Below are 57671 nucleotides of genomic sequence, written 5' to 3' on the forward strand. Positions count from 1 at the left end.
GTGGCGCCATATAGACCCCATCATTCCAAACTGTCAACGCAGTTTCGAAAAAATTCAGGAATTTTCTTTCCACAGACCAACAAACAAAAAGAGCCGCTCTAAAACAGCCCCTTGGAAAACACGTTTAGTTTAATCGGGTTCGTATTCGCGTATGCCGTCGTCCTTGGCAAACAATACGCATGGTCCGTGAGAACCTCGCGGATCATATGCATATCCTTTGGATGCGAGCGCGTGTGTCATGTCGCGAATTCCAGCCAAGCCATAAAGATGATCGTGCAGTTCAAGGAAGATGCGTTCCACACCTGGCAAATCGGCACTCTGGAGCAGATCGCGCTCAGCGCCTTCAATATCCATGACGAGGACATTGATACCGTGGCGAACAATAAATTCGTCAATATTGATCGAGGATAACTCGATAGCGTGCTCATACGGCCCCTGCTTCTCATCCATGGATGACATCCAGAGGTCACGCCGCACATAGAAGCGGAAGGAGCTAGGCTCCCCCGCCGTTAAGATACCTTGCGAAAGCACAACATTATTGAGGCCGTTAGCGTCGATGACGCGTCGAGCGAGTGTCGCCGTAGTTGGATTCGCCTCAAAGGCCCAAACCGACACGTCGGAAATCTTTGCGATAATGGATGTGATGATCCCGATACCCGAACCCAGTTCCAGCACGCGGTCGCCCGGCTTCACCGCCTTGAAAATGGACCTCGCTTCCTTGGCCTCGTAGCTCCCGCTCGTCAAAGCCTGCCATATAACAGGTGACACTTCGTCGGATGCGATCGGTACGTTAATCCCATGTACTTTCAGCAATTCCTGCGCCCCAATTCCCCAGCATTAAAGTATTATATTCAAACGTCGGAACAGAGGATGTTCCGACTTATTCAACACATCGAAACGTAACTTTGCGATGCGACCAGTATGTGAACATAAACTGATTTGTGCAGCTTATGCCAGTTATCACGGCATGACACCGTCAGCGATCTGAACCCTGGCCAACTGCCTTCACCGCCTGTCCACTGCGATCATGTAGATGTTTGAGTTTTGAAGCAGGCATCGGCTTACCTATAAGATAGCCCTGCACCTGGTCGCATCCCAATCGTTTAAGACATTCGAACTGCTCCTCGGTCTCAATGCCTTCTGCGATTGTTACCATTCTGAGGCTGCGCCCCACCCCCGTTACGAGTTCGACAATCGCAAGAGCATCCGGCCGCGTTGTCACATCGCGCACGAAGGACCGATCAATCTTGATCTTATCGAATGGAAATCCGCTAAGGCTGCCGAGCGACGAATAGCCCGTTCCGAAATCGTCCATCGCAATCTGGATACCCAATGCCTTCAATTGGCGTAGTGTGCTCAAGGTCTGTTCGTTTTTGTCCAGCAAAACCGATTCTGTAATCTCGAGTTCCAACCGCTCCGCATGAAGTCCGCTTTGCTCAAGCGCATCAACTACGCTCTGAATAAGGTTCAGGCTGCGAAACTGGACAGGAGAGAGATTGACCGCAATCTTGAGCGGCCTGTTCCAATGGGCGGCTTCCTGGCAAGCCGTCGCGAGCACCCAGTCTCCAAGAGCATGAATGAAGCCGATCTTTTCGGCAACCGGAATAAATTCAACAGGTGAAACAGAACCGCGGACAGGATGAGTCCAACGGAGCAGCGCCTCATAACCACATATTTCACGTGTTATGGTGCAAGCCTGCGGCTGGTAATAGACCTCCATTTCGCCATTCTCCAATGCTTTCTGAAGATCAGCTTCGAATGACTTCTTTTCCCGCAAGCGCGTCTGCATCTGCGATTTGAACACACTTGCATGACCGGGCCCGAGTGCCTTTGCTTCATAGAGCGCGAGATCAGCATGTTTGAAAAGCTCTTCTGTGTCCGGTTCACCCTGGGAAATTGCAACGCCGACACAGGTTCCGATTTTTATTTCCAGTTCGCCAACATGATAAGGCTGGCTGATCGCGTCCATTAGACGATCCGACAGCTCCAGAGCTTCTTCTTCCCGCAGCCCTGTTGAAAGCAGGGCAAACTCGTCTCCGCCCAGCCGGCATACCATGTCACCACGTTCGCCGAGCTTGGTGAGACGCCGCGCAACTGCCTGCAATAGCGCATCACCGACATCATGCCCAAGTGTATCATTGACGTCCTTGAAGCCGTCGAGATCTAGAAGAAGAATAATAGCTGACTGGCTTCCGGCCTGCGCGGCCTGTAGCCTTTTCTCCAAATCCTGCCGGAACAGAACGCGATTTGGTAATCCTGTCAGAGCGTCGTGATGCGCATCGTGCTCAAGCCGAAAATTCTGCGACTGCAGTTCACCTGTCGCCTGCCGGAGATCGCTCGTCAGGCGCTGCATGCTACCGTGGGCCCGATCAAGAAGCTTATTGTGACGAAGTAGGAGAATAACCAGCACGACGCCGCAAAGAATAAGGCCCGCCGCCAATCCGGTGTAGATGAGATGTAGTTGGCGAACTTCAGCCTGCGCGACATCGATAAGCCCAACGTCATATTCAACTGCGGATGATGCGAGCGCTGTCATTGGCCCGTCAAGTGTGCTCATCAATTGCAGAAGGGTTTTGATTCCCTCCGCGTCGAGCTTATCCAGTTGGACATCAAGTGTCTGCAGAACGTCGCTCAGCTTCAAAAACAGATTGCGCCGCTGTGGATCATCTTGAATGAAGGAACGCAGATTACCCTGCTGTAGCAACTCCAGCCGACCGAGCATAATGTCCAGACGAAGGCGTACTTCGTCATGTGTGTCCTCGTTCAAATTCAGGGCATAGCCAGCCAGAACATGCTCAAGCCGCATATATTCCGACACCGTCTGCCCAACAGCCCAGGAGTCATTGTAACGGGAGAATTTCTGAAGCGCTGTCTGTCGTTCGGCAATGACATAGGCGATGTAGGCCGTTGCCACCACGAAACAACAGATAATAACGCCTAGAATTCGTCTCACACTTTGCCTCTATTCAACTATCAGCTTGGCAACCTGCCACGCGGAACGTGTGTAATAGGTCTGGCTTTGGAGCTGTGGGTCGCTGTCATATGGGTAGATTATAAACAATGGTCCTTTATCGCGAACCGCCATGTAATTGCCATCCCGCTTCATAGCAAGAATAACATTGAACTTCTTGAAGTCCTCCATCGGTAGCGAGCTGACATAGTCATTCAACGCTACCGCTGTCACTTTCGTTCCCCTGGCGCCGACGAGCGTCATAAGCTTGTCCATCGATACGCCCTCGAAACGCACGCGGCCATCGTACCATGGATTAGCCGTTTCTACGGTCACCAAACCGATAGCCTCCAGCATGTCCCGGTCGAATTGCGCCGTATCACCAACATTGGTATTGGCGATATTGCCGGATATGACCAGGATCGGCTTACCCATCGGCTTGGCCAACGGCTCCGCAGCCGCCCCGGATAGCCAGACGAAAGGCAAGAGCAGACAGAAAAAGAGTCGGATGAGTTTCATTGCATTTCTCCATGATAAATTAGACCAATAAAGAGAATTGCCTAAATCAACGTGAAGATCGCATGAGTTTTGTATTTTTTCATGTTCATATGCAATAAAATGAAATATCAGCAGCAAGTGTGACGCAACGTAACTTCAAATGATCGCGGCCCGCGAGTTACCCTGCTGTTTGATCGCGTTATACGATAGTAACGCTTTTACTATGCCATCGCAGATGGGTCCACCGTGAATCCAGCACAGCAGATTTCCAGCATAAGCGCAGAACGGATTTGCGTGAAATAATATATGAAAACAATTGGATAGATCGGTTTCAACACTTCCACATCAACTGAAAGCATTTCAGTGCATCCGACAAAAAGAAAAAGGGCAACGTGAGTAACATTGCCCTTTGAAGAAATTCGACGATTATCGTCTGTTCAACCGGCCAGTTGCCCTCCGGTCATTGGCTCTGGAGCTCCGGTGGTGCTCGGAAAGCTGATCGGTAAGCCGCGCAAGACCCGCACTGCAAGGAAAGCAAAGCATTCAGCCTCTACAGCATCGCCGCGCCAGCCAAGTGTTTCGGCAGGGACGAGTTCCACCTTCGCACGCTCAACCAACATGCGCATCATGGTCGGATTGCGACGCCCGCCACCACTGACTGCAAGTCGTTTCGGTCGACGCGGCAGAATATCCAGGGCCTTGCCCACTGCAGAGGTCGTGAACGCAGTCAATGTCGCCGCGCCATCTTCCTCACCAAGTCCATCGGCCATCGCCTCGGTAAAATCGAATCGATCCAGCGACTTGGGGTACGGAGCAGATAGATAGGGGTGCTTGAGCAGTTCAGCTAGCCGCATCTCGTCTACCTTGCCCTTTGCAGCCAGCGCCCCGTCGCGGTCCATTTCGCCCAATCCATGCTTCTTCATGAAGTCATTGATCGGCGCATTGGCGGGGCCAGTGTCGAATGCCACAAGCACATCACCGCCATCCCACCACGTAATGTTACCGACACCGCCAAGATTGAGTATAGCTGTACTGCCGCTCGCATCGGCACTGCGCAACAAGGCCGCATGATACACAGCCGCGAGCGGAGCACCCTGCCCGCCTGCGCGTATGTCTGCTGTCCGGAAGTCATAGGCTACTCGGGTTCCGAGCAGCTCGCTCATCAAGCCACCATCACCAAGTTGCCGGGTGTCGCCTAGCTTGCCTGCTTGCGGCGCGCGATGCAGCACCGTTTGTCCATGGAAACCGACGACGCCGATGTCCGCCATCGACAATCCATTTTCCTCGACCAATTCCCGCACAGCCGCGGACTGCGCGCGTGTCAGCGCTTCCTCGGCCTCGGCAAATACAGCAGGCTCTGGCCCCTCAAAATTCCAGATGCGGGCCTCGGCTTGCGCCTGTTCCAGAAGATCACGAATCCAGCGCGGATAGGGTTTCAACGCATAAGCGCCGAATTCTGCAATAGTTTCACCATCAGTTTTCAAAAGAGCAACGTCGATGTTTCCATCAAGCACGGTGCCCGTCATCAGGCCGACGGCCCATATTGGCTGCATAACGTCTCCTATCCCAATGAAATTGCGTCGCCGACGCCCTGCCGCAGTGCAAGAATACCGCTGTCGGAATGGCGCGTCGGATGGATGCGGTTGGTGAGCAAGGTCCATGCCCTACCCGCTTCAAAATCGATCCACAAGCCGGTTCCCGTGAAACCAGTGTGGCCGATCGTGTCCGTCGAATTGAAGTTGCCGCCTGACCAGCCTTCATAAGGCCTTTCCCAGCCATGCGTACGGGTCGCGGACAATGGCTGGCGCATCAGGCTGATGGCATTTTGCGATGCGCTACTACCATCAAGCAAGCCAATTGCGAAATCGAGTATGGAAGCAGCCGTACCGAACAGACCCGCATGGCCAGCACCCTGCAATGCCGAACAATTGTCGTCGTGCACTTCTCCGCAGAGTACGCGACTGCGCCAGGTGCAATCTTCGGTGGCCGCGCTCATTTCGGCCTCCGCTGAGAAAGCAAACCCATTGCCGGGATCCATCTCGCGAATGGTCTTGCCATAAAGTCTTTCCATCGCAAAGCCGAGCAGGATGAAATTAATATCCGAATAAACCGGCGTGGATTTTCGCCATTCGCGCTGCAGAATAAAAGCGCGCAACAATACCGGATCCCGCCCATAGGTGTAGGTGGGTTCGACCGATGGAAATGGTGTCTGATGACCAAGACATTCGCGAAAGGTGACTTTGCGCTCCCAGGCGTCGTTATCATACTGCCTGAGATCTGGAAGCAAGGTGATCAATGGTGCATCGAGATCAATGTTTCCTTCCTCAGCAAGCGCCAGAATGCGGGGAGTCGTAAACATCACCTTTGTCAGCGATGCGAGGTCGAACCATGTATCCGTTGTCATCGCACGTCGGGTCGGGATGACCTGCGCATAACCGGTCGCCCGGACAGCCCGGTTCCCAGAGAGATCGACCATTCCAAACACCCCTCCCGGAATACGCCCTGAATCACACGCTTCCGTCAGCAGACTGAACGCTTTTTCAAAGCGAGCCGTAAAGGCGGTATCGACAGTGTGGCGGACATTCAGTTCTGCCATGATGACTAAGCCTCGGTCCGGGCCATGTGATCATGACCATATATCTGCCAATGAGCCGGCATCGGTTCATAACCGAGTGGGCGAACGAGCGACGGCACTTGCCGTGTGTCGAGGGTAAAATGTTCATTGCGCCGATCAATGCTTGGAACAGCAGAGATCAGTCGCTTCGTATAGGAATGTTTCGGCGCAGAAAGAACCGATGCAGCATCGCCGATTTCCACGATCTGCCCGGCATAGACAACTGCGATGCGGTGCGCGATGCGCTCTACCACCGCCATGTCGTGCGATACGAACAGATAGGCGAGGCCGCGCTCCTTCTGGAGATCGATCAGCAGTTCCAAAACTTTGGCCTGTACTGAAACGTCGAGCGCGGAGACAGCTTCGTCCAGCACCACCGCCGAAGGACTAAGCATCAGCGCGCGGGCGATGCAAAGCCGCTGGCGTTGCCCACCCGAGAATTCATGCGGATATCGTTCCAGACTGTTTGTGGGTAATCCCACACGGTCGAGTAGTTGCAGCATCTTCTGCCGCGTTTCCGGCCCATCGCGCCCGCCAGCAGCGACAACCGGCTCAGCAAGGATGCTGTCGATACGAAGGCGCGGGTTGAGCGATGCATAAGGATTCTGGAAAACCATCTGTACTGAAGTGAAGCTTCGGGAATCGATGGTGCCTGCTATACCGACGTCAAGCTTGCCACGTGAGGCTTTGACAAGTCCGAGGATCGCCCGCGCAGTCGTTGACTTGCCTGAACCACTTTCTCCCACAACAGCGAGTGTTTCGCCGGGAAGAAGATCGAAATCAACGCTCTCCACTGCATGAACTGCACCAAGTTTGCGGCCGAGAAAGCCACCCCTTACGGGGAAACGAACCGTGAGCCCTTCCACAGCCAGAATTGGCTTTGCGCTGCGCTCTGCTGTGCGTGCATTATCGGTTCGCACCGCATTACCACTTTCAAAATGCGGCACGGCCTTCAGGAGATGTTGCGTGTAAGGATGCTGCGGGCGATCGAGAACGGCACTCAACTCACCTTGTTCGACTGCTTCGCCATGCTGCATCACCATGATTTTGTCGGCCATGCCTGCGACCAGCCCTATGTCATGGGTGATGAAAATCATCGCCATGCCGGTTTCGCGTTTCAGCTCTGCGAGCAGTGCCATAATCTGCGCCTGTACCGTAACATCAAGCGCAGTGGTCGGTTCGTCGGCAATCATGAGACGTGGATTACAAGCAAGCGCCGTTGCAATCATCACCCGTTGCAGCATACCGCCGGAAAGCTGGTTCGGGCAGTATTTAAGACGCCGTGCAGCATCTGGAATGCGCACGCGATCAAGTGCGTCCTTGGCAGCGGAAGCCGCCTGCCTTCCGGTAAGCCCGCGGTGGAGACGGAACGATTCCTCAATCTGTGTGCCGATCGTGAGCACAGGATTGAGTGACGTCATCGGCTCTTGAAAGATCATGCCGATTTCTGCACCACGGATTTTCGTCAACTCACCTTCGTTCGCAACAGCCAGATCAATCATGGTACCATCGGCGCGGTTCAGCTTGATCGTTCCGTCGATAATGCGACCTCCACCGAAATCCACAAGACGGTTGATCGACAAAGCGGTGACCGATTTGCCCGAACCGCTTTCACCGACAATCGCCAGCGTTTCTCCAGCGTCGAGATCGAAACTCACACCACGCACAATCTCATTCGCTTCCGGATTTCGGCCGAACCCGACACGGAGATTCGAGACGGATAGAAGTTTGTTCATGCCGCGCCCCTCCGCATTCTAGGATCGAGAATGTCGCGCAGGGCGTCACCCAGAAGATTGAAGCCAAGAATACCGATCATGATCGCCAGTCCCGGAAATGCCAGCAGCCATGGCGCGGTTTCCATGAGATTGCGCGCATCTGCCAGCATGAGACCAAGCGACGAAGCGGGTGGCTGGGTGCCAAGACCGAGGAAGCTCAAACCTGCCTCTGTCAGCAGCGACCAGGCGAGCGCCAAGGTGATCTGCACGGTCAAAGGCGCAACCAGATTAAGCAGCAGGTGGCGCGAAAGGATATAACGGTTGCTGCTGTGAAACGTACGTGCCGCATCTACGAATTCGCGCGTTTTGATCGACAATGCCGGACCGCGCACAACCCGCGTGAATATCGGCGTGTAGACAATGGCAATGGCAGCAATGCTCGTCCCGGTTCCCGGTCCGACCACGGCAATGATGAGAAGCGCAAGCAAAATTGCCGGGAATGCCAGCAGCACGTCCATCACACGCATGACGGTGCCGTCCCACCAACGCCCGAACCAGGCTGCAGTCAATCCAAGAACAGTACCAGCAAAAGCGGCCATTCCGACTGCTGAAAAACCGACGACGAAAGATTGTGCAATACCAGCCATCAGGCGGCTCATCACGTCACGCCCAAAGAGGTCCGTTCCCATCCAGTGGGCAGCACTTGGAGGGCGCAGCCTGTCTATACGGTGCTGCAACAACGGGTCATGCGGCGTGAAACCAAAATAACCGAGGCAAGCTACAATCAGATAGACCAGCACAATGAGGCCGCCAATGCGGCCACTCGGATGAGCAAGAACGGACCGCACTATCTGCATCAGTTCTCTCCCAGACGAATGCGCGGATCGAGCGTAACATAAAGGAGGTCAACCAGCAGATTAACGATCATGAAGTTGAAGGCGATGAAGAGAATACTACCCTGCACCAGCGCATAATCGCGCTGCAAAATGGCATCAAGCACCATACGCCCCAGCCCTGGTAAAGCATAAATCTGCTCAACCAGCACAGCCCCACCCAGAAGATAACCGAATTCCACGCCGCTCAACGTCACGACCGGGATAAGTGCATTGGGCAATGCATGCCGCCAGATGACAGCGCGAGCCGAAGCGCCTTTGCTGCGGGCTGTGCGAACATAATCATCGCTGAGAACATCCAGCATTGCCGAACGTGATATGCGTGTAACCGATGCCGCAAATGCGAAGCCGAGCGTTACGGCGGGCAAGATCATCTGCAAAAAATTCTGCCACGGATTTACCCATAGCGGCGTGAATTCGCCCATGGTGGGCAATACACCGAAGCCTGCAGAAAGAATATAAATGAAGAGGAGACCGAGAACGAAGCTTGGCGTCGACTGGCCAATCATCGCAAAAATACGAACCGCAAGATCGGACATTTTCTCGTTGCGCGTAGCCGCATAAACCCCAGCCGGGAGACCGACAATCAACGCGATAATCATCGACATCAATGCCAGTTGCAGCGTCAGCGGAAAGCGCTCCAGAATAACTGTCAGAACCGGCTTTCCGAATGTGACAGACACTCCCAGATTACCCTGCAACACGTCACCGAGCCAGCGCCAGTACTGTGTAGTCCAGCTTTGATCGATGCCGAAATATTGCGCCAGTGACTGCCGTTGTTCCGGCGTCAGCAATCCAGCCTCCGTTCCGAGCATAGCCGTGATGGAATCGCCCGGAACCATACGGATCGAAACGAAGACAAGGATCGACACCCCCAGCATGACCAGGGGAAATGTCAGCAGCCGACGTGTCAGACAATTCATGTCAGATTACTCATGGCCTGCCGTCAAGGAAGGCAACTAAAAGCCACGCCTTCCTGATGAAGGCGTGGCGGATTTCATGACATCACTGCCCAATCTGCAGCTTGGTTACGCCGAATAGCGAACCGGTGGCGCGAGGCTCAAAACCTGTAACGTTCTTCTGGTGGGCAACATAGTTGTTGGCCGTATAGAGCCAAACCCATGGAGAAACTTCCGTTATGTGCTTTTCGAAATCGGCGAAGATCACCTTGCGTTTTTCAGGATCGGTCTCAACTCTTCCCCTTTGCATCAGATCATCGAGCGTATCGTCGATATACTGCGCGACCTTTTGAAGATTCCCCGCCTTGGTCCAGTACCGACCATACATCGTATAGGGATCAGCCGAACCGCCGTTCAAAGCCACGGCCATGTCGAAATCACCCTTCAGCCATGTATCGACATAGACGTTGAGTTCCATCATCCGGATATCGAGCTTGATGCCGATTTCGGCAAGTTGCGACTGGAGGACCTGAGCTTCAGCCGCAGCGGTTGCTGGCTCTCCATTCGCAGCTATGATGGTTGCCGAAAAGCCATCCGCATAACCGGCATCCGCCATCAGCTTCTTTGCTTTTTCGACATCGCGTTTATAGCAGAAAAGCGTGTTCGGATCGCTTGCATAGGCGGGCATGGTCAAGGGACCTGTCACCTTGCCTTCACCAAGCAATGCGGTATCGAGCACATCCTGGCGATCAACAGCGCAGGAAATGGCCTGACGCACGGCCAGCTCTGTCATTGGTTTGCGCGAGGGATTTAGCTGCAATACGTGATAGGCTAGTGCCGGTGTGCGTACCAGTTCCAGCGCGCTCTCACGTGGCACCATCGTTGCGACCAGCGGGTCGTTGAGGAGAGCGAAATCGATCTGCTTGGCGCGAAGTGCCGCAAGAATTGCTGTTTCATCCGGCAGAACACTGATGTCTATACCATCAACTGCTACTTTACCGCCCGCCCAGTCGGGATTGGCTTTCAGCACTTCCTTGGAATTTGGCTCCCAGCGCTCAAGGATGAATGGCCCTGACCCAACGGCCTTCGTGCCGATGCTGCCAGCCTTGATCTCGCTTTCGGGAACTACCGCCGCATTGATGCTGGCAATAGCTGCCAACAACGGAACATCTGACTGAGAAAGCTTGAAGATAACCGTTTCGGCGTCCGGCGTTTCAATAGCAGCAATGGAACCGAAATTGGCACGCGCTACAGCGCCTGTCTTTTCATCCAGAATGCGCTCGAATGATGCTTTCACATCGGCAGGCGTTACCGGCTGCCCGTTCTGAAATTTTGCATTCTTGTCGAGTTTGAATGTGAGAATCTTGCCGCCATCGGAAAACTGCCAACTCTGTGCAATGGCAGGTGCGATTTGAAGGTCCGAACCAAGACGGACAAGCGGCTCATAGATAAGTTCCAACAGGCGAATCGATGAAAATGCTGGTTGTTTATGTGGATCGAGGCCGGTGGCATCCTGTGACCAAGCCATCCGGAGGGTCGCGGCAAATGCCGCCGAAACACCCAATCCACCAAAACTCCCAATGCTCATCGCTATTGCGGCGGCACCCGCAACAAGGCTCTTTTTGAAACTCGCTCCCATTTTCTTCCCTCGCAAATTACTGCAATGCTAATGTCCGACTGCTTCCCCGCTTCGGCTTACACTTTATTGGCATTTATTGCCTGTCTAAGAAATCCCCCAGCATTCTTTAATGCCGTTCTTGCTTCATCCACTGGCATTCCCGTGATGACCACGAGAATTGCGAGCTTAACGTCATTGTCCGTCACGGCGAGAACGCGTTTCGCCTCTCTCGCCCCGCAACCAGTTGCCTGCATAACAATTCGTGACGCGCGCGCGACAAGCTTCTTATTGGTGGCGCTGAGGTCCACCATGAGATTCTCGTATGTCTTGCCGATTCGGATCATGCTCGCCGTCGTCAGCATATTGAGAACCAGTTTCTGCGCCGTACCGGATTTAAGACGCGTAGAACCTGTCAATATTTCAGGCCCGACAACGGGCGATATGGCAATTTCGGCCATAGTCGCAATGGTCGAATTGGGATTGCAGGACAAAGCCACCGTTGTGACACCGATTGATGCTGCGTAGGCCAAGCCGCCGATCACATAGGGCGTGCGTCCGCTGACTGCGATTCCTACAACGACATCGTGCGGAGCCAAACCGATATCGCGCAGATCAGATTCGCCTAACGACGGGTCGTCTTCTGCCCCTTCGATTGCATGTTGTAGCGCATCCACACCGCCAGCGATCAACCCGATCACCATACCTTCCGGTACGCTGAAAGTTGGCGGGCATTCCGATGCATCGAGGACACCAAGGCGTCCGCTTGTTCCAGCACCCATATAGATCAGCCGACCGCCCGACCGAAATGCTTCGACAATCTTATCGACCGCCTGTGCGACATGAGGCAACACATTCTCAACGGCAGCCGGAACTCGATGGTCCTCATTGTTGATACGACGTACAATAGCGAGGCTCGACAAAAGATCGATATCCATCGTGGACGGATTTCGCTCTTCTGAAACCAGCCCTTCCAGCTCAGATAACAACGCCTGTTCAGTCATGCCTCTGCCTGCTTATAGAACAGCGTTCAGGATCCGCTGCCATATGGTTAATGAATGGTAAGATTATAAATTCCCTTAGTCAATCACATTACGGAATAAATTATTCCTATTCGATGAGTACCATACGTTTGCGCTCAACTGGAGAGCACCATATTTCGAGCAAGAATGATCGCACCTGAAACAGCATCGCCATCGGCAGGTTTGAGTCGCCGGCGGACATCCGGCGCCAGCCACGGTTCGAGTGGAGTAGCAAGCCCGCCGATCAGCGTAACGCGAGGTGCCCCTTTTTCGAAAAGTACACGCACGATAGTATCTATATGGCCCGCAGCAGTTTGAACGATCTGGCGCGCGGCTGCATCGCCCTGATCCGCATGGCGCATGACCATAGGTGCCAGAGATGCATATTCCGTGGCAGTGGCCCGGTCCATCCAAGCGACCGCCTCCATCGGGCTTTGATTAAAACGCACCATGACTTCGTTGAGAAGTGGCGTGCGTTCAATACGTCCGTCATAGGCCTGAAGCGCCCGCTGAATCGCTGACAACCCCAGAAAAGCACCACTGCCTTCGTCTGAGATGGGAAAGCCGTAGCCTCCAACGCGGATATCGACGCCATTCACGAAGCCCAGGCCGATCGAACCGGTTCCCGCAATAACGATAGCCCCGTCATTACCCGAATGTGCACCGAGACAAGCGCCTTTGCCGTCACTCATGAAATGAATACTCGAAAATGGGTGCGATATGGCCTGAAGCGCTTCGAGCGCACCCTGTCTGCCTATGCCTGCAAGTCCCACACCTACATGCGTTCTTGACAGCTCCTCCACCTCCAGACCCGCCTCGCTAATCGCTGCATCGAATGCTCGCGCGATAGATTCCCAGGCTTTCTCTATTCCAAGGCGTGTTGTCGCCGGGCCGGATAACCCCTGCCCCAGAACATTGCCAGCTTCATCTTCCAGCCGGGCCCTGCAACCCGTACCGCCGCCATCCACACCAAGATAGAACCGATTTTTTCCTATCCCGTCCGACATCATTCTGACAGCCGTTCTATATCTGCGCCGCAAAGCTTCAGTTTGCGATCAAGCTGCTCATATCCGCGATCCAGATGATAGATGCGATTAACGACAGTTTCTCCCTCGGCAACGAGTGCCGCCAGGACGAGCGAAACCGATGCCCGCAAGTCCGTCGCCATGACCTGTGCGCCATGTAGCGGGCGCCCGCCGCGCACCAACGCGGTCGTTCCCTGCAGTTTGATGTCAGCGCCAAGCCGCATCAATTCCGGCACATGCATGAACCGGCTTTCGAACACCGTTTCGCGGATGAGTGACGCTCCTTCCGAACAAGCTGCCAGTGCCATAAATTGGGCCTGCAGATCGGTGGGAAAACCGGGATAGGGTTCGGTCGTCAAATCAGCACCACGCAAGGAGCCGTTGCGCGAAATAACCAGCCCGCGATCGCTTGGCCATACACTGACGCCCATGGTTTCAAGCACTTGCACAACAGAAGCGAGATGTTCAAGACGGGCGTGAGTCAGTTCGAGGGTGCCGCCGGTAATAGCCGCTGCAACAGCGTAAGTGCCTGCCTCGATGCGATCCGGTATGCCGTGGTGACATGCAGGCCGCCACGATGTATCGCCTTGAACTAAAATGCGATGTGTACCCGCTCCTTCAATCTGGGCTCCCATGGCGCTCAGACATGCAGCAAGATCAGCAATTTCAGGCTCACGAGCCGCATTCAGTATTTCGGTTTCGCCACGAGCGGACGTTGCCGCCATCATCGCCGTTGCCGTCGCACCGACGGAAGGCGCAGGCAAAACAATGCGGCCTCCGATAAGGCCATTATCGGTCGAGGCGACAATCCAGCCGCGATCAATGGAAACATTTGCGCCAAGCGTGGCGAGCGCTTTCAGATGCATATCGACAGGACGCGCACCGATGGCACACCCGCCCGGCAAGGAAACACGAACCTTGCCAAGTCTCGCCAACAAAGGTGCCAGCACCAGAACCGTCGCCCGCATCCGCCTTACTGTGTCATAAGGCGTTTCTTCCACAACAAGATCAGTCGCAGTTATTGTCGTTGAATGCGGCGCGCGGGAAATCTGCGCCCCATGCGATTGCACGACATTAAGCATGTTTTCGACATCACTGACCGCAGGAAGATTTGTGAGTTCAACAGAATATGGGCTTAGCAGGGAAGCCGCGATTTGAGGCAGTGCAGCATTCTTCGCACCGGAGATATTGACCGCACCCTGCAAGGGTTTTCCGCCGACAATTCGCAATCGTTCCATGTCTTGCCACCATATCCTCACTTACAGAGAGTTAGCTCATTCCACACTTTTTAAAAGGTAGGAATTTTATATTCCAAATCAATTTGGGTTGTCTTATGGACTAAGGCAACCGAATATCGAACCCTCCGACGCCGGAATGGGGAATAATCGCACATGTCGATCCTGCAAAAAATCAACGCCAAACTAAATGAACTGACTGTTGCAGACCGAAAGATCGGCCAGTTCATCATCGACCATCCGGAACAGGTGTTGCGGCTTTCCTCTTCTGCATTGGCGGAAGCGACGGGGCGCAGCCAGTCGAGCGTCGTCAAATTTAGTCAGAAATTCGGTTTTGACGGCTATCAGGAACTTAAGCTTGCCGTCAGCGAGGCCCGGGCCAAAGAGTGGCAGGTTCCGGCCGGGATGGTCCACGGTACGATCGAGACCGGCGACAGCTATATTACGGTGCTGCAGAAGCTGATCGGCAGCAAGCTCCAATCCATGCAGAAAACGATTTCCGCCAATGATGAACAAGGCATCGACGGTGCGTTGCAAGCCCTCATCAGCGCCCGGCGTATCCACCTGGCCGGTGTCGGTGCATCGTCACTCGTCGCACGCGATTTTTCCTACAAGCTGATGAAACTAGGCCGCAACGTGATGCACGATAGTGATAGTCATATCCAGATGGCCAATGTCTCGACCTTGCATGAGGGCGATGTTCTGTTTGCCCTTTCCTACTCTGGAACGAGCATCGAAACATTGCGCATCGCCGAACAGGCGAAGAAGTGGGGAGCGACCGTAATCGCTGTTACGGGCCTCAACGAGAACCCGCTCAATAAAATCGCCGATATTCGCCTGTACACGGTCGCCGACGAAGAGCGTGTTCGCTCATCATCAATAACGGCGCGCGACGCGCAACTGGTTCTGACGGATTTACTTTTTATTCTGCTGTTCCAACGCCAACAGGATGCCAATGATTATGTACATAAAAGCGAAGCTGCGGTGTCTTCGCTGAAAATATGAGCCGCGAGTTCAATCAATAATAGCGGCAGCGGCAAGGCTTGCAAAAGCGGCAACGAATGCCACTGCGACCGCACCGACCTTCGTGAACAGATTAAACGCATCGCCCGGCGTTTCGCGGTTTGACATGTTGAGATAAACGAGCGTCGCCGCTACGATGATACCAATCGAAAAAGCGAAAGCGGAAACCCACTGCCATAACTCAGGCATGAAACCTCACAAACGATAAACCAACTTTTGAGACTGCGGACCTTTATCGAAACTTTATTACCGCAGTGTGATCTCACTTAATGTTTCCTGTTCAGGTACGCAATGTAACATGGAGCTTTCAAGCCACACAATCATCAATTTGTGATTGCTACACCCCCTCGAATTCGCCTAATAGTTACTTTTCACAATCGGAGGTTGCAGACCGCTTCGATTATTCTGAGGCTGCTGTCGACGCCGACGACTGCACAAGCTTTTGAATATAGGCCGGAAAGTTGACTTTCCGACGGCGAAAGTCGTGATATATCTGCAGAGAAACGAACCGTGTTCAAGCACAGGCTTTGCACTGAAACAAGATCACAAAGGTATGCATAATGACTTCACCGTCATCTTCTCCGCGAATCGAACAAGAAGAACGCCTCGAGCGATCGGCACTGTTGCAAAGCAAGCTGAGCGAGCGCGGAATTGGCGGCCTTCTGCTCGGACCGACCGCGAGCTTGCGTTATTACACCGGGCTTGTCTGGCATATCAGTGAACGTTTTCTGGGTGCCCTCGTCACACCGTCGGAAGTTATTTATATCGTACCCGGCTTTGAACAGAGCCGCGTCGAAAGCCTACCGCACCTGCCGGGAGAAATCCGCGTATGGCAGGAGGAAGAAAGCAGCGCTGCGCTGATAGCGTCACTCATTCCGGAAGGTACCACACTTGCCGTAGATGATGCCGTCCCGCTGTTCGTCTACAACGCTCTCAAGCATGAAATCTCTCCTGAGCGTCTGCTCGACGGCGGAGAATTGATCCGAGAACAGCGCCTCCGCAAATCAACCAATGAAATCGCAATCATTCAGTACGCGATGGATCTGACGCTTGAAGTTCATCGCCGGGCGCATGCGTTGATCAAGCCTGGCATCACGGCAAGCGAAGTGGTGCGCTTCATTGATGAGCAGCACCGCGCACTTGGCGCTACCGGCGGGTCGACATTCTGCATCGTCTCTTTCGGTGCGGCGACCTCACTGCCGCATGGCGCAGATGGAGAGCAATTCTATCAGCCGGGCGACGCTATCCTTGTGGATACCGGGTGCCGCATCGATGGCTATCATTCGGATCTCACACGCACCTACATGCTGGACGAGCCTGGTGCAGAGTTTTCGCGCATATGGACAATCGAACGCGAAGCGCAACAAGCAGTTTTCGACACTGCGAAACTCGGCGCGGCTTGCTCAACACTCGATGAGGCCGCTCGCATTACACTTGTGAAACATGGATTGGGACCAGATTACGCGTTACCGGGCCTTCCGCATCGCGCCGGTCACGGCCTGGGTCTGGAGATTCACGAGGCCCCTTACATCGTCCGCGGTAATTCGCTCCCGCTCGCTGAAGGCATGTGCTTTTCCAACGAGCCTATGATTGTGGTTCCTGACAAGTTTGGCATTCGTCTGGAAGATCATATCCATATGACGGCAACCGGACCGAAATGGTTCACCCAACCGGCAAAGGGTCCAACCGAACCTTTCGCGTAAAGCCGCATTATTGCTATCGATTGCTGGATATTCCTGCCCAGCTTTCCGATTGCTTTTCGCCAACACCAATCAGATCAATGGCTCGGGCCGCGATCTGATTGGCCACTTCGTCGACCGACTGCGGTTTGAAATAGAAGGCCGGGACAGGTGGCATTACAATTGCACCCATTTCCGTCACCGTGCACATATTGCGCAAATGAACCAGATGCAGTGGTGTTTCCCTTGCGATCAGGATCAGCCTGCGCCGTTCCTTCAAATGAACATCGGCAGCACGGGTCAGGAGACTGTCGCTATGGCCTGTTGCGATCGCCGCGAGCGTGCGCATGGAGCATGGCGCAACGATCATACCCGCAGTTGCGACTGATCCGCTCGCGATCAGAGCACCTATATCGCTGACGGAATAACTTCTGTGCGCCAGCCGATGCAGAAGCGCATAACCGTCAGGACCCAACTCATGCCGCAACGTCTGTTGCGCGGCATCCGATACGACAATATGGGTTTCGACGTCGTTCAAAGAGGAAAGCTGCTCCAGCAGTTTGAGCGGAATAAGGGCGCCTGACGCGCCGGAAATACCGACAACGACCCGTTTCATTGCATTTTTCCCTTGTCTAATCCAAGCTCGTGCCACATCGCATCCACCCGTGCGATAACATCGTCACTCATACCCAACACCGTGCCCCATTCCCGTTCGGTTTCAGCACCAATCTTGTTGGTCGCATCAAGGCCCAGCTTTCCGCCCAAGCCCGAACGCGGCGATGCAAAATCGAGATAATCCACCGGCGTATCAGCAAGCGTAACGACGTCGCGACTCGCATCGAAACGGGTGGAAAGTGCCCACATCACATCATCCCAGTTGCGGACATTTATGTCCGGATCGACTGCGATTATAAGCTTCGTATAACTGAACTGCGGTAACATCGACCAAAGCCCCATCATGACCCGCCGCGCCTGACCGGGATAGCGCTTGTCGATCGAAACCACCATTGCACGATAAGAACATGCCGCCGGAGGGAGCCACAAATCTGCAATTTCCGGAAACTGTTTTCGCACTATCGGCACGAACAGCTCATTCATCACTTTGCCAAGTCTGGCTGGCTCGTCCGGTGGACGGCCGGTATAGGTGGAGAGATAAACCGGATTCTTCCGCATGGTCATCGCGGTCACTTGAATGACCGGGAAATCCTCGACGCTGTTATAGTAACCGGTGTGATCGCCATACGGGCCCTCTGGCGCGGTGACTGATGCGGAAACTCGCCCTTCAAGAATAATTTCAGCATTAGCCGGTACGGCTAATGGCACAGTACGCGCATCGACCACGGATAGTCTGCGCCCGGCAAGCAGTCCAGAGAAAGCAAGCTCGCTCATTCCTTCAGGCAAGGGCATGACGGCGGAAAGAATCGTCGCCGGATCGGCTCCGATAGCCACTGCAACGGGCATATCCTCGCCTCGCCTTTGCCACATACGGTGATGGCGTGCACCGCCACGATGAGCGAGCCAACGCATGATCAACTTGTCCGGACCAAGCTTCTGCATCCGATAAATGCCAACATTTATGTCCGGTGGATCATCCGGTGCCCGCGTTATGATCAGCGGCCATGTAACAAGCGGTGCGGGCTCTCCCGGCCAGCACCACTGGATCGGCAGTAAATCGAGATTGACATCTTCGCCTTCCAGTATCGTGGCCTGTACAGATGCGCGTCGCACGTGACGAAGACGCATATTCAACGTAGCTTTTGCCAGAGGCAGCTTGCTCCATACTTCGCCTGCCGAACGCGGCGGCGTTGGTGCCCGCAATTCCGCCAGCATATTGGCCAGGTCGGAAATTCCATCGACAGAAGAACATCCAAAGCCCAACGCAATCCGCCGTTCGGACCCAAAAAGATTGGCCACCAGAGGCATCGAATGATGACGACCATCGGCATCGACCGGTTGCTCAAAGAGCAACGCCGGACCATCCATCTCGAGGACACGTTTGTGGATCTCCGTTATCTCCTGAACAAGCGACACCGGACGCTTGATCCTGACAAGATCGTTACGGCGTTCAAGTTCCGACAAAAAGCTTTGCAGGCAGTCGTAGTGCAGCGGAGAAGAAGGAGGCGTTTTCATCCCCGACTTTTGAATATCGAATTCTTTCGCCGTCTTTGATCTGAATCAAACTGTCCGCTTATTGAATCGCATAATTCTAAAATCATCTTGTAAAGCTCATCGGAGCGGAGTGATGATGAAAATACCTCCGGCTGTGGCTGTCCCAGCCCGGCTTGTTCCGCCGTTTCTGATCGCCCCTTTTGTCTCGCGCATTTTCCTTCAGGTGATGCGCGCACATCCAGGTCTGTTCGAACGTCTCGGAGATTATGCGACGAAACGTTTCCGTTTTCACCCCTCCGATATACCATTCGCCTTCGTGATCGAGCCGGATAAACCGCGCATCACAATCTTGCGCGACGATGAAGTCACGGAAGTCGACGCAGGTATCGAAGGCCCGCTGGTTATGTTGCTCGCGCTTCTCGAAGGTAAGCTTGACGGGGATGCACTGTTCTTCTCCCGGGATATTACCGTGACGGGTGACATGGAGGCCATGCTGGCGCTTCGCAACGCACTGGATGACTGTAACATTGACCTTCCATCCGACCTCGGCACAAGTGTCGGACCGTTTGGCCCGGTGGTGCGTGGCATCGCAAATTACGTACGCAGCAAAGCCTTGGGCAAGGAATCTACCGGATGGAACTGATTTGTCCTGCAGGCACGCCGTCGGCCTTGCGCGAAGCGGTAGGCGCGGGAGCGGATGCTGTCTATTGTGGATTTCGCGACGAAACGAATGCGCGCAACTTTCCCGGCCTTAACTTCAATCGTGACGAACTGCGCGATGCGATCCAGTTCGCCCATGCTCGCAAAACACAGGTTTTTGTGGCCATCAACACGTTCATGCGCGCGGGCGACGAACAGATTTGGTATCAGGCTGTGGACGATGCCTCTGCCCTCGGCGCAGACGCGGTTATCCTCGCCGATTTCGGTTTAATGGCCTATACGGCCGAGAAACATCCCGCGCAGCGGCTTCATGTATCCGTACAAGCTTCCGCTTCCAATTCCGATGCAATTCAGTTTCTGGTCGATGCATTCAAGGCAAAGCGTGTCGTGTTGCCACGCGTTCTGACCATTGCAGATATCGCAAAACTTGGCCGCAAGATCGATTGCGAAATGGAAGTTTTCGTGTTCGGTGGCTTGTGCGTAATGGCAGAAGGACGATGTTCCCTCTCTTCTTATGCCACAGGCAGATCACCTAACATGAACGGCGTTTGTTCGCCGGCAAGCCATGTCCGCTACCGCCAGGACGGACAGGAACTCGTTTCCGAGCTCGGTGACTATACGATCAATCGTTTTCCAGTGGGCGAGCCCACCGGCTATCCGACACTCTGTAAAGGTCGCTTCAATATTGCAGATGAGCAAGGTTATGCATTCGAAGACCCGGTTTCGCTGGACGTCATGAACCATATAGATGAGTTACGGGCAGCGGGGGTCTCGGCACTCAAGATTGAAGGCCGCCAGCGTGGCAAGGCTTATGTTGGCGAGGTCGTCTCCACACTTCGCCAGACACTTGCGGCAAGCCCCGAAAGCCGCGCTGCCTTGCTGTCCCGCCTCCGTCTGCTGAGTGAAGGCCAGCAGACGACTTCAGGCGCATACGATAAACGCTGGAGATAGATATGTCAGCAGCTAGCCTCAGCCTCGGTCCCGTACTCTTTCTGTGGGATGGTCCAAAATGGCGGGATTTTTATTTCCGCATCGCCGATGAAGCTCCGGTCGACAATGTTACCGTAGGTGAAATCGTATGCTCCAAACGGTTCCACTTCCTGACACCTTATATGGACACTGTAATTGAGCGACTGCAGCGCGCAGGAAAAACAGTAAGCCTTGGCTCACTGGCACTTGTCATGCTTGAAAGGGAAGCCAAGCAGGTCCGTCAAACGATCAAGGAAGCTACGCTGCCGGTGGAAGCAAACGATCTATCGGCACTGGGGCTTTTGTCCGGCACGCCGCACACAATCGGTCCGCTGGTCAACGTTTACAACGCCGCAACCGCGAAAGTCCTTGCAGCACGCGGCGCGCAATCGATCTGCCTCCCGCCAGAACTACCGCTTAGCTCGATATGCGAGATCGTCAAAGCCGCACCTGATATTGCCTTTGAAATATTCACGTTCGGACGAGTGCCGCTAGCCATTTCAGCCCGTTGCGCGCATGCACGGTCCAAAGGACATATAAAGGACAATTGCCAGTTCGTCTGCGGCGAAGAACCGGACGGATTGCCGGTCAAAACACTGGACAGCCAACCTTTCCTGGCACTGAACGGCGTACAGACGCTCTCACATACCTGTCAGTCCCTACTGGAGGATTTGCCTGATCTGCAGGAAGCGGGAATCAGACGTTTCAGACTATCGCCGCAGGATTGCGATATGGTGGAAGTAGCCCATATCCATACCGAGGTGCTGAGCCGGCTTATTAGTCCCGACGAGGGGATAGCGCGCTTGCGCTCGGTCTATCCAGGCGTGCCGCTCTCGAATGGATTCCTGCACGGGAGTATCGGGGCGTCCTGGATTAGCCGTCAGCGTTCAATTGCTGCAAACTAGATACAGGCAGTTTCCACTGTCAGAAGACATAATCTAGAGCGCGTTCCGATCTGACTGAATCAGCTCGGCGCTCATAATATTGTTTTAACGCGTATCTTATCCGAAGACAGTTTCACACTTTTCGGGATGCGCTCGAGCTTTCGCCTTCGGCTATCGATCTCAGATGTCGGAGTTCGCGAACAAGCAATGATTGCCTGCCGCCTTCAACCCAGCCTTTGGCCTGCCACTGGCTGATGATACGCGATACCGTATGCAAGGTCGTCCCGGTCAATTCAGCAATATCCTGTCGCGAAACAGGAAAATCGATACGCACGCCGCCGCTTTCTTTTACCCCTGCTTCACCGACCAGCCTCAACACTGCATGAGCAACACGTGGTTCGACTTCCTGCGTCGAGATTTCCCTGATGCGGTTATGTGCTGCGTCCAGTCTACGCCCGATTATCTGCATCGTATTGACAGCAAGTGCTGGATTGCGCGCCATGAAATCAGTCATCATTTCCATCGGCCAGGCTAGCACCAAACTATCGACAGCGGCCAAAGGTGTACCCGGATAATCCTCGCGTCCCAGCGCCACCGCGAAGCCGAAAAGTTCTCCAGGATTGACAACCCGCACGATAATCTGTTGGCCATCCACTGTAACTTGCATGACTTTCAGCCGTCCGCGTAGCAATACATAGAAATGGCTTGCATCGTCACCTTGATTGAAGACGGCAGCTCCCTTGGACACCACACGCTGTGTAGACTGGCTAAGAAACTGGTCAAAACTCGCATCATCCATACCGGCAAAGACCGACAGGGAGCGGATATGTGTTTTATCAAGGGGGGTAGCCATCACATCCTCATTGCCACGCCGCCGACCGGCGGAAAAACTTGGCGTCAATATCAGCGGCGTCGCTGGCATCGCTACCAGACCAGACCCGGAATGAAAACACTAATCGCGCTTCCTGAAAGTGGATGCATCAATAACGAGCTTTTGCAAACGGGCGTAAAGGCTTCGGCGCGGTAACTGCAATAGAACGGCAGCAGCCCCCACGTCACCGTTGCACCGATCCAATGTCGCGCGAATAACGCTATCTTCAAAATGGTCAAGTTGCTCCGACAGTGAAAGCGGGCTGGGCTCGCTGATGGGCTCTTGCCCTAGTCCCAACACCATCTGCTTGGCATAATTGCGCAATTCCCGGACATTTCCTGACCATTCGTCTGAATTCAGCCGCGCTTCCATCGCGGCGTCGATAGCAGGCCGGGGCTGCCCGAACTGGGCTGCTGCTTCATCAAGAAAATAGGAAAAAAGCAAACCGATATCCTTGCGCCGCTCACGCAGCGGAGGAACCCGCAATCTAACTGTTTCAAGGCGATAAAGCAGATCGGAACGAAAACGACCGGCAGCCACGGCTTCTTCCAGATTACCTTTCGCAGCAGCGACGATTCTCAGATTAACTGCGCGCGGTTCTCCTGAAAGCGATGGCAGCTCACGCTCTTCGACAACCCGGAGAAGCTTGCCCTGAACGGATGGCGACATACTGTCTATCTCATCAAGAAACAGTGTGCCCCGATCGGCATCGACTATTCGCCCACGCTGGATACGGCTGCCGAACAGAACTTCGTCCGCGACGGCGTCGGGCAAAGCCGCACAATCGATGGCGACAAAACCGCGAGCGTGACGCGCACTCCAGCGATGCAGGAGACGGGCCACCAACTCCTTGCCTGTCCCGGTTTCACCTTCGATGAGCACATCGACATCGACGCTGGCAAGCTGGCGGATCGTGTCGCGTAACCGCATCATCACCGGGGTTTCACCAAGCAAGGGATAATCCTGCTCGGCCTCAGCCGCAGCCCGGCGAAGACGGCGGTTTTCCAGTACCAATCGGCGCATTTCCAGCGCACGACGCACACTTGATATCAGATGATCGGCGGCAAATGGTTTGGCGATGAAATCGAACGCTCCTTTTTTGAGCGATGCCACAGCCATTCCGATGTCACCATGCCCCGTCATCAAGATAACCGGCAGTTCCGGGTCACGCGCCAGCAATACTTCCATCATCGCATGTCCATCGACGCGCGGCATGCGGATATCAGTCACAACGATGCCCGGATAATCAGGCGTCAAACTGGTCAAAGCAGACTGACCGTCGCCATGCGTTTCGATATCGAGACCAGCGATCTCAAATGAATCGGCCAAAGCCGTTCGAAACGCAACATCGTCATCGACCAGCATAACCCGTAAAGGTTCACTCTCCGTCATGGCCGTTTCCTTTGTTTACCCGCTTCAAAGTGGCAGCAAAAGCTGCGCCGCCGAGCTGCGATGGAACGACACACAACGTTCCTTCCAGTTCGGCCATGAGGTCTCTTGCGATGCCGAGACCCAGACCGAGACCGTCCGCCTTTCCTGTTACAAAAGGGCTGAATATCTCATCGCCCAGTTGGGGATCAATGCCTGGCCCGTTGTCGTCGACGATAAGGGAAACCTGATCGCCTTCCTCGCGGACGGTAAATGAAACGCACGGATTGTTGCTGTTTGTCACCGCATCCAGAGCATTCTGCAGCAAATTCACCAGGACCTGCTCCGATCGAACACGGCATGCGAATATCACCACGTCGGACCGCCCCGGTATATCCAGTCGAACATTGGCATTACGAAACCGATCTCCCATAAGCAGCATCGTGCCATCCACCAACTCATTCAGTGGGAGCGGTCGGACAATACTACCGCGACGACGTGCAAATCGACGCATTTCCTGTGTGATCGAACCGATCCGTGCCGTCAGTTCCACAGATGTATTGAGATTATCGGCAACCCTGTCGAGCTTGCCATTCGCGAGATGATGTCGTGCGTTTTCGGCGAGTGTCCGAATGGTCGCGACCGGCTGGTTGATCTCGTGCACCAGCCCCGCAGTGATCGATCCAAGAGATGCGAGCCTGTTTGCCTGTGCCAGTTCCTCCCGCGCATCGCGGAATCGTTTGTCGGCCAGCTCGCGTTCCGTCATTTCTGCGCTCAACGCAGCCGTTCGTTCGTCAACTGCAGCCTCAAGTTCGGTGCGATAGGCCGCAGCACGCGCCGCACGACCCACTCGCCAATAAACTGAGCCGGCAATTACGACAAAAACGAGTATTGCCACCACCGCGATCAGGCGCGCGAGATCGTTTGCGGCACGTAGCGCTGGTGCAGTTGGTACCGTATGGACCAGTTTCAATGCTGTTTCAGCAATTGGTTCATCGACAGCGACTGAATATTGGCCGGAGGGCCCAATCATCATCCCATCTGTTACAAAGCGATAATTGCTCGGTTTCATATCCGCAGCATTGAACTGCCCGCTCTCTACGATCTTTGCACGTTCTGATGTTGAGATCGGCTGAAAGGAACGAAGGTCTTCAATCTTGTCTGTGGAGGCAAGTATGATCCCGCGAGGGTCGACGACGAAGGTTTGACCGGGATCGTTCGACCATGTCTGCACCAGCCTGTGGAACTCGAATTTGATGACGACCACACCAACCGGATAGGCCTGATCGCCAATGCGGCGTGCCAGGAAGAGGCCAAAGCGACCGCTCAAATCGCCCATGGCATAATATTCTGCCGAACCTGCCGCCATTGCGCCCTTGAAATAAGGACGGAAAGCGTAATTGCGGCCGACAAAGCTTTCCGGTGTATTGGCGTTCGATGACGCAATAACAGTACCGTCGCGAGCTATCACATAGATGATTGGCGACCCGACCTGACGCGCGAGAAGCTCCAGCTTCTGATTGAGACGTGCTGTCGCCTCTAGCGAACCGCCCGCGAGCACGTCACGCAGATCGCTATACTCCTTTAAAACGACAGGCAATAACCGGAACTTCGCCAATTCACTGTCGATGAGACGGGTCTGCTGGCGCGCTATAAGCGTCGCGTCCTGTCGGAGACCATCAAGCGCTCCGCTTTCAGCCCACAGCCGGGCGGAAAACCACACACCGATTGCCAGCAAGAAAACGAGGGCAACCAAAAAGAGTTTTGCAATTTTCGAGGGCATCATCATTTGTGCTGATTTATGCAAAGTCAATTGAAGAGTCACGCAGAATCTTGCACAAAATATACAAGAGAATGTGACGAAATTTGCCAAAATGACTTTTATTTCAACGGCTTGATATTTTTGCCCCGTCTCTCTGGCGATCAATGCTTCGCTACAGCATCTTAGCACCACTTCGAAAAGGGAGTTTCGAAGGGAGGAGCTTAGCCATGCAACATCGATATAGCCCCAGCATTGCAACCAACTCTGGGCCACACACAGAGATCGGCTCATTGCGTGCTCGAAGCTAAGCCGAAGTACGGCTGACATTATTCACCAGCGCCAACACAAGACTTTATCGCACAGGCCCAAGAGGGTGCGGAGAGCCGAGTTGATGGCAACGGAAAACACCCCGAAACCGTTTCCGCGATCCGGTTCCACACAAGGGGTGAAATTCAAAAAAATCGAGAGTTTGAAGGAGTAACCCATGGTCTCAATTGCAAGCGAACGGAGTGACGTGCGAGGCACCAACAGCCGCCTGAAGTCCATTATTGGCGGCTCGACCGGCAATCTGGTCGAATGGTTCGATTGGTATGTCTATGCAGCATTTGCGCTCTATTTTGCCCCGCACTTCTTCCCGTCGGAAAGCCAGACCGCGCAGCTCATGAGTGCCGCCGCAGTCTTTGCCGTTGGCTTCGTCATGCGCCCCATCGGCGCCTGGATCATGGGTGTTTATGCTGATCGCAAGGGTCGCAAGGCGGGTCTCGCTCTATCGGTAACACTGATGTGCGCGGGTTCGTTGATTATCGCGCTTACGCCGGATTACCAGACCATCGGGCTTGCAGCACCCGCTCTTCTCGTCCTTGCACGTTTGATGCAGGGCCTGTCCGTCGGCGGTGAATACGGTGCCAGTGCCACCTATCTATCCGAAATGGCAGGCAAAGACCGCCGCGGATTCTTCTCCTCCTTTCAGTATGTCACGCTGATTTCAGGGCAGCTTCTCGCAATCCTGCTTTTGATTGTACTCCAGTCGACCATGGAAACCCCGGCGTTGGAATCCTGGGGCTGGCGTATCCCGTTCTTCGTGGGCGCATTGCTTGCTGTTGTCGTGTTCTGGCTGCGTCGCGGTCTTGCGGAAACCGAAAGCTTCAAGAATGCAAAGGCCAATGATGCTCCGAAATCGGGCTTCTGGACGCTTATAAAGCATCATCCGAAGGAAACGGCTCTGGTCATGCTGTTGACCGCTGGCGGTACGCTCGCATTCTACGCCTATTCGATCTACATGCAGAAATTTCTGGTGAATACTTCCGGCTTCAGCCGCGAAGTGGCAAGCCAGATCAATGCCGTGACATTGTTCGTCTTCATGTGTCTGCAGCCAATTGCGGGCGCTTTGTCGGACAAGATCGGCCGTAAGCCATTGATGATTGCTTTTGGCGCGGCAGGTGTTCTTTTCACCTATCCGATCTTCACAACGCTGGAACAGACCCGCGACCCGATAACAGCCGGACTGCTGGTCATGGGTGCACTCATCATCGTCACCGGCTACACCTCAATCAACGCTGTGGTGAAGGCGGAGCTTTTCCCCGCTCATATTCGTGCACTCGGCGTGGCCCTGCCCTACGCGCTGGCCAACACTCTCTTCGGTGGTACTGCCGAATATGTGGCGCTGAGCTTCAAGAACGGCGGCTGGGAACGTGGCTTTTATTGGTACGTCACCGTCATGATCGGCGTTTCCCTGATCGTTTATCTGCGTATGCGGGATACCAGCAAGGACAGCATGATCAAGGAAGACTGACAAACTGCCTCCCAAGCAATGAAATGCCGGGTCCAAAGCCCGGCATTTTTTATTCCTCTCCCTGCATGGCCCGAAATCGCCCCGGGCTTTGGCCCATCCATTTATGAAATGCACGATAAAAGGCACTCGGTTCGCTGTAACCAAGTTCAGCAGCCACTTCCGCCACACTCAGCCTGTTTTCCTGCAAAAGCCTTTCGGCAATCACGAAACGTAGCTCGTCCTTGATCGTGCCAAAACTCTGCCCCTCCCCGCGCAGCCTGCGCCGCAAGGTTGGTGCGGACATGCCCAGTCCGCCTGCAATTTCTTCAAATGACGGCCAGTCCGTGATTGGCAAGGCATTCAATTGCGCACGTACCCTTGCGGAAAGATCATTATCGTGACGATAGCGGATCAGAATATTGGCGGGAGCTTCGCGCAGAAAACTTTCGAGCGCCACATCACTGCGAATGATCGGCAGCGATAAATAAGACGAGGAGAAAACCAGCTTGGTCACCGGTTGGTCAAATAGCACCGGCGCGCCGAAGAACTTATGATAATCCTGACGGTGAACCGGAGCGGGGCAAGCAAAGTCGAGTGTGCGCAACGGAATACGCCGCCCGATCAGCCAGCAGGCAACACCCATCAGGATCAGCCAGTAAGCACGATAGGCAAAGGCAGGTCGCGGAGCCCCGGCATCGGTCAGAACGACATGGGCCATGCCATCGCGGATCCGCAATTCACCGTGCGGATCGTCCAACACCACATTGAGAAACTGCAAGGCACGCCGCAAAGCGCGTTCCAGCGTACCCGCATGCAGCACTGCATGACAAAGCAGATTGAAGCTGCCCGGGCGCATCGGCCTTGCTGCAAGTCCGAAGAATTCGTCGTCAATCGTTTCGGCGATCAGCCACCATAAACGACCATATTCAATATTCGTGACGGGCTCCGTCACTGCTCCCGGCAGGCCAATCTTCGCCATCAGAGGAGCCGTATCTATCCCCCGGATACGAACGCTTTCGAGCGCATCCTCGACAAAGCCCGGCGCTATGTTATGGCGTTCCATGATTTCTCTATATTGCAAAATCGATCACGCATTAATGCATCTAATGTCATTGTTTGCAATGCATGACAGGTTAACCTTTAAGCATGGTTGGCCACGAGGAGGTGGCGGTCTGGGAGGTTATACTGGATGACTGGAACGTCCGTTTCAGCGCAACTGGCACGTTATGGTGATGCCGTTGCGCAATTTCGCATCGAAGATGCCATTGCAAAGCTTCACGGCAATCCTGAAACCGGCATCAATGCGTGTGTTGAATGCTGCGACCGGCATATGGGCGACAATCGCATTGCCCTGCGCGCCATTGCAGCCAATGGCGCACTTTCCGAATTCACCTTCGAGAACCTGCGCGATATGGCCGCTCGCGTCGGCAATGTACTGAAAGATGCAGGTGTCGGCGCTGGCGACGTAGTCGCAGGCCTTTTGCCGCGCACGCCGGAACTCATTGCAACCATTCTCGGCGCATGGCGTATCGGCGCTATTTATCAGCCGCTTTTCACCGCCTTTGGCCCGAAAGCAATCGAACATCGCCTGAAGACAAGCGGCGCCAAACTGGTCGTCACCAACACGGCCAATCGCGCCAAGCTGGCTGAGGTTGAAGACTGTCCCAAAGTCGCAATCGTGCTGGCGTCCGATGAAAGCCTGCCTGCCGGTGACGTCGATTTTCGCGCGACGACCGCTTCCGCTTCGGTCGATTGTACGCCAGTGCTTGGCAAGGGTAGCGATCTGTTCATGATGATGTCGACTTCCGGCACCGCTGGCCTGCCCAAAGGCGTGCCGGTTCCACTTTATGCGCTGATGGCATTCGGCGCCTATATGCGTGAAGCCATCGGTCTGCGTTCTGACGATATTTTCTGGAACATCGCCGATCCGGGCTGGGCCTATGGCCTTTATTATGCCGTGACGGGTCCGTTGCAGCTTGGCATGGCAACCACGCTTTACGAAGGTGGTTTCACAGCGGAAAGCACCTACGACATCATCGAGCGTCTTGGTGTCACCAGCCTCGCCGGTTCGCCGACCGCGTTTCGTCTGCTTATGGCAGAAGGGCCGGAAGCTGCGAAACGCGTCAAAGGTCGCCTGCGTGTGGTGTCCAGTGCCGGAGAACCGCTTAACCCGGAAGTCATTCGCTGGTTCGACGCATATCTTGGTGCACCGATCTATGATCATTACGGCCAGACCGAACTCGGCATGGTCGTGAATAATCATCATGGTCTTGAACACCCCATCCGACACGGTTCAGCCGGTTACGCAATGCCGGGTTATCGGGTCGCCGTTCTGGATGAACAAAGCAATGAGCTTGGTCCTAACCAGCCCGGCGTTCTCGCTGTCGATATAGCGAAATCGCCGCTTCTCTGGTTTTCCGGCTACTACAAACAGGAAACGCCAGCCATTGCGGACGGCTACTATCGCACCGGTGATACGGTGGAATTCGAGCCGGACGGTTCGATCAGCTTCATCGGTCGCGCTGATGACGTTATAACATCCTCCGGCTATCGCATCGGACCATTCGATATCGAAAGCGCCCTTCTTGAACATGCAGCCGTGAATGAAGCGGCGGTTGTCGGCGTACCGGACCCGCAGCGAACGGAAATTGTGAAGGCATTCGTTATCCTTGCGCCCGGTTTCGAAGGTACGCAGGAACTGAAGGATGAGTTGGCGTTGCATGTGAAGAAGCGCCTCTCCGCCCATGCCTATCCGCGTGAAATTGACTTCCTGAGCGAACTTCCCAAGACGCCAAGCGGAAAAATCCAGCGTTTCCTGCTGCGCAAAGCGGAAATCGACAAACAGCAACAGACGAAGGCCTGAGGACAAGAAAATGCAGATTAAGGATCGGGTATTTCTGATCACCGGCGCAAGCTCCGGCCTCGGGGCAGCGGTCGCAAAAATGGCCGTCGATGCCGGTGGCAAAGTCGTGCTTCTCGATGTGAATGCGGAAGCTGGTGAAGCACAGGCTGAGGCACTTGGCACGGCCGCAAAATTTCACCGTACCGACGTCACCAGCGATGCGGACGGCAAGGCTGCCATCGCGGCCGCACTGGAGGCTTTCGGGCGCATTGATGTACTCGTCAATTGTGCCGGTGTGGCACCGGGCGAAAAGGTTCTCGGTCGCGACGGTGCGCACAAGCTGGAAAGTTTCACACGTGCGATCTCGATCAATCTGATCGGCACCTTCAATATGCTGCGCCTTGCTGCCGAAGCCATGGCAAAGAACGAACCCGGCGAAGGTGGAGAACGCGGCGTCATTATCAATACGGCGTCCGTTGCAGCCTTTGACGGCCAGATCGGGCAGGCTGCCTACTCCGCTTCCAAGGGCGGCGTTGCTGCCATGACCTTACCAGTGGCGCGCGAACTGGCGCGTCACGGCATCCGCGTCATGACGATCGCGCCCGGAATTTTCGCCACGCCGATGATGGCCGGCATGCCGCAGGAAGTGCAGGATGCCCTCGGCGCCTCCGTACCGTTCCCTCCCCGCCTCGGGCATCCTGCTGAATATGCAGCCCTTGCCCGCCACATCGTGGAAAACCAGATGCTCAACGGTGAAGTCATCCGTCTGGATGGCGCACTGCGCATGGCAGCAAAGTAACGAGGAACAATCATGTCCAACAGCGATCCTATTGTCATCGTCGGTGCTTCCCGTACTCCCATGGGTGGTTTTCAGGGCGACTTCGCCAACGCCCAGGCAACTGACCTCGGTGCAGCCGCCATTCGCGGCGCACTTGCAGGGGCAGGCCTTGCGCCGGAAGCAGTCGAGGATGTCTATATGGGCTGCGTCCTGCCTGCCGGTCAGGGACAGGCTCCGGCACGCCAGGCTTCAATAAAAGCGGGATTGCCGGTTTCCACCGGCGCAACAACAGTCAACAAGATGTGCGGCTCCGGCATGAAGGCAACCATGCTCGCGCATGATCTACTGCTAGCAGGCTCTGCCGATGTGATCATATCGGGCGGCATGGAGAGCATGACCAATTCGCCCTATCTGCTGCCCAAGGCACGTAGCGGATATCGGATGGGACATGGCCAGATTCTGGACCATATGTTCCTTGATGGGCTTGAGGATGCTTACGACAAAGGTCGCCTGATGGGCACCTTCGCCGAAGACTGCACGGAGGCTTATCAGTTCACCCGTGAAGCTCAAGATGAGTTCGCCATAGCCTCGCTCACACGTGCGCAAAATGCCATCAAGAATGGTCTTTTCGCAGCCGAGATTACGCCCGTTACCGTGAAAGCTGGGCGCAACGAGATCGAAATCTCTATCGATGAACAACCCGGCAAGGCAAAACTTGACAAGATTCCAACCCTTCGCCCGGCATTTCGTGACGGCGGTACCGTGACGGCCGCCAACTCCTCCTCAATTTCGGATGGCGCGGCAGCCCTCGTTCTCATGCGCGCCTCCGAAGCAGAAAAGCGTGGGCTCACCCCGCGTGCGGTTCTGGTCGGCCATGCGACCCATGCTGATAAGCCAAACCTTTACCCCACCGCCCCTATCGGTGCCATAAACAAACTTTCTACGAAAATCGGCTGGAACTTGAAGGATGTCGATCTCTTCGAAATCAATGAGGCTTTTGCAGTCGTTACCATGGCTGCGATGCGCGATCTCGACCTGCCGCACGACAAAGTCAATATTCACGGTGGTGCCTGCGCCCTCGGCCATCCTATCGGCGCATCGGGTGCACGCATTCTCGTCACTCTGCTTTCAGCCCTTGAAACCCACGGCCTGAAGCGCGGCGTGGCTGGTATCTGTCTTGGTGGTGGTGAAGCAACTGCCGTCGGTATAGAGAGGATCATCTGATGCTCTTGACCGACACCCAGGCGCAGATCCGCGACGCCGCCCGACAGTTTGCACAGGAGCAGCTTGCGCCGGGTGCCGCAGGACGCGACAGGGAACACGCTTTCCCGCGCACAGAACTTTCTGAGATGGGTGAGCTTGGCTTTCTCGGAATGCTGGTGCCGGAAGAATGGGGTGGTTCCGATCTCGGCACAGTTGCCTACGCGCTGGCACTGGAAGAGATCGCCGCCGGCGATGGTGCCTGTTCAACCATTGTTTCCGTCCATTCATCCGTCGGTTGCGTTCCGATCCTGCGTTTTGGCACCGAAGAACAGAAACAGCGATTTCTACCCAAGATGGCTTCCGGCGAATGGATCGGCGGATTCGCATTGACCGAACCGCAGGCAGGTTCCGACGCTTCCGCGCTCAAAACCCGCGCACGTCGCGACGGGGATCATTATGTGATCGACGGCTCCAAGCAGTTCATCACATCGGGTAAGAATGGCAGCGTGGTGATCGTGTTTGCCGTTACCGATCCATCGGCGGGCAAGAAGGGCATTTCGGCTTTCATCGTACCGACCGACACTCCGGGCTACGAGGTCGTTTCCGTGGAACACAAGCTCGGTCAGCATTCGTCGGACACATGTGCGCTCGCCTTTACGAACATGCGCATTCCAGCGGAAAACCGACTGGGCGAAGAAGGTCAAGGCTACAGGATCGCGCTTGCCAACCTGGAAGGCGGGCGTATCGGCATTGCTGCACAATCAGTCGGCATGGCGCGCGCGGCATTCGAAGCGGCGTCTGGTTACGCCAAAGAGCGCATAACATTTGGCAAGCCGATCATCGAACATCAGGCGGTCGCTTTCAGGCTCGCCGACATGGCCACGAAGATTGAAACGGCCCGTCAGATGGTGCTTTATGCAGCCGCGCTACGCGAAGCTGGTAAGCCCTGCCTGACAGAAGCCTCAATGGCCAAACTCGTCGCGTCCGAAATGGCCGAACAGGTCTGTTCGGCTGCAATCCAGATTCATGGCGGCTATGGCTATCTGGCAGATTATCCGGTTGAACGCATTTATCGCGATGTTCGTGTCTGCCAGATTTATGAAGGCACCAGTGACGTGCAGCGTCTCGTTATTGCGCGAGGATTATAACGACTAGCCACGATAGTGTTTGCAAGTCACGGCAAAAATCGGCCAAAAGATTGCGCGTCGTTACAAAATGTAACCGCGCGCATAATGTGAGGCCAAATGACTGTCCGCCCGATCGTAAACTATCCGGATAAGCGACTGCGTATTGTAGCAGAGCCAGTCACCCTGTTCGATGGTGCCTTGCAGGAGCTTGGCAGCGATCTTCTCGATACGATGCGTGCGGCACCCGGCATCGGGATCACCGCGCCACATATCGCCATATCAAGACGTCTAGTGGTTCTCGAGCTGCCTACGGAAACAGGTCCGAAGTTTTATGTGAACCCGGAGATCCTCTGGGCGTCCGACGATAAAATCCATCATCAGGAAGGCAGCGTGTCCATGCCGGGTGTTGTCGACGAAGTCGAGCGCCACGCCCGCATCAAAATTCGCTATCAGGATTTGAACGGCAACGAGCAAACCGAGGAATCGGAAGGTTTGCTCGCCGTTTGCCATCAGCATGAAATAGACCAGCTTAACGGTATTTTCTGGATTCAACGCCTTACGCGATTGCGCCGGGACCGCCTCATCAAACGCTATGAGAAATCGCAGCGCCGGACATAACCGCGCTGCGAAGTTAGCTTAATAGAGCAGGCGGGCACGGATAGTTCCAGGAATTTCGCGTATGGCCTGTAGTACAGTTTCGCTGGCCTCGCCTACACCATCGGCTTCCATAACAAGATAACCCACCTCGCCATCGGTCTGCAAAAACTGGCTGGCGATGTTGATGTTATGCGTCGAGAAAACATTGACGAGGCTGTTGAGAATGCCGGGGCGATTTTCATGCACATGCATGAAACGTGTGCCCGTCGGACGCGGTGGCAACTGCACTTGCGGGAAATTGACGGCCCCTAGCGTGGAGCCAACGTCGGAATATTCGACCAGCTTTCTGGTGACTTCCGTACCTATACGTTCCTGTGCCTCTTCCGTTGACCCGCCGATATGTGGCGTAAGAATAACATTCTCCAGCCCCTGAATCGGTGAGACGAACCTATCGTTATTGGAAGCAGGTTCAACCGGGAATACGTCAATGGCAGCACCTGCAAGATGACCTTCCTGCAATACCTTTGCCAAGGCCTCCAGATCAACGACCGTGCCACGTGCATTGTTGATGAGGAAGGCACCCTTCTTCATCTTGCGCAGTTTTGCTTCGGTAATAAGCTTCGAAGTCGACTTGTTGGACGGCACGTGCAGGCTGACGACGTCCGAAATCTTGAGCAACTCATCAAGGCTCGCTGCCGGTTTGACATTGCCATATTGCAGTTTATCGGAAGTGTCGAAATAACGCACGGTCATGCCAAGGCTCTCGGCAAGATTACCGACCTGCGAACCGATATTACCATAACCGATGATACCAAGCGTCTTGCCGCGCACTTCGCGGCTACCCGTTGCCGTCTTGTCCCAGCCCCCTGAATGTGCGGAGACCGATCGAGAGAATATCCGGCGCATCAACATGATGATCTCACCGATTACCAGTTCAGCAACAGAGCGCGTGTTCGAAAATGGTGCATTGAAAACGGGAATACCGCGCTTGCGTGCGGCTTTCAATTCAACCTGGTTGGTCCCGACCGAGAAGCAACCGACTGCGATCAAACGGTTTGCCGCGGCAAAAATCTCTTCGGTCAGTTGCGTTCGGGAACGAATGCCGACGATATGCGCAGAAGAAATCGCCTCGATCAGATCGGCTTTATCCAGCGCCTTCGGCAAATGCGTGACATTGGTGTAACCGCAGGCTTTGAAGTAATCGACCGCAGTTTGATTGATGCCTTCCAGTAGAAGAACATTGATGCGGTCGCGTGCGAAAGAGAGACGTTCGGTCATTTTGGGGATTTCCAGGCTGTAACAGCGAATAGTCGGTTTACGACATGAATGAACGCACAGCCGTCGTCAACAGGATGAACTGAAAGAATTCAATCTGACGACAAATTCACGAAGAAAGTGAACGGAGTGGCGTCTTCTGGAACGCTGGACGAGCCGCATCTGACTGACATGGCTAATAACGCTAGTCCGTATTTGACTCACCTGCCAACTGGGCCAATGATGTCTTGTGCAATAGCAACTGGAGGGAATGCTCCCTATGAGCGAAACAATCACCCTTGATACGCATGAAGCCATTCGGGACTGGGTGGCTGCCCGCAACGGAAATCCAGCATTTATAAGCACGTCTATAGACCCCAACGCGGCGCCGGTCTTGCGAATTGTTTTTGAACCCGAGTTCGTCGCCGATGTCGAACGGCCATTGGATGCTGGCGGCCTTGAAGTTGTTGAATGGGAAGACTGGTTTCGCGTGTTCGACCAAGAAAAGCTGGTCATGCTCGTAGCGCATTCGAAGCCGGGGAAACTTGATAATTTCCACCAGATACTCAAAGCCTGACGACTATCCGGGAACGGCAGCGCCCCGTTTCTTTTCGAACCGGCAGTGAAGCATTGGAAAAGCTGGATTGACGAAATGGCCATCAGACGGACCGACTTTGAGGCGGCCCGTCTGTTTCAATATTCAGCTTTTCAGTTTCTTGCCAACGGTTTCCACGACCAGCGCCAGCGAAATGGCCCCCGCGTCTGGATGACCGATACTCTTTTCGGCCAGTGGCCTTGCGCGACCGAGTTTTGGCGCAAGCGGTGCTGTCGCTTCGGCTGCTGACCTGGCTATCTCTGCGGCTTCATTCCATGCGTCGACCAGCCGCTTGCCGCTAGCAAATGCGCTTTCCAGCGTTTCCACGAAAGGTACAAAAGCATCGACCAGTGTCTTGTCGCCGGGTTTCGCGCGACCGAGGGTCATCACCGCATCAAGCGCGCGTCTGCCCCCCAGAACAACGGCACTATCATCGATTGGGCCATTGTCAGAAAATTCAGTGCTCCACGAACGCAACAAAAGTCCCCATAGCGCTCCGGATGTCCCTCCGGCACGATCTGCCCAGGCATCACCCGCAACAGCCAGCACACTTGCTGTCCCGGCTCCGGCCTCGACTGCCTGGTCGGCAGCATCCTTCGCAGCGGCGGAGCCACGTCGCATACCCTGCCCGTGATCCCCGTCGCCCGCAAAGGCATCAATACGGCCAAGTTCTTCCTCGGCCTCGACCAGCACGTCAGCAACAGCGTGCAGAATGCCTTGAATACACACACCACCAGCGCGCCCAGCTTCATCCGCCTGAGCAAAATCGGGTGCGACATCCTCATCGGCGACAACCTCAGTCGCAGGCACGGCGGCAATGGCTTCCCCTCGACGCAGAACCGGCGTATCGCAAGCAGCCGTCCAGTAATGCTCCAACTCGTCATCAAGCCATAGAAGGGTCAGCGAACAACCTTGCATGTCGAGGCTGGTAACAAATTCACCCGCTTCCGGCGCCACAACATCAAGACCGGACTTTTCCAGAAGCGACGCAATCGCCGTCCACAGGACAAACAGTTCTTCATATTTGGTCGCACCAAGGCCGTTCAGAATAACGCCAACCCTTTGAATTCCTTTTGGGCGCTCTACCAGAAGCTTTTCCACCAACAAGCTCGCCAAACCGGAAGCAGGCAGGATTGCTTCTTCCTTGATCCCCGGTTCGCCGTGAATGCCGAGACCGAGCGCCATCTGGCCTTCCGGTACAGTAAAGAGTGGGTGCGGTGCGCCAGGCAGCGTGCAGCCTTTAAAAGCAACACCGAAGGACACGGTGTTCGCGTTGGCGTGACGTGATAGTCGTTCAACCTCGTCCAGTGACAAACCGGCTTCGGCAGCCGCGCCCGCAATCTTGAACACAACCAGATCGCCCGCAATTCCGCGCCGCTTCTCATGCATTTCCGCCGGAGCACTGGCTACGTCATCGGTTACGGGCACGATACGAACGTCAATGCCCTCGGCACGCAGACGTTCGGCGGCAACGCCGAAATTGAGGACATCCCCGGCGTAATTGCCGAAGCCCAGCAGGATACCGCCGCCCTTGTGGGCCTGTCGGCAGACACGCGCCACTGCGGCCGTGGACGGCGAAGCAAATACGTCACCTGCAACAGCGGCATCCGCGAAGCCCGGCCCCACATATCCGGCAAATGCCGGGTAGTGACCAGAGCCGCCTCCGACGACCACAGCTACCTTGCCTTGAGGCACCTTGGTGGAGCGAACAACTCCGCCGCGAACGTGGCGAACATAGCGGTTATAAATACTGGCAAACCCGGCGAGAGCGGTCGAGGCAAACTCCTCCGGCGCATCGAAAATCGTCGTCATTGAAACAGTCCTTGGTCTGGGTCATTAGCCGCGTGGCAGGATGCGGCGCAGATAGTCACGATTTGTAGCCGAAACGGAAAGCCCATCGCCACCATAATGTTCGCATAAAAACGGGCTGGCGAAACCGTGATCCAGCGCCATGCGGATAGCTGCACGATAATTGATAATCCCGCTTTCAAGCGGAGCTGGATGCGTGATTATCACACCGGAGGCCGGGTCTTCTGTACGGGTGTAGTTCTTCACGTGCCAGAATTTTGCGTAAGGCGCCACCTTCTCCATCATCTTCTGCCAATGCTCGACCGGACGGTGCAGACGAATGAGATTGCCCAGATCAGCGTTGATACCAACATTGTCGAGCCCCACATCCTCCACAAAACGGACGGAGCTTTCCGCAGTGCCGAGATAAGTGTCCTCATACATTTCAAGCGACAGCTCTATGCCGAGCTCCTCCGCATGACGACCGAGTTCACGAATTCGTTCAACGGCCTTGTTCCAGACAGCCGGATCGTCCGGGTTCTTCGCCCCATCAACTGTCCAGAACCACAAAGCTTGTTTCTGCGCATCTGTCAGAGGTTCAAAAAGCCCGAAGGAAACAGAGCCTGCACCGATTTCCTTTGCCGTGTCGATGACCCTGTGCCCATAGGCCAGATACTCGTCGCCGTGTTGTGCGTCGATCACGCTGCGTCGGGAGGTCGAAATTGCTGGAATCGTAAAGCCAAGAGACTTGACCACCGCCATAAATTCACCGCGACGGGCAGGTGACAAATCAGCCACTCGCAACCAACTGTCAGTCGGGTCAAGTTCTGTAAAGCCTGCATCCGCAACATCGGCCAAGGTGCGCGCCCAATCTTCCGCTGGCTGATCCTGTATCGAGCTGCCATCCGGCAGCATATTGGGATACTGAATCATCGCTGCTGCGATAGGCCAGGTTTCGCGCGTCCATTTGGAAGTCGTCTTTTTCAACTTGCTTTCCAGTTCTTTTGCTTGATCCATCGACATCAGGCGGCATTGCCATTGCCAGAGGAAATTTCGGGCTTCCGACTGCGCAGCTTGCCAATGACCCAGAAGACGGCGGGTGAAACAAGTAGGAAGACGCCGAGGGTCATCAGCGAAGCAACCAGGCCATTCGACCAGAATATTGAAAGCTCACCGCCAGACATCATCATCGATTGACGGAATGCGTCCTCTGCCTTGTCTCCGAGAACCATAGCGAGAACCAACGGCGCTAGCGGATAATCAAGTTTCTTGAAGATGTAGCCGAGCACGCCGAATGCGATCACCAGCCAGACGTCGGTTATCGAATTGGCGACCTGATAAGCCCCGGAAAATATAACCGCTACGATGATCGGGCCGATAATCGAGAACGGCACACGCAGGATCGACGCGTAAAGCGGCACGGTTGCAATCACCAGTATAACGGCGACAATGTTGCCGAGATACATGGAAGCAATCAGGCCCCAGACGAAATCCGGACGATCCGTGAACAATGTGGGGCCGGGAGTGAGGCCCCAGATCATCAGGCCACCCATCATCACGGCGGCGGTTGCCGAACCTGGTACGCCAAGCGCCAGCATAGGAAGCAGCGCGGATGTACCGGCAGAATGGTCGGCAGTTTCCGGCGCCACGATACCGCGCGGGTCGCCCTTACCGAATTTGGATTTATCGCGGGCGGAGCGACGAGCCACGCCGTAGCTCATAAAGGATGCAGCGGTTGGCCCCGCAGGCGTTATCCCCATCCAGATCCCGATAAGCGTGGAGCGGGCGAGTGTAAACCAATAGCGCGGCATTTCCAGTAGCGTGCGACCAATTTCACCGAGACGCACACGCGCCTTGATACCGTCGAACCGAAGTCCCTCCTCCGTCGTCAGCAGCAATTCGCCGATCCCGAACAGGCCCATGACAGCAATCAGAAAGGAGATACCCTTGATAAGTTCAGGTATGTCGAACGTCAGGCGTAAATTGCCGGAGATCGTATCCATACCCACCGAAGCAAAGGCAAAGCCGATCATCATCGAAACAAGTGTCTTGAACGGCGATTGAGCGCCCATGGATATGAAGCTGGCAAAAGCCAGAAAATAAACGGCGAAATATTCCGGTGATGAGAACCGCAGGGCGAAATTGGCGACCCAGCTCGAGAGCAGAGTAATCATCACAACACCGGCCAGTGCGCCAATGCCGGCCGAAACGAAAGCAAGTGTCAGGGCGCGGCTCGCATGTCCAGCCTTCGCCATTGGGTATCCATCGAAGGTTGTGGCAACAGATGAGGGCTCACCCGGAATATTGAACAGAATGGACGTCGTCGATCCACCGAACAATGCCCCCCAGTACATGCACGACAACAAAATAATCGCGGAGATCGGGTCCATCGTAAATGTCAGTGGCAGAAGCAGGGAAACACCGTTGGGTGCACCCAATCCCGGCAGGACACCAACCAGAATTCCAAGCGTCACACCCAGCATCATCAGCAGAACATGATTGAAGCTGAGTATGTGAGCGAAGCCATCCATCAGGAGACTGAAGTTTTCCATGTCTTTCCTCCAAAGACATCGGACTTTCCGGTATCAATAAATCCCGAAGAAAGCCTCGACCGGGCCTTTAAGGAGCGGAACCTTGAAGCCGATTTCAAAGATGACGAAAAAGAAGAGGGAAACGGCAATACCGGCTGGCAGGGAAGCCCACCACCTGTAGCGCCCCTGAAACATCATCGCTCCTGCGATGTAGATTGCAGTGCCGACATAAAGTCCCAAAACCGTCGATATGGCCGCGAAGCCAACCAGAGGTAAAGCGAAGCCAAGAACCGGTTTCAGCCGGGAGACCTCAATGAAGACTTCCCCGCTACCGCGATGTTTCACAAATGCCGCAACGAGATTGACGGCACTTCCGAACATGATCAGCAGCCCGATGTAAAACGGGAAATAACCGGCATCAGGGCCCATTTCCGTCCAACCAGTGCCAGCCTGTTGCGAGCCGTAACAAACCGCCGCCCCCAGCGCGCCCGTCAGGAGAGCGACGCCCGCCTCGACGATGAAGCGGGAAACGCCGCCTTCACCTTTTCCATTCATGGGATGAGCTCCTTCGATGAATGGTGCAGACGCCATTGGCGTCCGCACAAATACACAAAGCGTCAGTTGGCAAGCCAGCCTTCACGCTTCAGCACAGCCGTTACCGCTGTTTCATCGTTCTTGATAAAGGAAGAGAGATCATTACCGCTCATATAGGCGGCAGATTGCGAACTATCGGCAAGATACTTCGCCCATTCCGGCGTCTCGGCAACCTTCTTGAGTATGCCAGCATAGTAGTCGACGACTTCCTGATCGACCCCTGCCGGAAGCCATACCGTGCGCGGCATGGAATAATTTTCGATAGCAATACCTGCTTCCTTGCAGGTTGGAATGTCGCTCCATCCCATATCGCCAGCAACCTTGCCTTCGCCCTTGAGCTTTTGGCCGTTGAAGACGCAGAGCGGCTTCACCATACCTGCCTGCCATTGACCGAGATTCTCACTCGGATTGTTGACATTGGCCGCGATGTGCTCGCCCGCGAGCTGCACAGCAGCTTCACCGCCGCTCTTGAACGGGATATAGCCAAGCTTCGAACCTGTGGCATCATTGATCATCGATGTCAGAATCTGGTCAACGTCCTTGGACTGGCTGCCGCCAACCTTCATGCTCGTATCATCCTTGGCCTTGGCGACAAACTCAGCCGCGGTCTTGAATTCGGACTTTCCGTTAACCCAAAGAATGAATTCGTCCGAGGCAAGCGCTGAAACAGGAAGCAGGTCTGCCGACTTATAAGGAACCTTGGCGCGTACCGGCAAGAGATAGGCGTTGTTGGTGCCAAACGCCAGCTTGTAGGGATCGCCTTTGTAGCCAGCGGTATAGACAAAGCCTTCTGCCCCGCCTGCACTTCCCTTATTTGTAACGACGATTGGCGCGCTCATCAGGTCATATTTACCGATGATCGACTGGATTGTGCGCGCGAATATATCCGTGCCGCCTCCTGGCCCAGCGGTTACGACGAATTCCACAGGCCGCGTTGGTTCGAATGCCTGTGCAGACGATGCAATGACTGCCACTCCTGCCGCGAGGCAAGCAATGTGCAAAGACTTCTTCATGGTCTATCCTCCCAGTTAAGCGGCACAGGCCTCCCCCCATGCCGATAGTGTTAAAATGTCGAAAATCAGGCAGCGTCTGAAAGCGCCGATGCTCTTTTCGCCATTCGTGCCGCAAGCAGGATCGCTTCGCGCGTGGCTCCCACGTCGGCAACGCCCTTCCCGGCAATATCGTAGGCTGTTCCGTGCGCAGGCGTGCAAAGTGGGAACGGTAAGCCACCCATCATCGTCACCCCTTTGTCGAAGCCCATCAGCTTCATCGCGATCTGCCCCTGATCGTGATACATGGTCAGCACTGCCTGAAAGCCATCCTTCAGAGCACGCAAAAACACCGTATCAGCCGGGAACGGCCCATCCACATCGAACCCTTTAGCCCTGGCTGCCTTAACGGCAGGTTCGATGATTTCGATTTCTTCCATACCGAAACTGCCGCCGTCACCGGCATGCGGATTGAGACCGGCCACTGCAATCTTTGGGTTGTCGTGTCCCGCCTTCTTTAGGCAGGCCCAGGCCAGCTCCAGCTCGGCAAGAATTCCTTCAACAGTTAGAGTCGAGGCCACATCCTTGAGCGGAATATGCGACGTCACACGCGCGTTCCAGACTTTCTCCAGAACGTTAAACTCACGCACCTTGCCAGTGAAATTCAACACATCAGCAACAAAGCGGATTTCATCATCGTAACCAGGATAGGCAAATCGCATGGCCTGCTTGTTGAACGGAGTGAAACAAACAGCCTGCGCGTGACCTGCAGCGGCAAACTTCAGCGCTGCTCGAAAGTTTTGGGTGGCAAACGTTCCGCCCACCAACGTGGCCTCACTGCGCACAACGTCCTTCGGATCGAGATTCTTCAAGTCAACGAAGACGTGCCTGCCGAGCGGCATCTTCGGCGCGCTTTCGAGGCTGGCATCTTCCAGATCAAGCTCGACACCCGCGACGTGTGCGCCCTCGTCCAGAACGCGACGATCACCAAAGACAACGATATGCGCTTCTTTCCTGACATCCGGCAAGGCGAGGAGACGTGCCGTCAACTCCGGACTGACACCAGATGGATCCCCCATTGCAAGCGCAATTACGCTCGGTTCAGTGCCAGTGACGGTCATTAGCATCCTCCTCGTCTGCATTCTGTATGCAGCATGCATATGTCAGTCTCCTGAATGGTGCAAGCATTTTGTATTCTGTATGCAGCATTTTATATTGACGGCTGAGAGCAGGCCAGCCATCCTCGCCACAGTTGGTGAGATGAGGATTCGAACCCACTCTTTGAGAAAAAGGCCGATGGACGAAATTCAAAAAAACGAGCAAGCCGACAACGGCTCACAGGCGTTCCGCCGCACTGCCTTGCACGACATGCTCGTCAACCATCTGCGCGACATGATTATCGAAGGGCAGCTAGAACCTGGCACGCGTCTGCATGAAGGCCAGCTCGGGGAGCAACTTGGCGTGTCCCGGACACCGCTGCGTGAGGCGATCAAGTATCTGGCGAGCGAAGGTCTGGTCGAGCTTGTTCCAAGCCGGGGCGCCGTTGTGAAGCGATTCAGTGCCGCCGACGTGAAAGACATGCTCACGGTCCTGCGCACTCTGGAAGAACTTGCCGGAAAGCTCGCCTGCGAGCTGGCGTCCGACAAGGAAATCGCTGAGGTCCGCGCGCTGCACGACGAAATGATCGAGCGCTATAATCATGCTGACCGCCTCCAGTATTATAAGCTGAATCAGCAGATTCACCTGGCCATTGTCCGCCTTGCCAAGAACCCCACGCTAGCTGACATTCACCAGATGCTGCAGACACGATTGAAACGTATCCGTTTCGTCGGCCACGAAGGCGCGGAGAAATGGGCAGCAGCAGTAGCCGAGCATGAAGAAATGATACTGGCCTTGGAAGCCCGTGATGCGACCCGGCTTTCCGAGGTGCTAGGACGCCATTTGACGAAGGCCTGGGAGCGCGTACGCGACTCATTGTAGAGACTATCTGCCGCATAATTTTGTCTGCAACGGCTTTAAGCAGATTACTGTTTGATCGAAAACCTCAGATGAGGTCTACCTCAATCGAGCCGGATCGCGTTATAAATCAAGATGGGATCATTTTTGCTTATCTGATGCAGCGGTACAGACTATGGAACTGAAATGGCTTGAAGATTTCGTCAGTCTCGCTGAACACAGGAGCTATTCCCGCGCTGCGGGAGACCGCTACATTACGCAATCCGCTCTCAGCAAGCGCATCAAACAGCTTGAGGATTGGGTTGGCCTGCCATTGGTCGATCGATCTTCAAACCCCATAGGTCTGACAAAGGCCGGAGAATGCTTCCTTCCGCGAGCACAGGATGCTCTCGAAATGCTGCTCAGTGCTCGCAAGAGCGTCAGTGATGGCTATAGTGCTACCTGGGAAATCATTTCTTTTGCAACGCTCAACACATTATCGCTTACATTCTTCCCGCATTGGATGGCGCAGATCGAAGCATCCGGTGCTTCATTTCGCGCACGTTTTGCCGATCCTCACTCATCGTTCGTCGGCAATATTTCAACGCTCGTCAGCGGGCATTGCGACTTCTTTCTGACCTATGCGCATCCTGCTGTTCCCCAGATGGATGATCTTGGCACCTATCCCTTTCTGGCATTGGGGACCGAGAGGGTCATTCCAGTATCAGCTCCTACGCCGAATGGGCACGCCCTGCACAGCCTCAAGGACAAATCGCTACCAACGGCCTTCCTCAGTTATCGCGGTAATTCGTTCTTTTCTCTTGCCCTGCCTTGGTTGTTCGAAAAACATGGCTTTCAGTTGAGCACAGTTTACGAAAACGGAATGTCGGTTGCACTCAAGGCAATGGCGGTCTCCGGACACGGTGTGGCATGGATACCCGAAAGCCTCGTCGACGAAGAAATGAAGCGCGGTGTACTTGTCCGTGCTGGCGAAACGGACACTGATCTGTTGATTGAAATCCGCGTTTACCGAACACCCCAATTCAGGAACAAGCAGGCTGAGCTCTTCTGGCGCCGTGCCTCGCAACTGGTTTCCCAGAAAACCGGACACAACACCGGAAGCCTCACTTAAGAACCGAGTTAGAACGGGTCACGACCGAGAGAAAAGTCCAACAATTGCACTCAAGTTGGTTGCATCATCAAGGTCCCACAAATCCGAATAGATCTGATCTGCCTTTGGAACCGCCGAACAACAATCAAGAAATTTTCGCGCCCGATCATCAGCACCAAAAGGTTGCTGCAGGGTTCCAACAGCGAAGCTGCGCGATGCACGCAACACTCGTCCGTCTTTCAGGGTAACAGTGACAATATGGGGTAGCTTTTCCGCTGATGCCCGTTCTTCCTCTAAGGAATAGCTGCACATATTAACGACACCAAGCAGCGGATCATCCGCGAAGGCAGTAACAGCCTGCGGCGTAAAATCCGCAAGTGCGAGATATCCCTGCCGCAAGATGCGTGCTACGCAATATTGCATGGAGAAGCGGGCCTGCATCTGGTCCGTCGGTTGCGTATAGGCAAGATTCCGGTAATTCGCGATCCCTACCAATGTGTCTATAGCGACGACATCTTCGGCACCAAACCTGTGTTCTGCCTGAAGATCAAGCAATCCATCGATGATCATATGCGTGGACCCACAGCAGGGATGCCGCTTAGGCATGACGCCTGCCGTTTCGATCACATGCGGTCTATCGGCGAGAATATCTTCTATGTTCCAGCCAAGACGCGGGTCACCCGCGAACAGTTCGCGAATACCCTGATCACCTTCCAGAATATCGTGTCGTGCCTTCATTCCGGCCTTTGCAAGCAAGGCGGCCTCCACCGCATTGCGCGCCGCCATACCTGCGTGAAACGGCTTGATCAGCGTGCCGAACTGGCCCTTGGTGCCGGATGCAAAACTAGCAGCAATAGTGATCGCCTGGGCCGTCTCATCCACATCAAGATCCAGCATATGGGCTGTGGCAACAGCCGTGCCGATACTGCCCACAGTCGACGTGCCATGCCAACCGGCTGTGTAATGCGCCTGCCCAAGTCCCTCGCCTACTAGCGCCTGAGCCTGCAGGCCAGCCAGGTAAGCGTCGACAAGGCGAGCGCCTTTAGTCCTATCCAAATCAGCAAGCGCAATTATTGCGGGCACGATCACTGCCGAGGCATGGCTCATGCCCGGCAGGAAATTATCGTCGAAATCGAGCGCATGCGCCGCAGTACCGTTGACCAGCGCCGCGAGCATCGGACTGCCAACGCCACCCGTAATCAAAAGGGCGTTTCCGCCAGTGTTGAATTCGGCAAAGGCCGCCGCCACGCTTTGTGTGCTGTCATCGCCGCAGCCTGCCACCATGCAGGCCAACGTGTCCAAAATTGCGTTGCGTGCAAGTTCACGTGCATTCTCGCTCGACACTGGCTTCACACATGCTGAAGCAATCGCCGTTGCGACCGTCATCTCCTCTCGCTGCATGGCTTCACCCCTGAAATGCGTCGAGAATGAGCTTCAGAAGACGTCCGAACTTGTGCCGGTTCAACTGGCGTCCAGTGATGTCCGTGTCCACGCGATGCACGATCACCATGTCAAGCGCTGGCAGCACAATGCAGAAATGTCCACCTGCACCGAAACCTGCAAAGCTGCCTTTCGGGGTCACCACGCCGGGAAAAAACACACCGTCGCGCTCCAGCCACCACATATAGCCATAAGCGCCGCGCGCGCCCGCATCGGAATAAGGCATGACACATTCCTGCGCCCAGCCTTCTGGCAATATGGCTTCGCCATTCCAGCGGCCATCGCGCAGATAAAGCTGGCCAAAACGCGCCAGATCGCGGGTCGAAAGGCGAAACGGATAGGCGGCATGACGACTTTCTGTAAAACGATCATGCCAGCCGTCCGGCCTGTCACCGTGAAGCGAGAAGTCCTCAAATCCGAGCGGCTTTGCAATACGCTCGTCGAAAGACTGGTGCACAGTCTTGCTGGTCAATTGTTCAAAGATCGTGCCAAGCGCATTGAAATCCCAATTGTTGTAGCACCAGAAGGTACCGGGAGCGTGGGAATGACGCTTTTCCTTGATCATCCGCATCCATGGCGTTTCGTAGCCCGCTGGATGGTAGATGCCAGAACGGGCCGTCAGGAGATCATAGACCGTCGCTTGCTTTTCTACTTCGCTCAAGCCTTCATTGTCATCAATGCCTAGCTGCTCCAACGTCAGGCTGAGATCAATGGTGCCATCAGCTACATCCTGCCCCATCATCGCGGCAAGAATACTCTTGCGGATGGAGTGGCAGAGATATTTGTGCGTGATGTCGCCATATGTGTGGACGATCTTGTTGCCCTGAACGATCATCAGCGCATCGGTTTCCTGGCTATCGGCACAAGCGTCGACGGCGCCAAGCCCAGCTTCAGACCAACCCGCCGCAGCGGGGCTTTTCAGACGTTCCCATTCCTGTCCCGGATTGGCCACCGAATGATAGTTCATACTCGTATTTCCTTAGACTGATTATGTGCAACAGCTTCCACACTGGCATGCAGGAACTCCTGCGTGTATTCGACTTTGGCGCGCGAATGGCGCAGATCGTCCGCCGTCAATTCTTCCAGAATGATGCCCTTGTGCATGACCCCGACACGCTCGCAGATATGCGCCACCACGGCGAGATCGTGCGAAACCATGAGGTATGTGAGATTTCGCTCACGGCGCAGCACCTTGAGCAAATTGAGAATTTCCGCCTGCACGGAAACATCGAGCGCGGATGTCGGCTCATCGAGAAGCAGCACGTCCGGTTCGATGATAAGTGCACGGGCTATGGCGACACGCTGGCGCTGGCCACCGGACAATTCATGCGGATAGCGATAGAGAAAGCTCGGACCGAGACCCACCGCTTGCAATACGTCGCGAACTCGCTCGTCCTTGCGGTCCATGCCGTGAATGGCAAGCGATTCCGCCAACACCTTATGCACCTGCTTGCGTGGGTGCAGCGAGGCATATGGGTCTTGAAACACCATCTGCACGCGACGGAAAAATGCTTTGTCGCGCTCGCCGCCCATCTTCCGGCCGTCAAAGCTGAAGTTGCCTTGATAATGCGGGATGAGACCGGCAAGAGCGCGCAGGATCGTGGATTTGCCGCAACCGGATTCACCGATCAGACCATAGGCCTCGCCGCGTTCGAGATGAAATTTCACCTTCCTGACGACGGCGGCCCGCTTGCGCCCCTTGCCGAAGCTGATGGAAAGGTCCGAGACATCCACAAATGGAGAACTGACTGCATGTATCATGAGTTTCCTCCCACCAGCGTCGGCTCGGTCAGCCAGCTTTTGTCGCGTTCCGGCACCTTCAGCATATCGACCGGATGGTCGAGCCGCGGCAGGCTGGCCAGCAGTGCCTGCGTATAAGGATGGCGCGCCTTGTGCAGCTCCTTCGCCGGCAGATCTTCCATGATACGCCCCGCATACATGACCAGTACCCGATCGCAGAAATCGGCAACCAGGTTGAGATCATGGCTGATGAACATCAGCCCCGTGCCTGAACGGCTGACCAGTTCGTCGAGTATAGTTAGAACCTGGCGCCGCACGGTCACATCAAGCGCGGAGGTTGGTTCGTCGGCGATGATCATGTCCGGTTCGGGGATCAGCATCATGGCGATCATCACACGCTGGCCCATGCCGCCAGAAATCTCGTGTGGAAACAGACGCATGACACGCTCGGGATCGCGAATATGCACTGCCTCCAGCATGGCAATTGTTTTCTGTCGTGCTTCGGCCGATTTCACACGATGGTGCAGGCGATAGGCTTCCATGATCTGATCGCCGATACGGATCAGCGGGTTGAGCGAATATTTCGGGTCCTGAAGGATCATCGAGATACGGTTGCCGCGCACGCTACGCATCTGGCGTTCGCTGGCTGACAACAGGTCAATCTCGCCGAAACGCAGGGCCTTGGCACGGATCTGCGCCGTCTTTGGTGTGAGTTTGAGAATCGAGCGCCCGGTCATCGATTTGCCGGAGCCGGATTCACCCACGATGCCGACTTTTTCGCGCCCAATGGAAAAGCTGATGCCGCGAACGACATCGATGTTGCGATCAGCACCGGGAAAAGACACCCACAGATCATCGACTTCAAGCAATGGTTTTGTCATTGATCTTATCCGTTTCTAGGGTCGAGGACATCGCGCAAGCCGTCACCGAACAGGTTGAATGCAAGGCTCGCAAGCAGGATTGCGGTGCCCGGCACAGCGGCAAGCCACCAAGAGGTCATCATAAATTCACGGCCACTGGACAACATCGCGCCCCATTCCGGGCTCGGCGGCTGTGCACCAAGGCCGAGAAAGCCGAGGCCCGCAGCGGTCAGGATGATCGACGACATATTGAGTGTGATGCGGATCACTACCGAGGGAATGCACATAGGAACGACATGCTTCGCAATCACCCGCATGGTTGAAGCGCCCTGCAGGCGAATGGCAGCCACATAATCCGACGAGCGAATGGTCAATGTTTCCGCGCGGGCAAGACGCGCTATCGGCGGCCATGCGGCGAGTGAAATGGCGATGACGGCATTCTCGATACCCGGCCCGAGTGCTGCGGCAAAGGACAGCGCAAGCACAAGACTGGGAAAAGCGAGAAAGATGTCGACAATGCGCATCAGCGCCGTATCGACCCAGCCGCCTATATAGCCTGCGGTGGTACCCACGATGAGGCCGATAGGTGCAGCGATGACGGCGGTCAGCGTTACGATGTAGAGTGTGATGCGCGAACCATAGACAAGGCGACTGAAAATATCGCGACCCAGTTCGTCTGTACCGAAGAAATGGCCCCATGACGGTGGTTGAAGCCGATTGGCGAGATTGTTGGCACCGATGTCGTGTGTTGCGATCAGAGGCGCGAAAATCGCCACCAGAACCAGAAGGACGATGACCGCAAGACCAAAGAGAGCGGATGTGTTGGCCATCAGCTTGAACCAGGACCGGCGCAGTTGCTGTATATTGGACTGAAAGGCAGAAGTGGGTACGGGAGCGCTCAGCCAGGCCCGTAGGGAACTGGAAGTTTGCGCCGGCGACGTGCTGGTGTGCGTGTTCATCGGCAGTTTCCTATCGTGTGCGGGGATCGAAGACGCGATACAGAAGATCGCTGATCAGGTTGATACCGACGAACAGAATGCCGACGATAAGCGTACAGCCGACCACTGCGTTCATGTCACCAGCCAGAAGTGCATTGGTGAGGTAACGCCCGAAGCCCGGCCATGCGAACACCGTCTCGGTCAGCACCGCACCTTCCAGCAGGAAAGCATAGGACAGCGCCACAACCGTCACGACCTGAACCGCAACATTGCGGAAGGCATGGCCCCAGACGGTACGCGCCCAGGACAACCCCTTGACGCGTGCAGTGATAATATATTCCTGATTGAGTTGCTCGATCATGAAACCGCGCGTCATGCGGCTGATATAGGCCATCGAGCCGAATGCGAGGATCAGCGCGGGCATGATGATATGGCTTACGGCGTTCCCAAAAGCATCCCACTGGCCCTGCATCGCGCTGTCGAGAAGCAGGAAGCCGGTCGTCGGCTCGACGGAATATTCGTAAATGAAGTCTATCCGACCCGGCCCGCCAATCCAGCCCAGCGTGGCATAGAAAATCAGCAGCGCCATCAAGCCGAGCCAGAAGTTCGGCGTGGAATAGCCAAGCAAACTGATCATACGCACGGCATGATCCAGAGGCGAATTGCGATACATGGCAGAGAAAACACCGAGCGGAATGCCCAGCGCGGTTCCGATGACGATAGCCACAGTCGCCAGTTCGATGGTAGCCGGGAAGACGCGCGCAATATCTTCCAGCACCGGACGACCGGAAGTCAGCGCGTTGCCGAAATCGAACATCAGCGCGTTCTTGAGATAAAGGCCATATTGCACAATCAATGGCTGGTCGAGCCCCAGCTTTCTATACATCGTGTCATAGGCTTCCTGGGACACATTATCGCCCAGCATCGCGATGACCGGATCAAGCGGCAAAAGGCGGCTGATGAAAAAGGTCAACGTGATCAGTCCCAGAAGCGTAATTGCCACTGAAACGACCAGACGCGCGGTGGCGGCGAGAAACTGAAGTACGGGTCCGGCCTCCCGATCGTGGTCCACCGCCTCCACATCTTCAATGATTTCGTGCGTCGTCATCTGCAAATTCCCGAAAGAGAAAAACGGGATGCCCGGTCCGGGTCGCGAAGCGAACCACAGGCGACCATGCGGTCATCCATTGAAACGGTGTGCACCCAGCCACTTCGAGAGAAGCCGCCGGGTGCGTAATTTCCGTTATTTTGCGGCCAGATCGTAGTAGACGCGGAAGCCGTTCCAGCTCCAATTCTTCATGGTCTTGTTGACACCGGCGACATTGTAAATCTGGAAGATGAAGGCGTGCGGCCCCTTCTCCATCATCTCTTTCTGCAGATCGATATACATCTGCTTGCGCTTGGCCTCATCCTTCTCGAACAGGGCAGCGTCGACTTCCTTGTTCACGGCTTCGTTGAAATAGCTCGCGCGCCAGCTCGGATACATGGTCTGCTTGGCTTCAGCCCGGTTGTCGGGATTGAATATCTGACGCGAAGCATTGCCATGCGCGTCCGGAACAGTCGTCTGCCAGCCCATCAGCGAAGTCTGGAACTCACGGCCACGGATACGGCTGAACAATTGCGCATTGGCCATGCGTTCGATCTTGATCTTCACACCTATCTTGGCGGCCGCGTCCTGAATACTCTGGGCAATCGGAGCGGCATAAGGCGCGGTACTGATGAACATCGTCGTCTCGAAGCCCTTCTCGTAACCGGCTTCCTTCAGCAGTTCGCGAGCCTTTTCGACATCAAGTTTGAAGGGCTGCCCTTCCTTCTCGTCCAGCGCGCCGAAAGCACCGAGCTGCACGAAACTTGCGCGCGGCACACCGACATTGTTGATGACCGTCTTGCCGAGGCCCTCATAGTCAATGAGATAACGCATCGCGAGGCGTACCTTCTCATTGGCGAAGATCGGATCGGCATTATTGAAGTTCCAGTAGAACAGCGAAGGCTTCAGCGAGCGTGAGGCGGTCACCTTGTCCTGAGTTTCCAGATCGCGCAGATCTTCCGGCGTCAGGTCACGGGCGATGTCGATGTCGCCCTTTTCGAGCAACAGTCGCTGAGTTCCCGCTTCCGAAACATGGCGGATCAACACCTGCTTGAGCTTCGGCGCTTCACCCCAATAATTGTCGGTCGCCTGGAGGATAACCACTTCAGCCGGGTTCCACCGCATCAACTTGTAGGGGCCAACACATTCCGACCGGGTGGCTAGATACTTGTTGCCCATGTCGTTATCGACCTGGTTCTGCATCAACACCTTCTGGTTCAGAAGGCTGGCAACACGGTTGGCGGCGATCGCCGCCAGGATGAGATTGACCGGATAAGGCTTGTCCAGCTTGAAAACGACTGTGTTGTCGTCCGGCGCCGAAATGGTCTGATCCACATTGTCCTTGGTGAAACCATATTCTGTCAGCGTCGCTGCGTTGCCGAAACCGAGCTTGACCGCGCGCTGGAGCGACCACGCCATATCACCCGCCGTCGCCTTGTCGCCATTGTCGAACTTCAGGTCATCGCGCATGTGGAATGTGATCTGCAACCCGTCTTGCGACACCTCCCAGCTTTTGGCAAGTTGCGGCACGATCTTGGTCTCGTCAGCCGGATCGAAATCGACCATGGGATCGCAGATATTCTGGATAATTTCATTGGTCGCGGCTTCGCCGATCTGCGCCGGATCAAAAGTACTGATAGCGTCAATATTCCAGGCCATGACGAGTGCGTTCGGCGGTGAGGCGGCTTCGGCGGTGAACGTCACGGCGCCCATACCGGCGGCAAGCGCGAGCGCCGTGGTGCGGCGCAGGATGGTTGTCTTCTGTTTTTGCATTGTTATCCCCTTTTATGGTTGGGCATTTTCGAGAGGTGCCGCGCGCGGACGCAGGGCACGAAATGCATACTCTTAGCCAGTCAATCGGCCGGACGCGGCTGCAGCGGCGGATTGACCTCAGGCGGGATCGGGCAGGTATAGGGCGTCTTTGCCGTGCGAGCTTTGTGATCGGCTTTGGCGTCGTTCATAATCTTCTCATTTTGAAGAACATCGAGTGCCGTGCCCGCCATTACCTTCGCAGCATAGACCATGCCCTTATGAGCAGCCGGCATCTTGCCTTGCGCGGTGATCTGCCAGGAATGGCCCGGCGAACCGATGGCGTGCGTTGCCACGCGTGCCTGAACAGTCGGCACGACCCAGCTCACATCGCCCAGATCAGTGGAGCCGATCATCGGTACACCCTTCTGTTCGCGCGGCAGCACGTAGTCGCAAAGCGGTTCGTTTTCCGCCAAAGGCTGGCCGACACGCAGATAGTCGGTTTCGATATCTTCTTTCGAAAGAGTCGTCTGTATCTCCGCTGCAAAGGCACGGTCCGCATCATCGAACGGCACGCCGCCCAAACGCTCCATGTTCGAATGCATCGCGATTTCCAGTGGCGTATTGCCCAGCAGGTTCGAGACCGCACTCATGATGGAGATATTGACGGTTGTTTCCGTCATCATTGCTGCGCCCGCTGCAACCTTCTTCACCCGATCATTGAGGGCGAACATGCCCGGCAGATCAGTGGCGCGGATGGCGTAGCGCACCTTGGCCTTGGCTTGCACGACGTTCGGCGCGATGCCACCCGCATTGAGATAAGCATAGTGAAGACGGCAATCGGACGGGATATGCTCGCGCAGATAGTTGCAACCGACACTCATCAGTTCCGCCGCATCCAGAGCCGAACGCCCTAGATGCGGTGCCGCAGCAGCGTGGGAGGCCCTTCCGGTGAATTCGAAATCCATCCGGGTATTGGCAAGCGATTGGGCGTCATCGACCTGCGTAAACGAAGCCGGGTGCCAGCAGATGGCAATATCGACATCGTTGAAAGCGCCCGCGCGCGCCATGAAAGACTTGGCCGCGCCGCCTTCTTCTGCAGGACAGCCATAGTAGCGCACGCGACCCTTCTTGTCGGTCTGTTCCAGCCAATCCTTGACCGCCGTCGCAGCCAGAATGGCAGCGGAGCCCAGAAGATTGTGGCCGCAACCATGACCATGTCCCGTACCGGGGATCGGGCGCGGCTCTGCTATGCCCGCTTCCTGACTAAGGCCCGGCAGCGCATCATATTCGCCAAGAATGGCGATGACTGGTCCGCTCTCACCCGCCTCGCCCATGACAGCAGTGGGAATGCCAGCCACATTCTCGGTGATACGAAAACCCTGTGCCTTCAACATTTCGGTGTGCTCGGCACAGGACTTGTATTCGGTATAGGCGATCTCGGGCATCCCCCAGACACGATCGCTCAAGGCTTCAAAATCAGCCTTCTTCGCATCCACTAGATCCCAGATCTCTTCACCATTCTTCACGGCGTACTCTCCCAACAATGCTTTTAAAGATTCTCGTCGATGAAACGGGCAAGCGCGCCAAACACGCGGCGACGATTTTCGATACGCGCAAAGCCATGGCCTTCATGCGGCACGCGCAGATATTCGATAGGCTTGCCGAGGCCGCGTAAGCAGGAATAGACCATCTCGCTCTCGCACGGGGTGACGCGCGGGTCCTCCAGACCATGTGCTATCATCAATGGTGCTGCGATATTTCCGATGCTGTTGATGGGTGAGAAACTCTCCAACTCATCACGCATGGTTTCGGCATCACCATATTCAACAGCGCGCAGCTCCTTGCGCCATGGTCCCGTCGTCTGCAACAAGGTGAGAAAATTGGCGATCCCGTAATATTCGACGCCAAGCTTCCACAGATCGGGATATTCGGTCATGGCCGACAAGACCATGAAACCACCATAGGAACGACCGAACACACCGATACGGTATGCATCGACATCGCTGCGTGCCGCGACCGCCATGCGCACCGCCTTGAGATCAGCAACGCTGTTCATGCGTAATTCGCGATCATCCAGGTGTTGGTAGGCGCGGCCATATCCCGTGCTGCCGCGAATATTTGGCGCGATGACCATGATGCCTTGCGCCAGCATGTACTGAATGTCCGCACGAAAATCCGGCTTCCACTGGGCTTCAGGACCGCCATGTACGATTATCATCACCGGATAACCATCGAGACCTGCAGCACGCTCCGGCTTGTAGATGAAATAGGGAACCTCCAAACCGTCAAAACTTGCAACGCTTGTCACTATCGGTTCGAGGAAAGTCGGTAATTTAACCTTGGCCTTTGGTGCGTCTGTCAGGCACGTGAAAGCACCGCTTTCAACATCGCAGCGCCAGATGTCGCCCGACGTCGCAGCACCTTCCACAGGCATGATCAGTGACGTGCCATCCGGTGTCCACGCAACGGAAGCGACCACTGCGTCAACCGGCATTTCAAGCCGTTTGAGTACCGCCCCGTCCCGGCCAATCAGAACCACGTCGTTCCAGCCTTGACGGTTCAGGACGAGTGCTATCCTGCGCTGATCCGGTGAGATAGCGAGCGCTTCGACATCCTGCCCGTCGAAGGTCGCAAGTTCAGTCAGCGATGCCGCGTCGTGCGGCTTGACCATGACAGAGAGATATTCGCGTTCCTGATCGGCAATCAGCAGAATGCCGGAGCCGTCCTTGAAGAATTTCGGCGATTGATAGCGTGCCCGTCCTTCATGCGGCAGGGCATTTTCATAGGTGCCAGTTTCGAGATCGAGGCGACAGAAATCCTGATCCGTCATTGCGCGCTGGCAATCATTGACCAGCAACGACTTGCCGTCGGGCGCAAAGACGGCGGGCGTGCGCCATCCGATCCCCTCGTAAACGCATTTCGTCTCGCCGGTTGCAACAGTCATCACATGAATATCCATGTGGAAACGGTCACGATAATTAGCGCCATAGGCGATCTGTGTGCCATCCGGCGACCAGCAACCCCAGGCATGAACCACCGTAGTATCGGTGGTAAGGAGGTGCGGCTCGCCTTCGGCATTTTGGATCAGCCAGAGCTGATGGCGTTCGTCGCCGCCCCAGTCGGTCGTAATGAGCAGGTCGCGGCTCTTGGGATTGAAGGCAAGATTGCCGACCGGTTCCGGCAGATTGGTAAGCTGGCGCGGCGTACCGCCTGCAAGAGGGCGCCCCCAGACCTGCGCCGTGCCGCTTTCATCGCTGAGATAGACTAGAAGTTCGCCGTCCGGCGAGACAGCGGGCTTCACCGCCTTGCAGATATCGATGTAGTGCGTCATCGAAAGCGAGGTATCGGCGGCCTTTGTATCGAACATCGAACTTTCCTTAATTCCAGATATTGATGAGTGCGCTCACGCCAACTGCCGCGCCAGCCGGGCAGAGGCGGCTTCCAACGCATCGACCATTGGGCCGACCGTCGATTGATGATTGGCAAGTGTGACGATGGTGAATCCGGCCTCCGGCCAGGCTTCCTTGAGTTTCCACGCCGTCATCATCGGCGTCACCATGTCGTATCTCGCCTGCACGATTTCAGCAGGGAGATGACGAATACGATCGATATTCTCGATGAGATAATTGTCCGGAAGGAAAGCGCGGTTGACGCAATAATGGGTGAAAATGCGCGATACCGCCAAGGCTGCTTCCGACTTCAGAAGTTTGGCAACATGACTTGCGTCCGGTTCCAAGGTCTGGGTACGCGCCGAAAATCCGCGCAGGCTCTGGGCCGCAGCCAGTTCCTGCACCAAATCACCTGACGTGAGCCGCTTGTAATAAGCGGCTAGCAGATCACCACGCTCCTCTTCCGGCACGAATGCAGCAAATTCCTGCCAGTGATCAGGGAAAACAGCGCGGCAACCATGGAACCACCAGTCTGTGTCATCCTGCCCGCCCAGAAATATGCCGTGCAACCGAAAGCCGAGGCAGCGCCGCGGATGCGCGACGCCATAGGCAAGCGACAGACACGACCCCCAGGAACCACCTGCCACAAGCCAGCGTTCAATGCCCAATCTCTCGCGCACGGCTTCAATGTCCGCGATCAGATGCTGTGTGGTGTTTTCAGCAATTTCAGCGACAGGGGTGGAACGTCCCGCGCCGCGCTGATCGAAGGTAATGACACGATAGGTGTCGAGATCGAAACTGGCGATCTGCGCGGCCGAGACGCCCGCACCGGGACCGCCGTGCAGAAAGACAGCGGGGATACCTTTCGGATTGCCATATTCCAAAACGGAAAGCTCATGTATGTCGCTGACTTGCAAACGGAACTCATGCGCCGACTGCGCGGCGCTTGCCGCTCCAACAGCGCCGCTTTTCAGCTCCGAATCATTGATTTGCTTCGCCTTTTTTTCAGAAGGACAAGACATTTCCTTCGGAACGCGCTTGGCATCCGTCATTCATTTCCCCATTTTTGCGCTCGTTTGAAAGGCGCGTCAGCCGCCGTTGTTCCAAGCTGATCTTCATGCTTTTTCAAGAGCGTGAAGAAAAACCGGAGAACAACTTCCCTTGACCGGCAGTTTTGTTATTTGAATTTATAGGCAGCAAATTTATGCGCTGGCTAATGCAATTTTAGACTTGCCATTCCAATTTGGAATAGCGAGGCAAAATCATATACACGAAGAAATTTTCGGCTCACAGCTTTGCTTCATTCGGATAAAGCTGATCTCACAACACCTGCGAAGAACAGCACTACCGAGCGTCATGGCGAAGAAAAGTAGGCGTACGAGCCCCGATCACCCAACACGCGTCAACAACCGTCTGAATGAAATGGGCAGACGTTTTCTAGCAAACTCTGCGATCATCGGCGAGCGCTTCGATCCTAACGGTAGATTCCAGTATGAATCTCACCGTTCAAATCGCACCAGGCACGATACATGCCGGGACTGTTGAACGGCAAACAGACA

General features: G+C 55.2%; 51 protein-coding genes (1 of these 51 running past the window's edge). 14 read left to right on the forward strand and 37 right to left on the reverse strand.

Translation table 11 applies throughout. From position 1 onward, the window contains the following. Positions 1-129 precede the first annotated feature (129 nt). The 12 genes from FIB18_RS20895 to murA form a co-directional block, all read right to left on the reverse strand. Positions 130-813, reverse strand: coding sequence for an FkbM family methyltransferase (locus tag FIB18_RS20895; RefSeq protein WP_210296174.1), 684 nt, complete (start codon positions 811-813; stop codon positions 130-132). Positions 814-976: 163 nt separating this feature from the next. After that, positions 977-2953 (reverse strand): putative bifunctional diguanylate cyclase/phosphodiesterase, encoded by a 1977-nt coding sequence (locus FIB18_RS20900; RefSeq protein ID WP_140022546.1) that lies wholly within the window; start codon positions 2951-2953, stop codon positions 977-979. Positions 2954-2962: 9 nt separating this feature from the next. Beyond that, positions 2963-3469 (reverse strand): oxidoreductase, encoded by a 507-nt coding sequence (locus tag FIB18_RS20905; RefSeq protein ID WP_140022547.1) that lies wholly within the window; start codon positions 3467-3469, stop codon positions 2963-2965. 416 nt (positions 3470-3885) lie between these two features. Next, the gene (locus FIB18_RS20910) at positions 3886-5001 is read right to left on the reverse strand and encodes an anhydro-N-acetylmuramic acid kinase (protein ID WP_140022548.1); all 1116 of its coding nucleotides are present in this window, start codon (positions 4999-5001) and stop codon (positions 3886-3888) included. A gap of 8 nt (positions 5002-5009) precedes the next feature. After that, a complete protein-coding gene (locus tag FIB18_RS20915; RefSeq protein ID WP_140022549.1) occupies positions 5010-6044 on the reverse strand; it encodes a serine hydrolase domain-containing protein in 1035 nt (344 codons plus the stop codon). Between the two features lie 5 nt (positions 6045-6049). Next, entirely contained in the window at positions 6050-7798 is a 1749-nt protein-coding gene (locus tag FIB18_RS20920) for an ABC transporter ATP-binding protein (RefSeq protein WP_140022550.1), read from the reverse strand. Then, positions 7795-8634, reverse strand: a complete 840-nt coding sequence (locus FIB18_RS20925; RefSeq protein WP_140022551.1) for an ABC transporter permease — start codon at positions 8632-8634, stop codon at positions 7795-7797. The genes FIB18_RS20920 and FIB18_RS20925 overlap by 4 nt, the downstream gene beginning before the upstream one ends. Further along, positions 8634-9593: an ABC transporter permease gene (locus FIB18_RS20930; protein ID WP_140022552.1), complete on the reverse strand. Its 960-nt coding sequence runs from the start codon at positions 9591-9593 to the stop codon at positions 8634-8636. Before FIB18_RS20930 ends, FIB18_RS20925 begins: the two co-directional genes overlap by 1 nt. A gap of 82 nt (positions 9594-9675) precedes the next feature. After that, complete coding sequence (locus FIB18_RS20935) at positions 9676-11208, reverse strand: ABC transporter substrate-binding protein (RefSeq protein ID WP_140022553.1); 1533 nt, start codon at positions 11206-11208, stop codon at positions 9676-9678. Positions 11209-11264: 56 nt separating this feature from the next. Continuing rightward, entirely contained in the window at positions 11265-12188 is a 924-nt protein-coding gene (gene murQ / locus FIB18_RS20940; RefSeq protein ID WP_140022554.1) for an N-acetylmuramic acid 6-phosphate etherase, read from the reverse strand. 134 nt (positions 12189-12322) lie between these two features. Continuing rightward, the gene (locus FIB18_RS20945) at positions 12323-13216 is read right to left on the reverse strand and encodes an N-acetylglucosamine kinase (RefSeq protein WP_174977462.1); all 894 of its coding nucleotides are present in this window, start codon (positions 13214-13216) and stop codon (positions 12323-12325) included. Continuing rightward, positions 13213-14469, reverse strand: coding sequence for a UDP-N-acetylglucosamine 1-carboxyvinyltransferase (gene murA / locus FIB18_RS20950; protein ID WP_140022555.1), 1257 nt, complete (start codon positions 14467-14469; stop codon positions 13213-13215). The genes FIB18_RS20945 and murA overlap by 4 nt, the downstream gene beginning before the upstream one ends. A gap of 153 nt (positions 14470-14622) precedes the next feature. Here murA and FIB18_RS20955 point away from each other — a divergent pair, with 153 nt between their 5' ends. Beyond that, positions 14623-15471 carry a MurR/RpiR family transcriptional regulator gene (locus FIB18_RS20955; RefSeq protein ID WP_140022556.1) on the forward strand — a complete coding sequence of 283 codons (849 nt, stop codon included), beginning with the start codon at positions 14623-14625 and terminating at the stop codon, positions 15469-15471. 9 nt (positions 15472-15480) lie between these two features. Here FIB18_RS20955 and FIB18_RS20960 read toward each other — a convergent pair whose 3' ends face one another. Then, on the reverse strand, positions 15481-15678 hold the full coding sequence (locus FIB18_RS20960) for a hypothetical protein (RefSeq protein WP_140022557.1): 198 nt from the start codon (positions 15676-15678) through the stop codon (positions 15481-15483). Between the two features lie 371 nt (positions 15679-16049). On the opposite strand from FIB18_RS20960, the gene FIB18_RS20965 reads away from it, so the two are divergent. Then, on the forward strand, positions 16050-17192 hold the full coding sequence (locus FIB18_RS20965) for a M24 family metallopeptidase (RefSeq protein WP_140022558.1): 1143 nt from the start codon (positions 16050-16052) through the stop codon (positions 17190-17192). Positions 17193-17205: 13 nt separating this feature from the next. On the opposite strand, the gene FIB18_RS20970 is transcribed toward FIB18_RS20965, so the two are convergent. Beyond that, positions 17206-17784: a UbiX family flavin prenyltransferase gene (locus tag FIB18_RS20970; protein ID WP_140022559.1), complete on the reverse strand. Its 579-nt coding sequence runs from the start codon at positions 17782-17784 to the stop codon at positions 17206-17208. Further along, entirely contained in the window at positions 17781-19298 is a 1518-nt protein-coding gene (locus FIB18_RS20975) for a UbiD family decarboxylase (protein ID WP_140022560.1), read from the reverse strand. The genes FIB18_RS20970 and FIB18_RS20975 overlap by 4 nt, the downstream gene beginning before the upstream one ends. Before the next feature lie 112 nt (positions 19299-19410). Here FIB18_RS20975 and ubiT point away from each other — a divergent pair, with 112 nt between their 5' ends. From ubiT to FIB18_RS20990, 3 genes are read left to right on the forward strand one after another with little or no spacing between them, the layout of a single operon-like run. Further along, positions 19411-19920, forward strand: a complete 510-nt coding sequence (gene ubiT / locus FIB18_RS20980; protein ID WP_140022561.1) for a ubiquinone anaerobic biosynthesis accessory factor UbiT — start codon at positions 19411-19413, stop codon at positions 19918-19920. After that, on the forward strand, positions 19911-20888 hold the full coding sequence (gene ubiU, locus FIB18_RS20985; RefSeq protein WP_140022562.1) for a ubiquinone anaerobic biosynthesis protein UbiU: 978 nt from the start codon (positions 19911-19913) through the stop codon (positions 20886-20888). Before ubiT ends, ubiU begins: the two co-directional genes overlap by 10 nt. A 2-nt stretch (positions 20889-20890) precedes the next feature. Continuing rightward, a complete protein-coding gene (locus FIB18_RS20990; RefSeq protein WP_140022563.1) occupies positions 20891-21811 on the forward strand; it encodes a U32 family peptidase in 921 nt (306 codons plus the stop codon). Positions 21812-21923: 112 nt separating this feature from the next. Here FIB18_RS20990 and FIB18_RS20995 read toward each other — a convergent pair whose 3' ends face one another. From FIB18_RS20995 to FIB18_RS21005, 3 genes are all read right to left on the reverse strand, one after another. Further along, positions 21924-22643, reverse strand: coding sequence for a Crp/Fnr family transcriptional regulator (locus FIB18_RS20995; RefSeq protein WP_140022564.1), 720 nt, complete (start codon positions 22641-22643; stop codon positions 21924-21926). 99 nt (positions 22644-22742) lie between these two features. Beyond that, entirely contained in the window at positions 22743-24053 is a 1311-nt protein-coding gene (locus tag FIB18_RS21000) for a sigma-54-dependent transcriptional regulator (RefSeq protein WP_140022565.1), read from the reverse strand. Next, on the reverse strand, positions 24040-25818 hold the full coding sequence (locus FIB18_RS21005) for a sensor histidine kinase (protein ID WP_140022566.1): 1779 nt from the start codon (positions 25816-25818) through the stop codon (positions 24040-24042). The genes FIB18_RS21000 and FIB18_RS21005 overlap by 14 nt, the downstream gene beginning before the upstream one ends. A 457-nt stretch (positions 25819-26275) precedes the next feature. Here FIB18_RS21005 and FIB18_RS21010 point away from each other — a divergent pair, with 457 nt between their 5' ends. Further along, positions 26276-27583, forward strand: coding sequence for an MFS transporter (locus FIB18_RS21010; RefSeq protein ID WP_140022567.1), 1308 nt, complete (start codon positions 26276-26278; stop codon positions 27581-27583). A 49-nt stretch (positions 27584-27632) separates the two neighbouring features. On the opposite strand, the gene FIB18_RS21015 is transcribed toward FIB18_RS21010, so the two are convergent. After that, complete coding sequence (locus FIB18_RS21015) at positions 27633-28625, reverse strand: AraC family transcriptional regulator (RefSeq protein ID WP_140022568.1); 993 nt, start codon at positions 28623-28625, stop codon at positions 27633-27635. A gap of 126 nt (positions 28626-28751) precedes the next feature. Between FIB18_RS21015 and FIB18_RS21020 the strand changes: the two genes are divergently transcribed. The 5 genes from FIB18_RS21020 to FIB18_RS21040 all read left to right on the forward strand — a co-directional run bounded on the left by FIB18_RS21020 (position 28752) and on the right by FIB18_RS21040 (position 34130). Then, the gene (locus tag FIB18_RS21020) at positions 28752-30425 is read left to right on the forward strand and encodes an acyl-CoA synthetase (protein ID WP_140022569.1); all 1674 of its coding nucleotides are present in this window, start codon (positions 28752-28754) and stop codon (positions 30423-30425) included. Between the two features lie 10 nt (positions 30426-30435). Next, positions 30436-31203: a 3-hydroxyacyl-CoA dehydrogenase gene (locus tag FIB18_RS21025; RefSeq protein ID WP_140022570.1), complete on the forward strand. Its 768-nt coding sequence runs from the start codon at positions 30436-30438 to the stop codon at positions 31201-31203. 12 nt (positions 31204-31215) lie between these two features. Beyond that, complete coding sequence (locus FIB18_RS21030; protein ID WP_140022571.1) at positions 31216-32406, forward strand: acetyl-CoA C-acyltransferase; 1191 nt, start codon at positions 31216-31218, stop codon at positions 32404-32406. After that, positions 32406-33533, forward strand: coding sequence for an acyl-CoA dehydrogenase family protein (locus FIB18_RS21035; protein WP_140022572.1), 1128 nt, complete (start codon positions 32406-32408; stop codon positions 33531-33533). The genes FIB18_RS21030 and FIB18_RS21035 overlap by 1 nt, the downstream gene beginning before the upstream one ends. A 96-nt stretch (positions 33534-33629) precedes the next feature. Next, entirely contained in the window at positions 33630-34130 is a 501-nt protein-coding gene (locus FIB18_RS21040) for a peptide deformylase (protein WP_140022573.1), read from the forward strand. An 18-nt stretch (positions 34131-34148) separates the two neighbouring features. Here the strand turns inward: FIB18_RS21040 and serA are convergent, their stop codons facing one another. Further along, positions 34149-35387: a phosphoglycerate dehydrogenase gene (gene serA, locus FIB18_RS21045; RefSeq protein WP_105544703.1), complete on the reverse strand. Its 1239-nt coding sequence runs from the start codon at positions 35385-35387 to the stop codon at positions 34149-34151. A 256-nt stretch (positions 35388-35643) separates the two neighbouring features. Here serA and FIB18_RS21050 point away from each other — a divergent pair, with 256 nt between their 5' ends. Beyond that, the gene (locus FIB18_RS21050) at positions 35644-35940 is read left to right on the forward strand and encodes a hypothetical protein (RefSeq protein ID WP_140022574.1); all 297 of its coding nucleotides are present in this window, start codon (positions 35644-35646) and stop codon (positions 35938-35940) included. A gap of 123 nt (positions 35941-36063) precedes the next feature. On the opposite strand, the gene FIB18_RS21055 is transcribed toward FIB18_RS21050, so the two are convergent. The 6 genes from FIB18_RS21055 to FIB18_RS21080 form a co-directional block, all read right to left on the reverse strand. Then, positions 36064-37770, reverse strand: a complete 1707-nt coding sequence (locus tag FIB18_RS21055; protein ID WP_140022575.1) for a dihydroxyacetone kinase family protein — start codon at positions 37768-37770, stop codon at positions 36064-36066. Between the two features lie 24 nt (positions 37771-37794). Beyond that, on the reverse strand, positions 37795-38769 hold the full coding sequence (locus tag FIB18_RS21060) for a sugar phosphate isomerase/epimerase family protein (protein ID WP_168436786.1): 975 nt from the start codon (positions 38767-38769) through the stop codon (positions 37795-37797). Further along, positions 38769-40298, reverse strand: coding sequence for a tripartite tricarboxylate transporter permease (locus tag FIB18_RS21065; RefSeq protein ID WP_140022576.1), 1530 nt, complete (start codon positions 40296-40298; stop codon positions 38769-38771). Before FIB18_RS21065 ends, FIB18_RS21060 begins: the two co-directional genes overlap by 1 nt. A gap of 33 nt (positions 40299-40331) precedes the next feature. Continuing rightward, positions 40332-40832: a tripartite tricarboxylate transporter TctB family protein gene (locus tag FIB18_RS21070; protein WP_140022577.1), complete on the reverse strand. Its 501-nt coding sequence runs from the start codon at positions 40830-40832 to the stop codon at positions 40332-40334. A gap of 62 nt (positions 40833-40894) precedes the next feature. Continuing rightward, the gene (locus FIB18_RS21075) at positions 40895-41884 is read right to left on the reverse strand and encodes a Bug family tripartite tricarboxylate transporter substrate binding protein (RefSeq protein ID WP_140022578.1); all 990 of its coding nucleotides are present in this window, start codon (positions 41882-41884) and stop codon (positions 40895-40897) included. A gap of 65 nt (positions 41885-41949) precedes the next feature. After that, a complete protein-coding gene (locus tag FIB18_RS21080) occupies positions 41950-42981 on the reverse strand; it encodes a 4-hydroxythreonine-4-phosphate dehydrogenase PdxA (RefSeq protein ID WP_140022579.1) in 1032 nt (343 codons plus the stop codon). Between the two features lie 175 nt (positions 42982-43156). On the opposite strand from FIB18_RS21080, the gene FIB18_RS21085 reads away from it, so the two are divergent. Together FIB18_RS21085 and FIB18_RS21090 are read left to right on the forward strand one after the other, a co-directional pair. Further along, positions 43157-43840, forward strand: coding sequence for a GntR family transcriptional regulator (locus FIB18_RS21085; RefSeq protein ID WP_140022580.1), 684 nt, complete (start codon positions 43157-43159; stop codon positions 43838-43840). Positions 43841-43991: 151 nt separating this feature from the next. Further along, the gene (locus FIB18_RS21090; RefSeq protein WP_140022581.1) at positions 43992-44927 is read left to right on the forward strand and encodes a LysR family transcriptional regulator; all 936 of its coding nucleotides are present in this window, start codon (positions 43992-43994) and stop codon (positions 44925-44927) included. A gap of 18 nt (positions 44928-44945) precedes the next feature. Here the strand turns inward: FIB18_RS21090 and FIB18_RS21095 are convergent, their stop codons facing one another. From FIB18_RS21095 to FIB18_RS21145, 11 genes are all read right to left on the reverse strand, one after another. After that, a complete protein-coding gene (locus FIB18_RS21095) occupies positions 44946-46307 on the reverse strand; it encodes an MmgE/PrpD family protein (RefSeq protein WP_140022582.1) in 1362 nt (453 codons plus the stop codon). Between the two features lie 4 nt (positions 46308-46311). Continuing rightward, positions 46312-47313 carry a serine hydrolase domain-containing protein gene (locus tag FIB18_RS21100; protein ID WP_140022583.1) on the reverse strand — a complete coding sequence of 334 codons (1002 nt, stop codon included), beginning with the start codon at positions 47311-47313 and terminating at the stop codon, positions 46312-46314. Continuing rightward, a complete protein-coding gene (locus FIB18_RS21105; RefSeq protein WP_140022584.1) occupies positions 47310-48107 on the reverse strand; it encodes an ABC transporter ATP-binding protein in 798 nt (265 codons plus the stop codon). The genes FIB18_RS21100 and FIB18_RS21105 overlap by 4 nt, the downstream gene beginning before the upstream one ends. After that, complete coding sequence (locus FIB18_RS21110) at positions 48104-48967, reverse strand: ABC transporter ATP-binding protein (protein ID WP_140022585.1); 864 nt, start codon at positions 48965-48967, stop codon at positions 48104-48106. Before FIB18_RS21110 ends, FIB18_RS21105 begins: the two co-directional genes overlap by 4 nt. Before the next feature lie 5 nt (positions 48968-48972). Beyond that, the gene (nikC, locus tag FIB18_RS21115) at positions 48973-49905 is read right to left on the reverse strand and encodes a nickel transporter permease (protein WP_140022586.1); all 933 of its coding nucleotides are present in this window, start codon (positions 49903-49905) and stop codon (positions 48973-48975) included. Between the two features lie 10 nt (positions 49906-49915). After that, positions 49916-50992: an ABC transporter permease gene (locus tag FIB18_RS21120; RefSeq protein WP_140022587.1), complete on the reverse strand. Its 1077-nt coding sequence runs from the start codon at positions 50990-50992 to the stop codon at positions 49916-49918. Positions 50993-51127: 135 nt separating this feature from the next. Continuing rightward, the gene (locus FIB18_RS21125; RefSeq protein WP_140022588.1) at positions 51128-52744 is read right to left on the reverse strand and encodes an ABC transporter substrate-binding protein; all 1617 of its coding nucleotides are present in this window, start codon (positions 52742-52744) and stop codon (positions 51128-51130) included. A gap of 80 nt (positions 52745-52824) precedes the next feature. Further along, entirely contained in the window at positions 52825-54249 is a 1425-nt protein-coding gene (locus FIB18_RS21130) for a M20 family metallopeptidase (protein ID WP_140022589.1), read from the reverse strand. Positions 54250-54272: 23 nt separating this feature from the next. Further along, positions 54273-56090: a S9 family peptidase gene (locus FIB18_RS21135; protein WP_140022590.1), complete on the reverse strand. Its 1818-nt coding sequence runs from the start codon at positions 56088-56090 to the stop codon at positions 54273-54275. Between the two features lie 36 nt (positions 56091-56126). Beyond that, positions 56127-57164, reverse strand: coding sequence for a prolyl aminopeptidase (gene pip / locus FIB18_RS21140; protein WP_140022591.1), 1038 nt, complete (start codon positions 57162-57164; stop codon positions 56127-56129). Positions 57165-57586: 422 nt separating this feature from the next. Then, positions 57587-57671, reverse strand: the final stretch of a protein-coding gene (locus tag FIB18_RS21145; RefSeq protein ID WP_140022592.1) for an isoaspartyl peptidase/L-asparaginase family protein. 848 nt of this gene lie beyond the right edge of the window; the window shows 85 of its 933 coding nt (coding positions 849-933); the start codon falls outside the window, past its right edge; the stop codon is at positions 57587-57589.

It is taken from the genome of Brucella pecoris, assembly GCF_006376675.1.
Classification (GTDB): domain Bacteria; phylum Pseudomonadota; class Alphaproteobacteria; order Rhizobiales; family Rhizobiaceae; genus Brucella; species Brucella pecoris.

Coding starts and splice junctions, on each gene's coding strand:
- FIB18_RS20905 (WP_140022547.1), bottom strand. CDS start 3,469: ATGAAACTCATCCGACTCTTTTTCTGTCTGCTCTTGCCTTTCGTCTGG.
- FIB18_RS20910 (WP_140022548.1), bottom strand. CDS start 5,001: ATGCAGCCAATATGGGCCGTCGGCCTGATGACGGGCACCGTGCTTGAT.
- FIB18_RS20915 (WP_140022549.1), bottom strand. CDS start 6,044: ATGGCAGAACTGAATGTCCGCCACACTGTCGATACCGCCTTTACGGCT.
- FIB18_RS20920 (WP_140022550.1), bottom strand. CDS start 7,798: ATGAACAAACTTCTATCCGTCTCGAATCTCCGTGTCGGGTTCGGCCGA.
- FIB18_RS20925 (WP_140022551.1), bottom strand. CDS start 8,634: ATGCAGATAGTGCGGTCCGTTCTTGCTCATCCGAGTGGCCGCATTGGC.
- FIB18_RS20930 (WP_140022552.1), bottom strand. CDS start 9,593: ATGAATTGTCTGACACGTCGGCTGCTGACATTTCCCCTGGTCATGCTG.
- FIB18_RS20935 (WP_140022553.1), bottom strand. CDS start 11,208: ATGGGAGCGAGTTTCAAAAAGAGCCTTGTTGCGGGTGCCGCCGCAATA.
- murQ (WP_140022554.1), bottom strand. CDS start 12,188: ATGACTGAACAGGCGTTGTTATCTGAGCTGGAAGGGCTGGTTTCAGAA.
- FIB18_RS20945 (WP_174977462.1), bottom strand. CDS start 13,216: ATGATGTCGGACGGGATAGGAAAAAATCGGTTCTATCTTGGTGTGGAT.
- murA (WP_140022555.1), bottom strand. CDS start 14,469: ATGGAACGATTGCGAATTGTCGGCGGAAAACCCTTGCAGGGTGCGGTC.
- FIB18_RS20955 (WP_140022556.1), top strand. CDS start 14,623: ATGTCGATCCTGCAAAAAATCAACGCCAAACTAAATGAACTGACTGTT.
- FIB18_RS20960 (WP_140022557.1), bottom strand. CDS start 15,678: ATGCCTGAGTTATGGCAGTGGGTTTCCGCTTTCGCTTTTTCGATTGGT.
- FIB18_RS20965 (WP_140022558.1), top strand. CDS start 16,050: ATGACTTCACCGTCATCTTCTCCGCGAATCGAACAAGAAGAACGCCTC.
- FIB18_RS20970 (WP_140022559.1), bottom strand. CDS start 17,784: ATGAAACGGGTCGTTGTCGGTATTTCCGGCGCGTCAGGCGCCCTTATT.
- FIB18_RS20975 (WP_140022560.1), bottom strand. CDS start 19,298: ATGAAAACGCCTCCTTCTTCTCCGCTGCACTACGACTGCCTGCAAAGC.
- ubiT (WP_140022561.1), top strand. CDS start 19,411: ATGATGAAAATACCTCCGGCTGTGGCTGTCCCAGCCCGGCTTGTTCCG.
- ubiU (WP_140022562.1), top strand. CDS start 19,911: ATGGAACTGATTTGTCCTGCAGGCACGCCGTCGGCCTTGCGCGAAGCG.
- FIB18_RS20990 (WP_140022563.1), top strand. CDS start 20,891: ATGTCAGCAGCTAGCCTCAGCCTCGGTCCCGTACTCTTTCTGTGGGAT.
- FIB18_RS20995 (WP_140022564.1), bottom strand. CDS start 22,643: ATGGCTACCCCCCTTGATAAAACACATATCCGCTCCCTGTCGGTCTTT.
- FIB18_RS21000 (WP_140022565.1), bottom strand. CDS start 24,053: ATGACGGAGAGTGAACCTTTACGGGTTATGCTGGTCGATGACGATGTT.
- FIB18_RS21005 (WP_140022566.1), bottom strand. CDS start 25,818: ATGATGATGCCCTCGAAAATTGCAAAACTCTTTTTGGTTGCCCTCGTT.
- FIB18_RS21010 (WP_140022567.1), top strand. CDS start 26,276: ATGGTCTCAATTGCAAGCGAACGGAGTGACGTGCGAGGCACCAACAGC.
- FIB18_RS21015 (WP_140022568.1), bottom strand. CDS start 28,625: ATGGAACGCCATAACATAGCGCCGGGCTTTGTCGAGGATGCGCTCGAA.
- FIB18_RS21020 (WP_140022569.1), top strand. CDS start 28,752: ATGACTGGAACGTCCGTTTCAGCGCAACTGGCACGTTATGGTGATGCC.
- FIB18_RS21025 (WP_140022570.1), top strand. CDS start 30,436: ATGCAGATTAAGGATCGGGTATTTCTGATCACCGGCGCAAGCTCCGGC.
- FIB18_RS21030 (WP_140022571.1), top strand. CDS start 31,216: ATGTCCAACAGCGATCCTATTGTCATCGTCGGTGCTTCCCGTACTCCC.
- FIB18_RS21035 (WP_140022572.1), top strand. CDS start 32,406: ATGCTCTTGACCGACACCCAGGCGCAGATCCGCGACGCCGCCCGACAG.
- FIB18_RS21040 (WP_140022573.1), top strand. CDS start 33,630: ATGACTGTCCGCCCGATCGTAAACTATCCGGATAAGCGACTGCGTATT.
- serA (WP_105544703.1), bottom strand. CDS start 35,387: ATGACCGAACGTCTCTCTTTCGCACGCGACCGCATCAATGTTCTTCTA.
- FIB18_RS21050 (WP_140022574.1), top strand. CDS start 35,644: ATGAGCGAAACAATCACCCTTGATACGCATGAAGCCATTCGGGACTGG.
- FIB18_RS21055 (WP_140022575.1), bottom strand. CDS start 37,770: ATGACGACGATTTTCGATGCGCCGGAGGAGTTTGCCTCGACCGCTCTC.
- FIB18_RS21060 (WP_168436786.1), bottom strand. CDS start 38,769: ATGTCGATGGATCAAGCAAAAGAACTGGAAAGCAAGTTGAAAAAGACG.
- FIB18_RS21065 (WP_140022576.1), bottom strand. CDS start 40,298: ATGGAAAACTTCAGTCTCCTGATGGATGGCTTCGCTCACATACTCAGC.
- FIB18_RS21070 (WP_140022577.1), bottom strand. CDS start 40,832: ATGAATGGAAAAGGTGAAGGCGGCGTTTCCCGCTTCATCGTCGAGGCG.
- FIB18_RS21075 (WP_140022578.1), bottom strand. CDS start 41,884: ATGAAGAAGTCTTTGCACATTGCTTGCCTCGCGGCAGGAGTGGCAGTC.
- FIB18_RS21080 (WP_140022579.1), bottom strand. CDS start 42,981: ATGACCGTCACTGGCACTGAACCGAGCGTAATTGCGCTTGCAATGGGG.
- FIB18_RS21085 (WP_140022580.1), top strand. CDS start 43,157: ATGGACGAAATTCAAAAAAACGAGCAAGCCGACAACGGCTCACAGGCG.
- FIB18_RS21090 (WP_140022581.1), top strand. CDS start 43,992: ATGGAACTGAAATGGCTTGAAGATTTCGTCAGTCTCGCTGAACACAGG.
- FIB18_RS21095 (WP_140022582.1), bottom strand. CDS start 46,307: ATGCAGCGAGAGGAGATGACGGTCGCAACGGCGATTGCTTCAGCATGT.
- FIB18_RS21100 (WP_140022583.1), bottom strand. CDS start 47,313: ATGAACTATCATTCGGTGGCCAATCCGGGACAGGAATGGGAACGTCTG.
- FIB18_RS21105 (WP_140022584.1), bottom strand. CDS start 48,107: ATGATACATGCAGTCAGTTCTCCATTTGTGGATGTCTCGGACCTTTCC.
- FIB18_RS21110 (WP_140022585.1), bottom strand. CDS start 48,967: ATGACAAAACCATTGCTTGAAGTCGATGATCTGTGGGTGTCTTTTCCC.
- nikC (WP_140022586.1), bottom strand. CDS start 49,905: ATGAACACGCACACCAGCACGTCGCCGGCGCAAACTTCCAGTTCCCTA.
- FIB18_RS21120 (WP_140022587.1), bottom strand. CDS start 50,992: ATGACGACGCACGAAATCATTGAAGATGTGGAGGCGGTGGACCACGAT.
- FIB18_RS21125 (WP_140022588.1), bottom strand. CDS start 52,744: ATGCAAAAACAGAAGACAACCATCCTGCGCCGCACCACGGCGCTCGCG.
- FIB18_RS21135 (WP_140022590.1), bottom strand. CDS start 56,090: ATGTTCGATACAAAGGCCGCCGATACCTCGCTTTCGATGACGCACTAC.
- pip (WP_140022591.1), bottom strand. CDS start 57,164: ATGACGGATGCCAAGCGCGTTCCGAAGGAAATGTCTTGTCCTTCTGAA.